This window comes from Frankia sp. CcI156, assembly GCF_001983015.1.
In the GTDB taxonomy this organism is placed as follows: domain Bacteria; phylum Actinomycetota; class Actinomycetes; order Frankiales; family Frankiaceae; genus Frankia; species Frankia casuarinae.
On record NZ_MOMD01000007.1, the window covers coordinates 1 to 57,671 of the forward strand.

A 57,671-nucleotide genomic window follows, 5' to 3' on the forward strand; every position below is an offset into this window, starting at 1 on the left:
CCGCGCGTACAGGGGAAGTCGCGCGACGTTCTAAGATCGTGTTACGCGAGTATCGGGGAGGGGTGCGCCGGGTGACGAGCCCTGACGTCGGTGTGCCRACATACGATCAGCTGCTCTGGCCGACGATCAACGCACTGCGCGATCTTGGAGGGTCCGGCGCGATCTCGGAGATTAATGAACGAGTCATCGAGCTGGAGAAGTTTAGCCCAGAGCAGCAAGATCAGCTACATGGAGACGGGCCGCGGACGGAGATCGAGTATCGGTTGGCCTGGGCTCGTACCTATCTGAAGATGATGGGCTTGACCGACAATAGCAGTCGTGGCGTTTGGACGTTGTCGGAACCAGGGCGCTCCGTTGACAGGGCAGATATTCCCAAGATCCATGCTGAAGCCAAGCGTGCTTGGGCCGCTGAACGTGCCGAGAAGGCGCGCAAGCCGGCCGATTCAGAACCCAAGGCCACCTACGAACAGGCGACGTCGGACGACGGAGAAAAAGACCAGGAAATCGCCTGGAAAGAGGAATTGCTCGAAGCGGTGATGGCGATGCCGCCCGACGCATTCGAGCGCCTTGCTCGCCGGCTCCTCCGGGAGGCCGGGTTTATCAGCGTCAATGTCACCGGCGGCACCGGCGATGGTGGCATCGATGGGCTGGGAATCTACCGTCTCTCGCTCGTCAGCTTCCCGGTATTCTTCCAATGTAAGCGGTACAAGGGAAGTGTTTCTCCGAGCGCTGTCCGAGATTTCCGGGGGGCGATGGCGGGCAGGGGAGATAAAGGGCTTCTGATCACGACGGGATCGTTCACCTCTGCCGCTCAAAAGGAGGCAACCCGCGACGGCRCTCCTCCGGTTGATCTGATCGACGGGGATAGACTCTGTGACCTCCTCCGTGAATACAACCTTGGAGTCAAGGTGGAGATCGTCCAGCACGAAAAGGCCATAGTTAACCGAAGATTCTTTGACGACATTTGAATTGAACTCGCAGAAAGCCGGCAGTCTGCGCTAACATCCGGCTCGTCCGTCGGCTCTGGATGGCGAAGTGAGTAACCCGCGGATAAGAGATCTTCGGTGGTTCGTCTGCCGGTGTCCGTGGTCGTCCGCCGGTGCCGGTCACAGGCTCGGTCTCGTCCGCCGAGTCCGTGACCGTCCGCTGGTGTTCGCGGGCTTGGCTGCCACTCTGGCTGCCGTCCACTGYGGCCTGCTCCCTGACGGATGGAGGAAGTGCGCCCAAAAGAGCGCGGCCATCTCGGCAGCATCGACTACGGCAGCAGCATCTCCTCCTGGGGGTCGTAGCAGACCAGACGCATTGATGCCGCGAGTTCGGCTGTGTAGGCGGACACCTCCTCGGCCATGCTCCACACGACGCAGAGGTAGAGGAATGGCCCGGACGGCTGGGGTGTGACCGACCACGGGGCGGTGTCGTCATCCGGCCACCGGTGCGTCAAAGCCTCACAGTAGGCGGCGATGAGGTCCGTGGCGGGCGTCTCCGGGTCGTCGTCGTAGCGCTGGAACATCTCGTTGAACGCGGACCCTGCGGCCAGATTGTCTGCTGGTCGCTCGCCTTCCCAGCTCACAAGATCGAAACTCACGGGAGCAGTCTGCCATCTGGGTACGACATGTCAGGCCAAGGGCGGTGCCGCCCTCTGTAGGCGTCTAACGGCGTGGTGCGATCGGAAGCAACCTGGTCGAAGCCAAAACGATCTCGAATGGTGACCGCAGACAGGCTCGTCGCTGGCAGGCCGGGCGGGTCGGGCTGTCGGAGGAGCGAAGCGCCCTGGCACTGGTGATGGGGCTGTCGGCTGGCGTGCCCTCTGCTCGTTTTTTGCGGCTGCCCACCGGCGTGCGCGACGAACGTCCGCAGAACCGCGTTCCGTGCCCCGGCTGGTTCACCCCACGCTGACGACCGGCGCCCTTCGTCGAACGCCTCGGATGGTCTACGCGGTGCGGGGTGCGACGGGCCCGGCGAGCACGGCCGCCAGGCCGCGCGCAGGCGGTCGCGCGGCGCGGCCCGCACCGCGACTTGATCCTAACTCGGGTAATTCGGCAGTCTCGGGCTCTCGCTGACGGGCTGGTGGTGCTCGCCGTACCGTGATCGGGTGGAGGTAGCGGTTGCTGAGCGGTTGGCGAGCGAGCTGCTGACCCCGTTGGGGGATCGGTGGCGGCATGTGCAGGCCGTGGCGGCGGCTGCTTGGGAGGTGTCCGCGGCCGTCGATCCGGAGGAGCGTGACCTGCTCGTCGCGGCGGCCTGGCTGCATGACATCGGGTACGCCCCGCCGATCGGTCACCTACGGTTCCACCCCGTGGACGGCGCCCGGTTCCTCGAATCCCACGATGCGCCGAAGCGGCTGTGCGCGCTGGTCGCGCATCACTCGTGTGCCCGGTATGAAGCCGAGGAGCGGGGGCTGACGGCGGAGCTCTCCGCGTGGGAGCTGGAGGTGTCGCCGGTKATGGACGCGCTGTGCGCCGCGGATATGACGACGGGGCCACAGGGCCAGCGGTTCACCTTCGACGAACGGATCGCGGAGATCCTGTCCCGCTACGGCGACGGCTCGATCGTCCACCGGTCGGTCACCCGGGCTCGGGCGGACCTGCAAGCCACCGTGGAACGCACGACCGCACGGCTCGTGGCGGTTCAGCCGAGGTAGGGCGTGGCCCGGTTCTCCAGGTAGTGATCGATGCGCAGGCGCATCGATGGGTGGATGTTCAGCCCGTCCAGGTCCTCGGGCGCGACGAACTTGACCTCCTTCGTCTCGCTCGAGGTGCGTAGCTCTCCGCCAAGATTGCGGGTGGTGAAGCAGAGCGAGAACTGCTGGCGGACCTCGCCGTCGTCGTAGGCCAGGACATGCCGGGGGTTGGTGTAGACCCCGATGAGTCCGGTCACCTCGATGTCGATGCCGGTCTCTTCCTTGGTCTCGCGGACGGCGGCGTCGGTGATGGACTCGCCGAGGTCCATGCCGCCGCCGGGCAGGGCCCACAGGTTGTTGTCGGTCTTGTGGACCATGAGGATCCGCCCGGCCTCGTCGGTGACCACGGCGGTGACGGACGGGACGACGCTGTTCGCCTTGGGGGCGTTCGGGTCGTTGAAGTAGTCGATCCGTGCCAAGAGGGTCAGGCTCCTTCGGTGGTGGCCCAGATGCGTTCGAAGCTGGCGGCGTAGTGGTCGAAGAGTCCGCCGGGCTGGGCGCGTAGGTGCATGACGGGGGAGTGCGCGGCGGGGGCGCCGTAGACGTGGGTGTTCACCAGCATGTCGCCGTCGAAACGGTAGATGGAGTTGTAGAGCGTGGTGGCGTGTAGCCGCAGCTCGATTCCGGGCGCGTCGCGCAACGATGCCAGGTAGGTGAGGGTGATCCGGGTTCGGGCGGCGAGTCCGTCACCGATGCCCTCCTCGTCGCCTCGCAGGGCGACGGCGGGGGAGTCCGGGTCCCCCAGGGCGTAGCGGATGTTCACGCCTTCGGCGCCTTTGCGGCGGAGAACGGCGGTGAAGTCGGCGTGCCCGTCGGGGAGGAACAGGCCAGCGATGACGAGGACGTCGACCTGGTGACGCGCACCGGCGAACAGCGTCCGCCACAGCTCGGCGGGAACGGCGGCGCGGCTGGGGTAGACGCGCACGACATCGCTCGGCACGTCCGCGGCCGGCGACCCGGGCTCGGTCCGGGGCTCGGGGACGGCGCCCGGTCTTTCGGCAAGCCCGATGCGTCCGCGGGGGATGCCGATGCCGTCGGCGATGCGCTCGAAGATCTCCAGGCTCGTGACCTGGCGGCGGCCGTTCATGATGTCGCTGACGTGGGACTGCGGCAGGCCGCACACGGCGGCTATCTGCGTCTGGGTGGCGCCGGTCCACTGGCGGTAGATCTTGAAGACGGTGCCGATGTCGCGGCGGGCGAGTGCGTCGGCCATCTCGGGTCGCTCCCAGAGTCCCGGCGGGGTCTGGGGTAACGGACGACGGACGGACACCATGGCGGCCTCCGGACGGTAGGTGCTCCGACCGTCTGTCCTCGATCGGGCGCGCAGAGCATATCCGGTCTCCGTATAGATCGGAAGTCTCGGTGTATACGGCCGGCGGCCTTCCGTGACCGGCTGTCCGGTTGGAYGGTGGGCGGGCGTCGGTTCCGCTGCGCGACGGACACCTGTTGCGGGCCGGTTCCGGCGCTTTGTCGCACGCCACCGACCAGTGGAGGACGGATCGTGATGTTCGACAGGGGGAGTGGAGGTGACCCGGGTCCGCTGCTGTTCGGCATCGTCCGCTTCGAGCCGGGCGGGGACCGCCGGGTACGGGACACGGTCATCACCTTCCCCGGGGCGACAGCGGCGGATCTGTTCGCGATCGAACAGGGCTGGCACGACTACCAGGTCACCTCGCTCCGCTTCTTCGTCCACGACGTGCGGCCGGCGGCCGTCGACTGGACGAGGTATAGGTCCGATGATCTGGCGGCGCGCTTCGCGGACCGTCGGCGGTGGCCGTGAGTGCGGCGGCCCGGTCGGGTCCGTTCCTTCCGCCGGTGCCCGCGGCCGGTGACGGCGCCGGTGGTGCGGGGGAGATGCTGTCGGCGGTCGTGATGATGCCGTGGGGGCCGGACGAGTGGGCGCTCGTCGTCCAGCCGGGCTCGGACTCGGCGGATCTCATGCGGGCCGTGTCCCGGATGCCGGGCGGGTTGAAGTACTCCGAATCGTTCGGCGATGTCGACGTGGTGCTCGTCTACCKGCTGCCGGATGGCGACAGTGCGGCGGCGGGAGTCGGGGGCGAGGATCCGGGCCCGTCCCGGCGGGGATGCGGAGGTGCGGCCGTGCGGACGGCGCTCGCCCTGGGCCTGACCCGGCCCGACTCGCGGTGGATGACCCGTGGGGAGCGGGCGGCCTTCCGGGCGGGGCAGGCCGAAGCCTTCGAAGCGGTCCGCCGGACCGTGCTCGACGCGATCGGAGTACCGGTGGCCAGCACCACAGCGCCGGGCTGATTGACTCGGCGACGTTCCGGACCTCGACGGGCCGGCTCGGGCGGGAACTACTCCGCCGGGGTCGGCCCGTCGTCGTTGCCTCGGGCGCGGCCGGGCTGGGTCGCTCCGGCTGCTCCGGCGGGCGCGATGCGCTCCGAGAGGTCGGCGAGACGCTGTTCGATCCGGAGCAGGACGGCGAGAATCTGCCGGTCGGTGCCGGTTCCTGCCCCTCCTCGGCCCGCGCGGCGGCCTGATGTCGCTGCTGCCGGCTGCTCCGGCTGCTTGCCGGGAACGAGCACGMGGACCAGGTGGTCGTCCGGCCAGTCCAGGGCGCGGGCGATGGCGGCCAGCGTGGCGTCCTGGACCCGGCGGCCGTGGGCTCCGCGCTGGAGTTGGCGAAGCGTCGCGACGGACACGCCGGATGCGGTGGCGAGTGCTTGCTGTCCCATCCGCTTCTGGTTCATCCTGGCGTTGAGGGCGTYGGCGACAGCCTGCCAGTTCTCACCCTCGACCTTGCCTCGCGCCGTGTACGGCGGAACCCCCCGTTCGCTTGTCACTCGTCAAAGATAACGTTGTCGTGGAAACGCATTCTAGACGGTCACCGGATAATTTCCATCCGCACTCCGTATACATAGATACGAAAGCGCTTGGCGATCGGTTCGTGAGCGGTTCAGAGTAGGTGCTGCCCGACAGAAACCGGACTTCCGGTGGCGGGGCTGACCCTACGGAGGTAGACGGACTATGGCGATACCGCGACGCATTCCGGTGCGTTTCGAGGACGTGTTCCCGGCGGGGGCGTTCGTCCTCGGCGTGGAGGCGGCGAACGACTACGACAAGGTAAAGGCGAACGCTCCCGATCCACAGGAGCGCGACCCGAACACCGGCGAGCGGGTCTGGGCGGTCCGCGTGCTGGACCCCGACCCGGCGGCCCGGCAGGCGGAGCTGAAGGTGAAGGTCGCCGCCGCGGTGCAGCCGGTCCTGCCGGAGGCGATGCCGGGCACGCCGTTCCGGCCGGTGCAGTTCGAGGGGCTGACGATCACACCGTGGGTGGACATCAACGGGAAGTTCCCCAAGCAGGGGTACGCCCTGCGCGCGGTGGGCCTGCGGCAGGTCGGCCCGCTGCGGCGGACGGGGGCGGCGGCGTGAGCGGCGAGCCGAAGCAGTCGTACGCGACGCTCGGCCTGTCCGTCGGCGCGGACTGGTTGGTGACCTGCCACACCTACCCCGACCGCGCGCCGATCCTGGTCGTGGACGCGGGGCGGGTGAGCCTGAGCGTGTCGGCGCTGGGGCGGGAACCGGACGCCCGGCATGTCGACTTCGCGTACAAGCTGCTCGCGGCGGTCAACGACTACCTGATCGCCTACGAGAAGTTCCAGTTCGAATCCCAGGAAGCCACGGAATCCGCCGAAGCGGCGGCGGTGGCGGTAGCGGCTCCGGCTGACGACATGGCCGGGCCGCGCGCCGCGTAGTTTTCCCGCCGGTCGTCGGCATCACGAGGAAACGAATTCCCGTTTCTCGCCTTTCCCTCTTCGTTCGTCAATCCCGTCGGTCTGTGTTTCGTGCGCTCGAAAACAGGTGGTATTGCCATGTCCAGAATCAACGGTGACCAGCGATTCCCGCGGGTTCCCTCGCGGGTCGACAAGGTGCGCGTGCCGGTGTGGATGCTGCTGGTGGCGGTGGCCGGCAAGCTGCTGTGGCTGGCGCTGCGGGGCTGCTGGCGTCACCGCGTCGCCGTGGCGTTCGTGGTCGGCCTGCTTCTGGTGGTGAACCGGGTGGGGCTCGTCGGCCTGGCCGTGCTCGTCGCGGCCTTGGTCCTGGTGGCGGTCGCGTGGTGGCGGGTGCATCCGCGGTCCTTCGGGCCAGTGGCCTGGTGGGTGTGGGGACGGGCGCGGCTGACGTTCGTCTACCGGTGGCGCTGGAAGCCGGCGATGGTGCACACCGACCTGGCGATCCGCATGCCGACGTCGACCGGTGATCAGGTGACGTTCGACGAGTACTTCCCGCGGATTCGGAAGATCCGTTCGTCGCGGTCGGTGGACGTGCTGCGGGTGGAGCTGCTGCCGGGGCAGACCACTGCGGAGTGKGCGGAGCAGGCCGAAGCCTTGCGGCACGTGTTCCGGGCTCGGCGCTGCCAGGTGCGGGCGGAGACGTTTCGGTTCGTCCGGGTCTCCTTCCACCATCGGGATCCGCTGACCCGGCCGGTCACTCCGCCGGACCTGGACGACACCACCGATCCGGACGACTCCGCCGACCCTGCCGGCTCTGACCCTTCCGGAGCTGTTCCCTCCGCTCTCGTCCGCCGTGGCGGGCGTGCGTCGCGGCTGCTCGCCGGGCTGTCGGCGGTGCCCGTCGGACGGTGCGAGGACGRCCGTCCCTGGACGTTGCCGGTCCGGGGAACTCACGTGCTCGTCGCGGGGGCGACCGGGGCGGGTAAGGGCTCGGTGCTGTGGTCGCTCGTCCGCGGTCTCGGTCCGGCGGTGCGGGCGGGGCTGGTGGAGCTGTGGGTGTGCGACCCGAAGGGCGGGATGGAACTGGCGTTCGGGGAGCCRCTGTTCGCCCGGTTCGCGACCGACACCGACGCGATCGCGGATCTCCTCGACGACGCGGTGAGCGTCATGCGGGACCGGACCTTCCGGCTCGCGGGAACCACCCGGCTGCACGTCCCGACGGTCGGTGAGCCGCTGATCGTCGTGGTGGTCGATGAGATCGCTTCCCTGACGGCGTATGTGACCGACCGGGAGGTGAAGAAGCGGATCGGGGCGGCGTTGCCGCTGCTGCTTTCCCAGGGTCGGGCGCCCGGGGTTGTGGTGGTGGCGGCGGTGCAGGACCCGCGTAAGGAGGTGTTGCCGCTCCGGGAAAGGAGAGAAGTCCTGTGAACATCTTCTCGTCTGGCAACTTCGGCGCGTGGCGCACCCCCGGCGGAGACTCCCCGCTCGTCGCGACCCACAAGACCAACACCGGTGACCACGAGCTGACGATCCGGCCCGGCGCGGACGTCGGCGACCTGGCGGCGATCCTCGCGAACCTTCCCGCGGATGCCTTCTTCACCGAGCACTACGGCGACGTGAACGCGGTGCTCGTGTTCCGCCAGGTGCCTGGACTTCCGGCAATGGTCCCGGCGAACGGAAATCCATCGACGGATCCGGCGGCGGCGAACATCAGCCGTCCGTAACGGCAGTCCTGCCTGCTCTAACCACATTTTTCTTCCGTTCTCTGGTGGCGTTTCAAGCTGTCAGGGTGTCGGACGGGTCCAGGGTCGGCCGAAGGCCGATCGCGTAGCGACGCCGTAGGCGCCCTGGACGCGGCCGGCGCCCCGGCAGACCATTCCAACGCCAGAGAACGGAACGCCACCGGAACCGGGCAACGTCGCCCGCGGCCGGCGTGAACCTGTCCCGTTCTTCCGGCAAGGAGAAGTCACCCATGCCCAGTACCACCCCCGGCTCGTCGAACGGCCGGCGCAAGGAGCGCAGGAAGCGCGCCAACGGCCAGGGCTCCATCTACCAGCGCGGAGACGGCCTGTGGGTCGGCGCGGCCTACGTCCTGATGCCTGACGGGACGACCAAGCGGCGGCCGGTCTACGGCAAGTCGGAAGAGATCGTCCGCGGCAAGCTCACGGAGCTTCAGGCCAACTCGGATCAGGGCATTCCGGCGGACGCCACCGGATGGACCGTCGAACGCTTCCTGACGGTCTGGCTCGCGCAGACGGTGAAGCCGAACCGTCAGCCGAACACCTATGTCACCTATGAGAAGGCGGTTCGGCTGTACCTCATCCCGGGGCTCGGGAAGAAGCGGCTGAACAGGCTGAGCGGTGCGGACGTCCGGCAGTTCATCCGGCGGACGGAAACCACCTGCCGGTGCTGCGAAATGGGCAGGGACAAGGCGCGGCCGGAACAGGAACGGCGCTGCTGCGCGGTCGGCCAGTGCTGCAACCGCCGTCCATCGAAGCGTCAGGTTCAGGTCGTGCATGCCGTGCTCCGCAACGCGCTCCAGGCGGCGGTGCGCGAGGAACTGATCCGACGGAACGTGGCGAAGCTCGTCCAGGTCTCGACCCCTCGTTACAACGTCGACCGGGGTCTGACCGTCGAGCAGGCACACCGGCTTCTCGATGAAGCTGCCGGCAATCGGCTGTATGCGCTGCTGGTCCTGGCGCTGTTCCTCGGGATGCGCCGCGGGGAGCTGCTCGGGCTCCAGTGGTCGGACATCGACACCGACCGGGAGACGCTGACGATTCGGCACACGCTCCAGCGGGTCGGCGGGGAGCTGCGGCTGCTGCCGCCGAAGACGGAGGACTCGGAGCGCACGCTGTCGCTCCTGGGCCTGGTGGCCGACGCACTCACCGAGCATCGCAAGCTCCAGCAGGCGGAACGGGACGCGGCCGGCGACCGCTGGGTGACGACGGACCACGTCTTCACCACGAAGATCGGAACGGCGATCGAACCGGACAACCTGCGCCGCTTCTGGATGCCGCTGCGTCAGGCGGCCGGGCTCGACGGGGTCGTGTTCCACGGGCTGCGGCACACCTGCGTGACGCTGCTCCTGGACCTCGGCGTGCCGCCGCACATCGTCCGTGACATCGCGGGCCACTCGGCGATCGAGGTGACGATGACGATCTACGCGCACGCCTCGATGGGGGAGAAGCGGYGGGCTCTGGGCCGGCTCGACGGCCACCTGACCGGGCCCCGACCCTGACTCGTTGCTACACCGGTTGCTGCACGTGGGGGTGTCGGGGGGCTCGGCCCCCCGGCAGGCCTGACGAGGGGATCGAAAAGGCGCAGCATGCGAGCCTGATCCCCGAGTGCGCCCGGCAGGGATCGAACCTGCGACCTGGTGCTTAGAAGGCACTCGCTCTATCCACTGAGCTACGGGCGCGCTTGCAGGGGATGGGCCCACCGGGGAGCTACAACAGGGTAGCAAGGTTCGACCAGGCATCGAACACGCGGGGACGCGCCGTCTCCTGGGAAGGTCAAGCTCCTGGGAAGGCCGAGGTACGACGCTGAGGCGTCCGTGGCAGGTGGGCAGACGGGATGCGTCGCGGACCGGCGTGGGGTCCGAGCGTCGGCGTGCCGGTGCGCGTGGGTCCGTGGATGCGTGGCCTGTGGGCGAACCCTCGTTATCCACAGGCGACCAACCGAGGGTTTCCGAAGTCGCCGTGACGGCTCACTGTGGGAGAGGCCGTTCGCGGCCAGCCCGGCGGATCCGTCCCTGACCCGAGGAGCACGCCATGCTCGAGACGACCATCACGCTTGTCGGCAACCTGGTCGACGATCCGGATCATCGGATGACGGCCAACGGTGCGTCGATATGCACCTTCCGCCTCGCATCGACGCCCCGCCGGTTCGATCGTTCCGAGAGCCRCTGGGTCGACGGAACCACGCTGTTCCTGCGGGTCTCCTGCTGGCGCCAGCTCGCGGACAACGTCGCTGCCAGCCTCGTCCGGGGTGATCGCGCGCTCGTCTACGGCAGGCTGCGGCAGCGGTCGTTCGAGACGGGCGAAGGGGAACGGCGGGTTACCTACGAGATCGACGCGGATGCGGTCGGAACCGAGCTCACCTGGCATGCGGCTCGCTCGGAGCGACTTGCCCGTCGCCCGGGCTCCGCGGTGGTGGCGGCGGCCGCGACGGATGTTCCCAGTGATCCGTCCGCTCTGGTGGGATCCGCTCTGGTGGGATCCGAGCACGGCGCTCTGGCCGGCTTCCCGGTCGCCGGTGCGGATGCGGATGCGGATGCGGCCGGAGCGGCATCCGCCGCGACGGCCATGGCGTCGATGGCCGAGGGACCGCCGGAGGGTTCCGGGCGGCTCCAGGGCGCGGGTGCGGCGCCCGGCGAACCGCGCCCGTCCGCGGTGACGGTCGGCGATTCCCCCTGGCAGTCGTTTCCCTCCTCCCATGACCTGTCCTGACCGTCCAGCCGATGGTGGGGACCTGGAGGGCGAGTCGGACCGACCTGCGTCCGCTGCGGCCGAGGGCGCTGGGTACCGTGCCGTGGATGAGCAGCCGGCACGAGATGGGGCAGACGGGGCCTGTCTCCGTCGAACCCGGGACAGAGCCGCAGGCGCCCTTCGACGTCATCGATGCGCAGGTTGTCGTGAGTCCCGGCTTGGAGAGCGGCCTTGCGCACGGGACACCCGGATCGGTGGTCGTCGCCGCGCCCAGGGGTGACGCCGTGCCCAGGGGTAACACTGGGCTCGGGGGTAACACTGGGCTCGGGGGTGACGCCGAGCCCCGGAACGACACGCCGCGGCCCCGGCCGGACGGAGAACAACCGCCGGCCGGGCCGCCGGCCTCCGACGCCGCTCGCGGTCGGCGGACTCCCGTCCAGCGGCTGCGCGTTCGTCTCGCGAGCATCTCGGGGCCCGCTCGGTACGTGATGGTGCTCGCCGTTCTGAGCGCGGCGGTCGCCGTCGTCCTCCGGCACACCGTGTTCCCGTTCCTGTCGGTCAACAACGACGAGGGCATCTACCTCCTGCATGCCAGGACCCTCGCCGAGGGCCGCCTGTTCCCGCCCGCCCCGGACCCGGCACGGTCCTACCTGCCGTGGCTGGGAACCGTTGTCGGCGATCACTACGTGTTGAAGTACACGCCCTTCGTACCCGCGATCTTCRCAATCGGCATCGTGCTGACGGGAAGCATCGATCCGGCGCTTGCAATGATCGTCATGGCGGCGGTCGTCGTCACCTACCTGCTGGGCGTCGAGCTCTTCGGTAGCCGGCGGACCGCGGCGTTGGCGGCGACCCTGCTCGCCCTCTCCCCGCTGGTGATCCTGCAGAGCGCGATGGTGCTGAGCTACTTGCCGACCCTGGTGCTGCTGCAGGTGACCGTTCTGGGGGTGTTGCGGGGACGGCGCCGCCGACGGGCGGCACCGGTGGTCGTCGCGGGCCTCGCCCTCGGCGTGGCGGCGGCGGTGCGGCCGTATGACGTCGTCCTGCTCCTGGCTCCGCTCGCGATCTGGCTGCTCCTGACCTCCACGGGCGGGCGCTGCTGGCTGGGCCGGTGGCTGCTTTGCGGGCTCGCCGCGCCCGTGGCGCTTGTCCTGCTCAGCAACGCCGCTGCCACCGGTGACCCGTTGCGGCTGCCGTTCACGCTCCTTGAACCCGACGACAAGCTCGGCTTCGGGGTGCGCAAGCTGTATCCCGGCGACGGCAGGCACGACTTCGGCTTGCTCGAAGGGCTGCGGTCGGTCGGCGACCACCTGTGGCTGTTCGGCGGCTGGGCCTGCGGGGGAGTGGTGCTGGCCGGCTGCGCGATCGTCGTGGCGGCTCGGCGGCAGCTGTCCGCACCCGCCGCGCTCCTGGGTGCGGGTGGGCTGCTCTTCCTGGGCGGATACGTCGGCTTCTGGGGCGCGTGGAACGCGGCCGAGTTGTGGGGCGGCATCCGCTACGTCGGCCCTTTCTACCTGGTCCCGGTGCTCATCCCGCTCGTCCACCTCGGCGCGGAGGGCCTGGTCAGGGCCGGCGAAGCCGTCTTCGCCCGCGGGCGAAGACTCGGGCTCATCGCCGTCGYGGGGACCGGCGCCGCCATCCTGGCGCTCACGGCCGTCGTCCTGGTCGGGGCGGTGCGCGCCAACCTCACGCTCACCGGGCACGACCGTGACCTCAGCGCGATGCTGGACCGGCTGCCGGGCGATCCGCTCGTGTTCGTCGCGGCGAACCCGCCGTTTCTCGGGCATCCCACTCCGGTGACCGCGAACGGGCCGAAGCTCGAAGATCCTGTGCTGTTCGCCGTGTCGCGGGGGGTCGACGATCTCATCGTGGCCGCTGACCACGCGGACCGCCCGGCCTATCTGCTCCGCCTGGCATCGGCCTACGACCGCTCACCCGCCTCGCCCTCCACCGCGCGGGTCGAACGGCTGGCGGTCAGGAGCGGCAGGCGGGTGGCGGTGACCCTGAGAGTGGATGCCGCGCCCGCGGGCGCCCGTTCCGCCCGCGTCGTGCTCACCGAGGGTGTCCGCCGCCTGTCGATTCCGGTCCATCCGCGGATCCCCACCTCGATGATCCTCACCGTCGACGCGGACGGCCTCGATACCACCGATGTCATCAGTATCACCAGTATTGCCAACATCGCTGGCGGCATGGACAGCACCGGAATCGTGACTGACCGCAACGACTCCGGTCGGTCCCGGGTGCATTCCGGATCCCTCGGCCGTCCGTCGGCAAGCACCGTGCGGGACGGTCGGGGCACCTCCATCACCGTGGCCTACTACGCGACGAGCCCTTCCGGACGGGAACATTTCCTCGATCAGCAGGTGTTGCCCGTGCGGCTGGCCGCACGGGACGGTTCCCGGCCGGCTGCCGGCCCGCCGGTCACCGTGCTCGGATCCCTCGGGGAGGTCGATGAGGTCGGCGAGGGACGTCGGCCGCCGCTGCGCATCATCATCGATGATCGTCGAGGCTGACCTGCCCGCCCGGGTGACCTGCCTGCCCCGGCGCCCCGACGCCCCGGTGAACGGTCGTCCTGATGATCGGCTGGCCCGGTGATCGGTCGATGCGGCGGATGGGAGGGAGCACGTACGTTCCGTCGAGGACGTCGGCCCCCGGCTCGTAGATCCGTAGGACGGGCCGGAAATCGCCGACCGCCGCGGGCAGCCAGTTGTCAAGCGGCCCGCCGTCCTCCGGGGGATCACTCTGGAGCAGGATGCGCACCGAGCCGTCCGGACCGCGGCGCAGATCGCGGTCGCCGCTCCGCAGGGAATACCGGTGCAGGGGATTCTCGACGAGGTAGTACTCGGGCGCGTCGTACATCGTCAGCGACCAGAACGCGGCCTGCGGCGGCGGCACCAGCTCCAGCAGGTACCGGTGGGCCCCGCTCAGCTGGCGGCCGTCCGTGTCGATGGCACGGCTCGCCTGGATCTCCTCATAGCCGTGTGTCGCACCCCGCGGCAGTCGGGCGGCCATCGCCCGGGCGAGACGGGCCTGTGCCCGATCGCTTATCCGCCAGGCCKGATCGTCGATCGTGCCCGGTCCGAGTCGGTCCAGGTTGAAGTCGAGGGCATGCGGGGTGCTCACCCAGCCGTTCGTCAGCGCCCGGCCGGCGTGCGCCACCCGTTCGAGCTTGTCGCGGCCGGCGCGCAGCCCGGTGCGCAGGGACCAGGCGAGGCCCGGGTTGGGGTCGACGTACGGCGAAGGATCGTCGAGGATCCCGAGCGAGGTGAAGTGGCGGGCGTACTCGGCCTCGGCCCGCGACGGAGGATAGGCGCGCAGCCAGATGCGCAGCTCCTCCCAGAACCGGAGGTCGTCACAGACCCTCTTCGAGTGTTCCGGCGGTCCCTCCGCGCGGCGGGCCTCGGAATCCAGCGGGCTCAGGTCCAGTTCCTCCTGCAGCCGGGACACCGCCGCGATGTCCGCCGGGCCGTCGAAGCCGAACCGGTTGATCAGCGTCAGCAGCCGGGTCGGTGCCTCGATGCGGGCCAGCGACGCGGGCGCGCTGCCCGTCCAGCCCGGCGGGACGAGCAGATAGCGCCCACCTCGTCCGCCGGTGGTTCGCCGTCCCACGTAGGCGAAGTTGTTCCGCCAGGCGTCCATGAAGATCATAACGCTGTAACGATCCGGCGTGTCGGGGATCCGCAGGACCAGCGGACCCGGCGTGAGGTCGACCTCGGCCACCGAGCACAGGGCGTCGTTGTCGACGCTGACGAAGCAGGACAGTGGCGCGGGCGGTTCCGTCTCGTGAGCGAAGGCGTTGTACCCGGCGGGCCGGATTGGCCCGATTCCCTCAGCCGCCGTCCGTACRCTCAGCCGGACGTTGCTGACCAGGGGATATCCGAAGATGAACGCCTCGGCCGCCAGCCCGAGCCGATGGTCACTCGCGAGCATGCCGTCCTCCCCGTGCTCGTCATCTCCGTTTCAGTGGTCGCCTCCACGCCCCCACGTTTCAGTGGTCGCCCCCCACAGTGGCCGCCTCCACAGTCCGTGCCCTTCTTTGTGGTGTGGTACCCACCGGATGCCGTCCGGTGGCCGGACGGCATCCGATGATCCGCCGGTCCCCGACGTCGRCCGACGGGCCACCGATCACCGCTGTGAGGAACGCGGGCGCGATGCCCTAGGGTTGATGGCATGGCGCAGTACGTCTTCCAGATGCGCAAAGCGCGMAAGGCCCATGGCGACAAGGTCATCCTCGATGATGTGACCCTGTCGTTCCTCCCCGGAGCCAAGATCGGGGTAGTCGGCCCGAACGGCGCGGGGAAGTCGTCCCTGCTCAAGATCATGGCCGGCCTCGATCAGCCGAGTAACGGCGAGGCGACCCTGAGCCCCGGCTACACGGTCGGCATGCTCGCCCAGGAACCCCCGCTGGACGAGACCAAGGACGTCCGCGGCAACGTCGAGGACGGCGTGCGCGAGATCCGCCGGGTGCTCGCCCGCTACGAGGAGATCAACGAGAAGATGTCCGCGCCCGACGCGGACTTCGACTCCCTCCTCGCCGAGYAGGCCGAGCTTATCGACAAGATCGAGGCCGCGAACGCCTGGGAGCTCGACAGCCAGCTCGACCAGGCCATGGACGCGCTGCGGCTGCCGCCCGGCGATGCCGACGTCACCCTGCTCTCCGGCGGTGAGCGCCGCCGGGTCGCGCTGTGCAAGCTCCTGCTTGAGGCTCCCGACCTACTCCTGCTCGACGAGYCGACCAACCACCTCGACGCCGAGAGCGTCGCCTGGCTGGAGCAGCACCTCGCCCGCTATGCGGGCGCCGTGCTGGCCGTCACCCACGACCGGTACTTCCTGGACAACGTCGCCGGCTGGATCCTMGAGCTCGACCGGGGCCGTGCCTTGCCCTACGAGGGCAACTACACCACCTACCTGGAGAACAAGGCGGCCCGGCTGAAGGTCGAAGGCCAGAAGGACGCCAAGCGGCGCCGGGTGCTCGCCCAGGAACTCGAGTGGGTCCGGTCCAACCCGAAGGCCCGCCAGACCAAGAGCAAGTCGCGTCTCGCCCGCTACGAGGAGCTGGCCGCCGAGGCGGACCGGGCGCGCCCGCGCGACTTCGAGGACATCCAGATCCCGCCCGGCCCCCGGCTCGRCAACCAGGTCATCGAGGCCAAGGGGCTCACCAAGGGCTTCGATGACCGGCTTCTCATCGACAACCTGTCGTTCACCCTGCCGCGCGGCGGCATCATCGGCGTGATCGGCCCCAACGGCATCGGTAAGACGACCCTGTTCAAGATGTTGACCGGCCAGGAGGCGCCGGACGCCGGAGAGCTCGTCATCGGCGACACCGTCGACATCGCCTATGTCGACCAGACCCGCTCGGGCCTGGACCCGAAGAAGAACGTCTGGCAGGTCGTCTCCGACGGCCTCGACCACATCGTCGTCGGCAAGGTCGACTTCCCGAGCCGGGCGTACGTGTCGTCATTCGGGTTCAAGGGGCCGGACCAGCAGAAGCCCGTCGGTGTGCTGTCCGGTGGGGAGCGTAACCGGCTGAACCTCGCGCTCACCCTCAAGCGTGGCGGCAACGTCCTGCTTCTCGACGAGCCCACCAACGACCTCGACGTGGAGACGCTGCGCTCCCTGGAGGACGCGCTGCTGGAGTTCGCCGGCTGCGCCGTGGTCATCTCCCACGACCGCTGGTTCCTCGACCGGGTCGCCACCCACATCCTGGCCTGGGAAGGAACCGACGAGGACCCGGCGCGCTGGTTCTGGTTCGAGGGGAACTTCGCCGACTACGAGACCAACAAGATCGACCGTCTCGGGCAGGAGGCGGCCCGCCCGCACCGCGTCACCCACCGCAAGCTCACCCGGGACTGAGGGCGCACCCGGGCCGGCCGGTGCCCGCGGGCACCGAGCGGTCAGTCGGGTCGGTTCTGCAGCGAATTCGCCGCCATCGACAGATAGTCCCAGAGCTGCCTGTCGAGATCGGGCGGCAGGTCCAGGGAGTCGACCGCGGCCCGCATGATCTTCAGCCAGGCGTCCCGCTGCGTCGGGCCGATCGCGAACGGGGCGTGCCGCCTCCGCAGCCGAGGATGCCCGCGCTGCTCCTGGTAGTCGGTCGGGCCACCCCAGTACTGGATGAGGAACATGCGCAGGCGCTCCTCAGCGCCGGTCAGATCCTCTTCCGGGTAGAGCGGGCGCAGTACCGGATCGTTCGCCACACCCTGGTAGAACCGGGCGACCAGCTTCCGGAACGTCGGTTCGCCGCCGGCGGCGTCGTAGAAGGAGCTGATCGGGAGAGTGCGCGGAGGAGACTGGTTCACCCGTCCATTCTGCGGCACGACGGTGCGGTCCGATCCGGGCGACGGGTGTTCTCAGCCGTCGCGGGGTGCGATCCACGCCGTCGTGTCGGGGGGCAGCGTCAGGGTCGCGCCGTCGTACCCCACCGGTCCGCTGGCGAGCACCAGCCGTCCGGGCAGCGGAATCGTCGCCTCCCCCTCGGTCGTCGTCACGCATGTCATACTGGCCGACCCCACCGAGGTGGGCGGGGTCGGGGGCACCGACGAGCCTGCCGGCGCGGGGCGGTCGAAGGCCAGGCATCCGGCCGGGGAGTCGTTCCGCCAGCGCAGGTCGTCGCCACGCAGGTGGGGGAGGGCGCGGCGCAGGGCGAGCGCGCTGCGCACAAGCAGCCAGGTCGACATCGGGTCGGCCGCCTGCGCGAGGACCGCGAGGTCCGCCCAGTCGGCGGGTTGCGGCAACCACGGGTCGGCGCCGGCCGAGGTGAATCCGTAGGGGGGCGCGTCCCCCGACCACGGCAGGGGGATCCGGGCGCCGTCCCGGCCCGGCGACGTCCCCCCGGACCGCGTCCAGATCGGGTCGCGACGGGCGGCAGGCGGCACCTCGGCCTGCGGCAGCGCCAGCTCGTCGCCCTGGTACAGCACCGCGGTGCCGGGCAGCGCGAGCAGCGTGAGCAGAGCGGCGCGCGCGCGGCGGGTCCCCGTGGGACCGCCGCCGTAACGGGTCGCCGGCCGCACCACGTCGTGGTTGGCGAGCACCCAGGTGCCCGGCGCGCCGACCGCCGTCAGCGCGGCGCGTTCGGCGTCGATGGCGGCCCGCCAGGCCGCCGCCGACCAGGGGATGCTCAGCAGGGAGAACGAGAACGTCAGGTGCAGCTCGTCCGGTCGCACGTAGCGGGCGAGCCGGGCCGGGTCGCGCACCCAGGTCTCCCCGATCAGGACCCTGGGACGCCCGTCGCGGGCGGTGTACTCGTCGGTGATCGCGCGCCACTCGCGGTAGATCTCGTGCACCCCGTCCTGGTCCCAGACCCGGGGCTCGTGCTCCTCGCGGAACCCGCTGTCCGGAGCCAACCGGGCGCCGGGCGGGTTGTCCCGTAGCTCGGTGTCCTTCACCAGCCCGTGGGTCACGTCGATCCGGAACCCGTCGACCCCTCGATCGAGCCAGAACCGCAGCGTCGCGGCATGGTCCGCGCGGACGGCGGGATGATCCCAGTTCCAGTCGGGCTGCTCGGCGTCGAACAGGTGCAGGTACCACTGGCCGTCCGCCACCCGCGTCCAGGCCGATCCACCGAACACCGATTCCCAGTTGTTCGGAGGCTGCTCGCCGCCGGGGCCTCGGCCGTCGCGGAAGATGTAGAGCCCCCGCTCKGGACTGCCCGGCGCGGACGCGAGCGCCGCCTGGAACGCCGGATGCGCCGAGCTCGAGTGGTTCGGCACGAGATCGATCAGCACGGCGAGCCCGGTCTCGGCGGCGTCGGCGAGCACGGCGTCGAGGTCCGCGAGGTCACCGAAGAGCGGATCCACGCCGCGATGGTCGGCGACGTCGTACCCGTGATCGGCCATGGGGGACGAGTAGAAGGGCGTGATCCAGATCGCGTCGACGCCGAGTTCCGCCAGCACGGGCAGATGCCGCCGTAGCCCCTCCAGATCGCCGATCCCGTCGCCATCGGAATCGGCGAAACTGCGAAGGTACACCTCGTACAGGACGGCCCGGCGCCACCACGTCCCGTCCTGGCCGGGCGACCGCCCCCGGCCGTCGGCGCCATTCGGGCGATCCAGTTCCCCGGCGTCGCCGGCTCCCGCGCTGTTGTCCTTGCTGGCCTCGGCGCCCTCGTTCCCCTCGGTGTTCTCATTGCCCTCGCCCGCGTCGCTTCGGTGGCCGCGCTGGACACTAGATCGAGGGCAGAAATAAGATATTTTATCTCTCTTGGTAGATGAGGGTGCCTTTGTGGAGTGGCCCTCAACAGAATGATGTGTCCTCATCTGGCTCCTTCTGGCTTTTCTGGTCCTTTTAGGACAGATGCTCCCTGTTGTGCGCCTATCCAGGGACCGCTCCGCCGCGTCGGGACGGCGCGGCGGAGCGCGTGTTCCTCGGTCGGGCGATGCCTGTCCAGCATCAAACTCGGTCGGTGGGGGCGAAGGTAGGGCGATGGGGTGCTGGTTGCGGCTCGGGTCGACGTTCCCCCGATGCGTGATATCCGATATCCGAACTAGACTTCCRCAGATGGACCGGGTGACTGGCTGTTACGGAGCGGTACCGGGAATCGGATTCGGTCGGGGATGTGATGGTGTGCCCGTGACGTCGGAACCATCCACCGGGAGTTCGCCCCAAGCGCCCGGTATATCAGGGTTCGTCAGTGAGTCGCGGAGGTCCGATCAGGTGCGGCGGTCGGCGTCCGCAGGTCTGCGGGCCGCGCGGGAGGCCGTCCGCGCGCTGTGTCACGGTGCTCGGGGGGACCATGACGACGGATCGGGCGGCTCCGATCCGTCCTTCCTGGCCGATGCCGGTCTCGTCCTCGGCACCTCCCTCGACCCCGATCGGGTCGTCGATCTGATCGCCGGACTCGCCGTGCCCCGCCTCGGCACGGGCGCCCTGGTGTGGCTGCGCGAGGGTGACCAGGTCAGGCTCGGTGCCTCGGTCTTCCACGACCCGAAAGTCGGCAAGATTATGCGGGCGATTGTCGCCACGCGGCCGCCCCAGCTCGCGGACGAATTCCCGCCGGGCGTCGTCATGCGTGAGGGCCAGACGTACTGTCTGCCGGACTTCGACGAGCTGCGCCCGGTGCCGCTGTTCCCGTACGAGCTCGCCTACCAGCAGTTCCGCCGGATCCAGAGCGGTCCAACCGTCACCGTCCCGTTGCCGGCGCACGGCCGGATCCTCGGCGCGATCACCGTCGGGCGCAGCACCGGCTTCTACTCCGGAGCGGAGGTGAACCTGCTGKAGGACTTCGCCCGGCGGGGGGCCGTCGCGCTGGAGAACGCACAACGCTTCCGCGAGGCACAGGAGTCCGCGCTGACCCTGCAACGGTCGCTCCTGCCGGCGCATCCCCCCGCACTCGACGGGGTCGAGATCGCGATGGAGTACCGGCCGGGGACGGCAGGCACGGAGGTGGGAGGCGATCTCTACGATGTCATACCGCTCGCCGGGGGACGGGTCGGGGTGGCCATCGGTGACGTGATGGGCCGCGGCCTGCATGCCGCGGCGGTGATGGGCCAGCTGCGGGCGGCGCTGCGCGCCTACGCCCTGGAGGATTGGAGCCCCGTCGAGGTGCTGACCCGGCTCGACCGGGTCGTCGGCCTGCTGCCCGGTCTCCAGCTCGCGACCTGTATGTACGCCGTCTATGACCGGAACACCGGCCGGGCGACGATCGCGAGTGCCGGCCATCTCGCGCCGTTGGTGATCCTTCCCGACGAGGACCCCGACTATCTGGTGCTCGACCCCGGGCTCCCGCTGGGAGTCTGCGAGGGGGGCGATGTTCAGCGAGACGACCGTCGCGCTTCCACCCGGATCGGCGTTGGTGATGTTCACCGACGGCCTGGTGGAGTCGCGACGCCGACCGCTCGTGGACGGCCTGGACAATCTTCGACGCGGTCTTACCACACAGCGGGCCCGGGCTGCCGCGGTAGGCCTCGAGGCGGTCGAAGTCGCAGCGGGTGCCGACGTGGCGGCCGGAGGCGAGGGCGAGGGCATGAGCGCGGAACGGACCGAGAAGGCGGAACGGACCGAGAAGGCGGAACGGACCGGGAAGGCGGGGACGGATCGGCGGGCCCCCGGCCCGTCGCTCGGCCCACCCCCCGGGGTGCCGGAACGCCGCTCCTGGGCGGACCGGCGGCGCCGGGCGCGCAGGGTGAACTTCGCGGCGCGTAGCTGGTTCGGTCCGGACACCGTCAACGGCCCCGGCGAGGGCCCCGTCGAGGAGACCGCCCGCACGCTGCTCGAACGGTGCCTGATCGCCGCCGATCTCCCGGCCCGGACCGACGACGACACCGCCATGGTGGTGCTCACCACGCAGGCCGTGAACCCGCCATTGCTCGAACTCGCGTTGCCCGCGGTGGCCGCGTCGGCAGGCGAGGCCCGGACAGCGATGCGTTCGGTCCTCGCCGAATGCGGGATCACCTCCGTCGAGGACGCGACGCTGCTGGTCAGCGAGGTGGTGACGAACGCGGTGCTGCACGCCCGCAGTGATCTGGTACTGCGGGCGTCGATGGAACCCGGTCGGCTGCGGATCAGTGTCGAGGACCGGGAAGGCGCGCGTCTGCCCCGGCCCGGCGCGGCCGCGGAGAACAAACCCGAGCCCGAGTCGGGGTGGGGCCTGCTGCTGGTCGAGGCGCTGGCGCTGGCCTGGGGCGTGGAGATGACCCCCGGGGGCAAGCGTGTCTGGTTCGACATCGAGATACCCGACCAGGAGCCGGGTGCTGCCGGCCCGACGAGACCGATCGTTGGACCCGATCCGTCTCCCTCGGCGGGCCCGTCCCGGAAGCCTCCTCTCGACCCGCCGATCCAGGGCCGGTGCTGGGGATAGCATCCGGGGCCGGGCCACCTGACGGGCCGGGCCACCTGACGAGCCGGGCCAAGGCCGCGTGATCAGGCGGTGGCGACGGCGCGGGCGGCCCATTCGTCCTCGGCCTTGCGCACGATGTTGCGCAGCATTCCACCGAAGACGGCCGCGTGGAACGGGCTGACCGACCACCAGTAGAGCTGCCCGGGAAGTCCGCGGGGCAGGAAACTCGCGCGCTGCGAGTAGGTCGTGGTGCCCTCGGAGTCCACCATCGAGCGTAGTTCCAGCCATGCCTCGCCAGGCAGCTTCATCTCGGCACGCAGCCGGAGCAGGTGGCCCGGTTCGATCTCCTCGACCCGCCAGAAGTCCAGCGCCTCCCCGACGTGCACCCGCTGCGGATCACGCCGACCCCGGCGCAGACCGACGCCACCGAGGGCGGTGTCCAGCCAGCCGCGGGCGGACCAGGCCAGGGGCCACGAGTACCAGCCGTTGTCGCCCCCGATGCCCTCGATGACGTGCCACAGACAGGCCGGCGGCGCCGCCACGGCMATGCTGCGCTCGTCGACGTAGAGGGATCCCCCGGCCCACTGCGGGTCGGTCGGCAGGGGCTCGTTCGGGGGGTGCGTGGCACCGGCGCCGTCCCCGTCGTCCGATGCGCCTCCCGAACCCGGCCACACCGCCGTCGACCATCGGGTCTTCACCGAACGCGCCCGCACCCGGGCCAGCGCGAGGGCCACCGCGGCGTCGAAGGGCAGCAGTCCCTCGGCAGGATCGGGGATCCAGCGGGCGACCTGGTGGTCGTGGACCACCACCTCGTTGCGCAAGGAACGGATGAGCGGCCTCGCGATGCCGCCCGGCACCGGGGTGACGAGCCCGACCCACAGCGAGGACAGTTCGGGGGACAGGATCGGAACCGGGACGATGATCCGGCGCCGCAGCCCCTCGATGGCGGCGAAGCGCTGCATCATCTCCGCATAGGTCAGGATGTCCGGGCCGCCCACGTCGAAGGTGCCCTCGACCTCGTCGGGGACGTCCAGAGCGCCGATCAGATAGTGCAGCACGTCCCGGACGGCGATTGGCTGGATCCYGGTCCGCACCCAGCGCGGCGTCAGCATCACCGGCAGGCGCTCCGTCAGGTAGCGCAGCATCTCGAACGAGGCGCTGCCGCTGCCGATGACGACCGCCGCACGCAGCACGATCGTCGGAACCCCCGAGCCGAGCAGGATCCTCCCGACCTCCTGGCGGGAGCTCAGATGGGCGGACGTGCCACCCGTCGTCGCCGGGCCCAGCCCGCCGAGGTAGACGATCCTGCGGACATCGGCCGCCCGGGCCGCGGCGGCGAAGGCGTTCGCCGCCCGCCGGTCGACCGCGGAGAAGTCACCACCACTGTCGATCGAGTGGATGAGGTAGTAGGCGACCTCGATCCCGTCGAGTGCGGACCGCAACGACTCCGGATCCCGGGCGTCGGCGCGGACGACCTCCGCCCGGACGGCCCACGGGATGTCCCGCAGCCGGACGGGATCCCGGGTCATGACCCGGACGTGGTGGCCACGGTCGAGCAGGCGGGGAGCCAGCCGGCCGCCGATGTACCCGGTCGCCCCGGTGACGAGGATGCGCACGCTGGTTACCTGCCCCGGTAGGCCCCGCCGTACCCTGGCACCCGGCCGATCCGCCGTCGCCGTGCCGGGGAACGCCTCGAACAGGCGGGGAACGCCCCGGGCGGGCAGGGACGCCCCGGGCGGGCGCCGTCAGGCCGAGGCGGCCTCGGTCACGTCGGTACTCAGGTAGGCCGACCAGCGTGGATCCATCCGACGGGAGCCCAGAATGCGCCAAGCGGCTCCGCTCGGCGCCCGTGGCGCCGTGCGGAGCCGCCAGCCGAGATCAGCGACGGCCCGGTCGGCTTTCAGATGGTTGCAGCGGCCACAGGCCGCCACGACGTTCTCCCACGCATGCGGGCCCCCACGGGAGCGTGGAATGACATGATCCAGTGATGTTGCCGGAGCATTGCAGTACACGCAGCGATGATGGTCGCGGGCCAGCACACCCTTACGGGTTAGCGGGACCTGCGAGCGGTACGGCACCCGGACGAAACGCGCTAACCGGACCACGATCGGGACATCGATGGATGCCGTCGCGGACCGAAGAACCTGCCCGGCCGATTCGACCATGACGGCCTTGTCGGTCAGGACCAGCACCAGCGCGCGCCTTTGCGACACCACGCACAGAGGCTCGTACGTGGCATTGAGAACCAGCGCCTCTGCCACGCGCCGACCTCCTGCCCACCGAGGGCCCTTTGCGGGCCGTTCTGCCCAGCGTCTCCGGTGACAATGGATAGTCAACCTTCTTCCGCGGCAGAACGCGAGCCTGTTTGCATGGTCATCGCCTTTCGTGCCGTGGCGCTGCACATATCTCGTGGCCTTTGTCACATGTGGGCGACCATTCTGTGACCATATCAATACGGAAAGTGCTTTTTTGAGTGTAGTGGGAGACCTGGCCGGGTTGGGTTGGAGAGTGGTTGGGCCGGAGCGTGGCCGTCCGTCGACCGGATCGGGGCCCCCACCGCCGGGCCACCGGCATGGGTGAGACTGACCTGCGGCCGCCGCCCCGGCCGCCGCGAGCGCGGGAGGGMCGGTGACCTCGGCCGGCTCGGGGAACTCCGAATGATCGCAATCTACCGGAAGGACGATCGACGCCGTGACGCCCGCCCCGTCCCTGCTGGCTCAGCCTCTCATCCCGTCGCTGGGAATGCTGCTGTCCGCCTCGCCGTCACCCACCGGATCGCCGGGCCCGACGTCCGGGCTGACGACGCCCACCCCGCTGCCCTCGCCGAGCCCGTCGGTGACCTCCGACCCGCTGGTGTCCCTGGAGGGCGTCGCGACCGCGCTGCGGGACGCCTGCGGGACCGATCCGGGGCTGCTGTGTCGCACCGTCTACAACACGACCCACAGTAACTATCTCGCCTCCGGGGCTGAGGTGTTCCTCGGTACCCCGATCCGCATCGCGCTCATTTTAGTGATCGCGTTCGTGGTGCGGGCGCTGCTGCACCGCTTCATCCGGCGCACCACCGACATCGGACACGCCACCGAACGGACTGGTTCCGGCAGTTGGGGCGGGTTGTTCCGGAGTTCCCGGGCCGGCTCTCTGCTGGGCGCGTTCGGCGACCCGGCAGTGCTGATGGAAAGGCGCCGTCAGCGTGCGGCGACGGTCGGTTCGCTGCTGCGCAGCGTGACGTCCATCTTCATCTTCGGCCTGGCATTCCTCAGCATCCTGGGTGAGCTGGGCATCAATCTCGCCCCCATCGTCGCCAGCGCCGGTGTGCTGGGAGTCGCGGTCGGTTTCGGTGCGCAGAACCTCGTCCGGGACTTCCTGTCGGGGATGTTCATGCTGCTGGAGGACCAGTACGGGGTGGGAGACGTGATCGATCTCGGTCCGGTCTCCGGCGCCGTGGAGGCGGTCAGTCTCCGGACGACCAGACTGCGCGACGTCGAGGGCACCGTCTGGTACGTCCGGAACGGCGAGATCACCAGGGTCGGTAACAAGAGCCAGCAATGGGCACGGACCGTGCTCGACGTTCCGCTCGACTACGACACCGAGGTCGCCACCGCCAAACGGGTGCTGGCCCGGACGGCGAACGAGCTCTGGGCGGACGCGAAGTGGAGCAGCCTCATCCTCGCCGAGCCCGAGGTCTGGGGCATGGAGACCATGACCTCGGACGGTTACACCCTGCGTGTCGCCATCAAGACCCAGCCGCTCAAGCAGTGGGAGGTCGCGCGTGAGCTGCGTGAGCGGGTCCGGACCTCGCTTGGCGCGGCTGGCATCGAGCTCGGTTCCGTGCAACGCAGTGAGGTGACCATGGTCGACGACGACGAGGAGACCGCCGGGAGCCGTGAGGAGGACGACGCGGATCCGGATGCCGGGGTCGGCGGGGGTGACGCGGACGCTCAGGGGACGGATCTGCCGCGGGCACGGATCGACCCGCCCGCCCCCGGCCCGTCGCACCTGAGGGGTTGATCTGGTCGGCCTGGGCGTGCCGGTCGGTCTGTCCGGGCTTGCGGTGGCTGAAACCGTCCTGAGGATCGCGGTACGTCTTCCTGAGACCGGCCCCGCGCAGCACCATCACCGCGTCGGGTGAAGGCAGACTGGGGGCGTGCGGGTACTGGTGGTGGACGACGACGCGGCTGTCCGGGAGTCCCTGGAACGCTCACTGCGGTTCGAGGGGTACGAGGTGGCCACGGCGGTGGACGGGGCGGACGCGCTCGATGTCATCGGCCGCGAGCGGCCGGACATCGTCGTGCTGGACGTGATGATGCCCCGGGTGGACGGGCTGGAGACCTGCCGTCGGCTGCGGGCCCAGGGCGACGACGTCCCGGTGCTCATGCTGACCGCTCGGGACGGCTTGGCCGACCGGGTCAGCGGCTTGGACGTCGGTGCCGACGACTACCTGGTCAAACCGTTCGCCCTGGAGGAGCTGTTCGCCCGGTTGCGGGCACTGATCCGCCGGGCGGCGTTGGCCGCGCGGGTGCGGGCGGCCGGGTCCAGAGGGATCCCCGACTCGACGCTTCGCTACGGCGGGGTCTGTCTGGATCAGGTCAGCCGCCAGGTGACCCGCGGTGATCGGGAGCTGATTCTGACCAAGACCGAGTTCGAGCTGCTGGAGTTGTTTCTCGCTCATCCGCGTCAGGTGCTCTCCCGCTCCATGATCATGGAGCGGGTTTGGGGGTATGACTTCGGCCCGACGTCGAACTCGCTGGAGGTCTTCGTGAGCTACCTGCGCCGCAAGCTCGAGGCGAACGGCGAGCCCAGGCTGTTGCACACCGTGCGCGGAGTTGGCTACGTGCTGCGTGAGCCGTCGGGGGRCCGGGCGTGAGCAGTGCCCCCGACCAGGGGGCCGCGCCCTCGCCGTGGTGGCCGCAGCCGGYAGCGGGGCATGCGGCGGTGGGGCAGCCGGTAGCGGGTCGTCCGGCGGTGGGGCAGCCGGTAGCGGGGCATGCGGCGGTGAACGGGCGCGCCGGCCGGTTGGACGGGTTCGCGCGGCGGGTCCACCCGGGACGTCACCCCAGGATCCGGTTTTCCTCCCCGCTCGGTCAGCTGACGTTGCGGGCCCGGCTCGCCCTGCTCGTCGGGATGGCGGTGGCTGCCGCCGTGACGGTCGTCGCCGGGGTGTCGCTGGGGGCGACCAGCATYGTGCTGAACCAGGCCATCGACGACCAGCTCGTAGAGCAGGCTGAGGCGTCGGCGCGCACCATCCAGACCAGCCCGCTGGGGCTGGAACTGCAGGCGTTCAGCTTCGGGCTGGAGGGCCAGTTCCTCGACGCCGCCGGCAATCCGCTGGAGAACGCCGTCTCGTCCTGGAACAGCGTGCGGATCCCGGTCGACTCCGCCGACGCCGAGGTGGCCCGGCGGGAGCGGGCCCAGAACCTGCGCACGATCGCCGTTGACGGGCAGTCCTACCGGCTTGTCACGGTTCCGCTGCAACGTCCCGCGTCCGGCGGTGCATTGCAGCTCGCCCGGCCGACCACCGACGTCGACCGGACCCTGCGCGACCTCGCGCTGGTGCTGCTTGTCGTCGGGATCGTCGGGGTGGTCGGCTCGGTGCTCGCCGGACAGATCGTGGCACGTGCCGCGCTCAAACCCGTTGACGCCGCGGCCGCGGCCGCCGAGGAGGTCGCTCGTACCCAGAATTTGTCGGCGCTCATCCCGGTGACCGGATCCGACGAGATCACCCGGCTGGCGGAGAGCCTCAACAGCATGCTGCGCGCGCTGGAGGCATCTCGGGCCCGCCAGCGCCAGCTCGTCGACGATGCCAGCCACGAGCTGCGCACCCCGTTGACGAGCCTGCGTACGAACATCGAACTGTTGCTGCGCGCCGAGGCGAACCCGCATCGCGCGCTGCCCGCGGCCGACCATGAGGCACTGCTACGCGACGTGGACGCGCAGATGCGCGAACTGTCCGGCCTCGTCAGCGAACTGGTTGAGCTCGCCCGGGACGAGGCGCCCACCGAGGAGGTGGAACGGCTCGATCTCGCGGAGATCGTGCGAGCCGCGGCCGAACGGGCCCGGCGCCGCGCCACCGGCAAGAGCATCAGCATCGAGCTCGACGCGACTCCCTCGACGGTCGACGGGCGGGCGAACATGCTCGAACGGGCGATCACCAACCTGCTCGACAACGCCGTGAAGTTCTCGCCGCCCGCCTCCGTCGTCCGGGTCGGCTCCCGGGACGGCGAGGTAACCGTCGCGGATGACGGACCGGGCATCGCGCCGGAGGACCGCGTGCAGGTGTTCGACCGCTTCTACCGGGCCACCTCCGCGCGGGGCCTGCCCGGATCCGGGCTCGGCCTCGCGATCGTCGCGGATGCCGTGCACACCCACCGGGGTACCGTCACCGCGGAGAGTTCCCCGAGTGGCGGGGCGTTGCTGCGGATGCGGCTGCCGGTCGTTGACGACCCCGGTCCGCTGGGCCCGGCCACCACACCGGGTCCGGCGCCGAACCCGCCGGACGGCGCTGCTTCGCCTCCGGACCGCGCGGGCGAGAATCCCAGGCCGTGACTTCCGACTGCCCCGCCGTGCCCACCGCATCCGCGTCTGCGTCCTCCGCGTCCCCCGCGTCCCCCGCCGGTCCCACCGCCCCGGCGGGACCGCAGCCCGCTGGGACGCCGGTGGTGGACCCCACCATCGACCCGGTCCTCGCCGAACTCGCCGCAGTGTCCGGCGTGGCGACGTCCTACCTCGGGGCCGACGGTGTCCCGGTACAGGTCGCGCCGGACACCGTCCGKGCCGTCCTGCGGCTGGCGGGGGTCGATCCGACGGATCCCGCCGCAGCGCTCGCGGCGGCGCTGGAGCGGCCTTGGCGACGCCGGGTGCCGGCCTGCGCCGTCGTCGTCGCCGCAGCACCGCGCCCGGTGGTCGTTCACACGCCCGTGGAGATCATTCCACACGCTGAGCTGGAGCTCGGCACCGGCGGCCGAATCGTCCTCGATCCCCCTGGCGCCCCCCTGGCCGAGCGGGTGCTCGACGGCGTGCCCTGGGTCGCCCGGCCGATAGGGCTCCCGGCGGGTCTGCCCTTGGGGGACCACGTGCTGCACATCGACGCCGGAACCGAGCGGCATCGCTGCCAGGTCGTTGCCGTGCCGGCCGCGGTGCCCGGCCCCGCCGCCCTCGCCCCGCCGGCCCGCGCCTGGGGCTGGATGATCCAGCTCTACGCGCTCACCTCGACGTCGTCCTGGGGGATGGGGGACTATGGCGATCTCGCGACGCTCGCCGACTGGTCGGGCCGGGCGGGTGCCGACGTGCTGCTGGTGAATCCGCTGCATGCGGGTGCGCCGACCCTGCCCGTCGCGGCGTCCCCCTACTCGCCCGCAAGCCGCCGTTTCGTCTCCCCGCTCTACCTGCGACCGGAGCGGACGCCCGAGTACGCCCGGGCCGATCCCGCCACCCGGGCTGCCGTTGACAAGCTCGCCCGCGGCGCCCGTCGCGACGGGCGGCGGGACGGTCTGCTCGATCGGGACGCGGTGTGGCGGGCGAAGCTGGCCGCGCTGGAACTGCTCTTCGAGGTCTTCCGGCGTGGCGGCGAGCAGGTGGCATCCGCCGGGTCCGCCGCTTCCGAGCCCGCCGCCGAGCCGGCCGGGTCCGACCTGATCGATTTCGCGACCTGGAGCGCGCTCGCCGAGCGGTACGGCCCGGACTGGCGGACCTGGCCGGCGCGTCTCGCTCATCCGGGCGCGCCCGCCGTCGCCGAGGCGAGGGCGCAGCTGGCCGACCGTGTCGCCTTCCACGTGTGGCTCCAGCAGCGCTGCGACCAGCAGCTCGCCGCGGCGCAGGCCGCCGCCCGGGCCGCCGGGATGGCCGCCGGGATCGTGCACGACCTGGCCGTCGGCGTCGATCCGGGCGGTGCGGACGCCTGGGCGCTGCAGGACGTTCTCGCCGTCGGCGCGAGCGTGGGGGCCCCACCGGACACCTTCAACCAGCAGGGCCAGGACTGGGGGCTGCCGCCGTGGCGGCCGGACGCCCTGGCCGAGGCCGGGTACGCGCCGTTGCGTCAGATGGTCGCCTCGGTGCTGCGCCGCGGCGGCGGGCTGCGGGTCGACCACATCCTCGGCCTGTTCCGGCTGTGGTGGATTCCGGCTGGGGCGGGCGCCGCTCACGGGACATACGTGCGTTACGACGCCGASGCGATGCTCGGCCTGCTCGCGTTGGAGGCCGCCCGTGCCGGCGCCGTCGTCGTCGGGGAGGATCTGGGTACCGTCGAGGCATCGGTGGCGACGACGCTCGCCCGCATGAACGTGCTGGGTTCGACGGTGCTGTGGTTCGAGCAGGACGCCGAGGGCCGCCCGTTGCCGCCGACGGCGTACCGGGCGGCGACGATGGCCAGCCTCACCACGCACGACCTGCCCACCGCCGCCGGCTACCTCGAGGGCGAGCACGTGCGCACCCGCGCCCGGTTGGGGCTGCTCGGGCGTTCGGAGGAGGCCGAGGCGGCCGGCTGGCGAGCCGAGCGGGACGCGTTGGTCGAGCTGGTGCGATCCGAGGGGCTGGTGGATCCGGCGGGCGCGGCGGCGGGCCTCGGCGGACGGGGGAACCCCGGCGGGCGCGGCCGGCCGGAGTTCGACCCCGCCGTTCGGCAGGAGATCGTTTTCGCGCTGCACCGGCTGCTGGTGCGGTCTTCGTGCCGCATCGTGCTCGGGTCGCCGGGTGACGCGCTGGGCGACCGGCATCAGCCGAACCTGCCGGGCACGACCGACGCCTATCCGAACTGGCGGCTCCCGGTGACCGACTCCGCCGGTCGGCCGGTTACGGTGGAACGTCTGCTGACCGATCCGGACGTGCGCCGGCTTGGCGAGTTCCTCGCCCAGGTCCGGGTTGCCCAGGTCCGGGGCGTGTCGTCCACCGGTGCGGCATCCCCAGACGAGGACCGTAACCCCATTTCCCGGTAATCTTCGCTGCGTGACTCGACGTCGACCGCGCCAGACCCGATGGCTGCCGTTCGCCGGCACCTCCCGCCCGTGGCCGGGGGCACACCCCGCGCCGGGGTCGCGATCCAGGATCGCGCCGCGCCGGGTTCTCACCGTTGTCGGCCTCGCGCTGTTCGCGGTGCCGGTGTTCGCGGTGAGCGCCTCGGCCGGGGAGATCGGAACCCCCTACAACCCCGATCCGCTCACGGCCGTGCAGTCATGGGCGATCTACGGCGGCACCATCGTCGGTGGGTTCGTCATCGCGATCCTGCTGGCCGCGTGGTCGAGCCGCAAGAGCGGGCCGGTGCGCTACCGCCCGGGGCAGCCCTGGGAGCACGACGAGATCTGGATCGGCTCCAAGCCGGAGGAGATCGAGGGCGAGCAGACGAAGACCGCCCTTCCCGGCGCGGGTGGTGCCAGTGGCAACTGGTGAGCCGTTCACCCACGAGCAGCTCGACCGGCTGAACCGGGCCCGGGAGCTTGCCGAGACGCGTACCGGCATCCACGTCAGCATCCGGATCGGCGCGGTGCGCGGCGACGTCCGGCTCGCCGCCGAGCGGATCCTCGCGAACCTCGTCAACGACGCGGGGCGGGATGCCGCCGTGCTGATCCTCGTCTCGCCCGGGCAGCGGTTCGTACGGATCGCCACGACCCCGGCCGCCAGGAAGCGGATCAGCGACTCGGCCACCGGGCTCGCCGCGTTGACGATGGCCTCCAGCTTCGCGCTGGGCGATCTGGTCGGCGGCCTGATCACCGGCATCCGCCAGCTCGCGGACGCGGCAGGTGGCGCGGGCGGCGCAGCCGCCGGGACCCTCCCCCCGACGCAGCCTTCGTTGGCGGTCAGCCCGACGCCCTGACCCCGCTGATCCCGGAGGAGCCGGCCCGGCCGGCTCCTCCCGGCCCGGCCGGCTCCTCCCGGCCCGGCCGGCTCCTCCCGGCCCGGCCGGCTCCTCCCGGCCCGGCCGGCTCCGACCGGCCTGATGCGGGTACGCTACGCCGCCGCCTCGATGTCCTTCTTGCGTGCGGCCAGCGCCCGGACGAGCCCGTCGCGGCCTTCCAGCAGGGCCCGCCGCAGGGGCGGGACCGGGTTGTGCTCGGCCAGGTAGGCGTCGACCTTCGCCACCGTCTCCGGTTCGATCACCGACGCCGGGAACAGCATCTGGGTGATGGTGGAGGCCATGTCGAAGCTGCGGGTCTCCCAGATCCCAGCGATCTCGTCGAAGAAACGGTCCACGTAGGGCCGGGTCAGCTCGAGCTGGTCGGAGATCCAGAAACCGCCCATCGTCGCGGCGGCCAAGTGGTTCGACAGGGTGTCCGAGTCCATGACCGCCGACCAGGCTGCGGCCTTCGCCGCCGCGGTCGGCCGTGCCGCCCGCGCGGTCGCAGCTCGCTTCTCGCCGGTGGCGGTGCGGTCGCGGGCGAGCTCCGTGTCGATCTCGGCGTCGGCGTACACGCCCCGGGCGACGAGTTGGGTCAGCAGGGTCCAGCGCAGCTCGGTGTCGAGCACGAGCCCCTCGATGACGTCGGTGCCCTCGAACAGCGCCCGGATCCGCGCCACCTGGTCGGCCTCCTCGGCCTGGGCGAAGGAGGTGGTGTAGACGAGCTGCAGGTCGCTGCCGGGGGCCGCGGCGCGCGCCAGCTCCTCGGCGCGTTCCGTCAGCGCGCGCAGCGCGGGCTTCCGGTTTGCCGGGTCGCCGTAGGTGTCGATCGTCAGGTCCGCCTTGGCCAGCAGCGACTGCACCACGCCGATGTCGTCCTCAGCGGTCACCCCGGACAGCACGAGCCGGACGTAGTCCCGGGCGGCGAGTTCGGCGTCGCGGGTCATGTCCCAGGCCGCCGCCCAGCACAGCGTCCGGGGCAGTGACTGGGAGATGGCGCCGATCGCCTCGACGAGCGTGGCCAGCGACCGCTCGTCGAGGCGCACCTTCGCGTACGTGAGGTCGTCGTCGTTGAGCAGGATCAGATCCGGCTGGCGGGCACCGACGAGCTTGGCGACCTCGGTGAGCTTGCCCGTCACGTCGAGCTCGACCCGTTCCCGCCGGACCAGCGCGCCGGTGGCGTCCCGATCGTAAAGGCCGATCGCGAGCCGGTGCGGGCGCAGCGTGCGCGAGGCGGTCGGCGGCGCCGACGCCGGCTCCTGCACCACGTCGAACGAGGTGAACAGGCCCGAGGAGTCGGTGAAGAAGCGCGGCCGCAGGGTGTTCGCGCCGGTGGTCTCCAGCCAGTCCGCGGACCAGGCGGTAAGGTTCCGCCCGCTGGCGTTCTCCAACTCGTCGAGCAGGTCGCGCAGCGACGTGTTCGCGTACTCGTAGCGGCGGAAGTACGCCCGCAGYCCGGCGAGGAACTCCTCTTGGCCGACCCAGGCCACGAGCTGCTTGAGCACCGAGGCGCCCTTGGCGTAGGTGATGCCGTCGAAGTTCGTCCGTACCGCGTCCATGTCCGGGGCGTCGGCGACGATCGGGTGCGTGGAGGAGAGCTGGTCCTGGCGGTAGGCCCAGYCCTTCTCCGCGTTGGCGAAGGTCGTCCAGCCGTTGGTGAAGCGGGTCGCGTTCACCTGGGCGAGGACCGACATGTAGGTGGCGAACGACTCGTTCAGCCACAGGTCGTCCCACCAGCGCATGGTGACCAGGTCACCGAACCACATGTGCGCCATCTCGTGCAGGATCGTCTCGGCGCGCCGCTCGCGGCGGGCCTCGGTCACCTTCGCCCGGAAGACATACTCCTCCAGGAAGGTCACGCAGCCGGCGTTCTCCATCGCCCCGGCGTTGAACTCGGGCACGAACAACTGGTCGTACTTGCCGAACGGGTACCGGTAGTCGAACACCCGGTGGTAGAAGTCGAACCCGGCTTTGGTGATCTCGAAGAGCTCGGCGGGGTCGAGGAACTCGGCCAGCGATCGGCGGCAGTAGAGGCCCAGGTCGATGCCGTCGTGGTGGTCGCGGACCTCGTGGTACGGGCCGGCGACGAGCGCGGTGATGTACGTCGACATCACCGGGGTGGTCAGGAAGCGGATGGTGCGCACCCCGATCGCGGCCTCCGCCACCGCGGCGACCGCGCTGTTGGAGATCGCCTTCCAGTCCGCCGGGACGGTGACCGTGAGGGTGAACGTCGCCTTGAGGTCGGGCTGGTCGAAGCAGGCGTACATCCGGTGCGCGTCGTACGTCTCGAACTGKGTGTAGAGGTAAACGGCCTCGTCCACCGGGTCGACGAAGCGGTGCAGGCCCTCACCGGTGCGGGAGTAGACGCCGTCCGCCACCACCGTGAGCCGGTTCGACTCCGCGAGGTTATCGAGCCGGATCCGCTCGCCGTCGAACACCGCGGCGGGGTCGAGCGGCGCTCCGTTGAGAACGACCTCGTCGACCTTCGCGGCGGCGAGCTCGATGAACGTCGACGCCCCAGGCTCGACGCAGGTGAAGATGACCGCGGTTGACGTGCGGAAGGTCTCGTGGCCGGTCGTCAGGTCGAGTTCGACGTCATAGGAGGCAACGTTGAGCAGGCGGGCGCGCTCGCGCGCCTCGTCGCGGGTGAGGTTGTTGGGCACCCGGTTCCTTTCGGACGGCACGGACTTGCAGGACTGCACACGGTCATCACCGTGTTCCCAGTCTCCCACGCCGATGAGGGGAACGGTCGCCGCCGGGGGACGTGGTGGTCGGGGACGTGGTGGTCGGGCCGTCGGCCGTGGTACCGGTGCCGGAGATGGTGGATTGTGGTGATTGGCGCGGGGTGCCCGCTCTCGCTGGTCGCCGATGCGGCACGATGGCGACATCTTCCGCGTGACCAGCCTGCGGGAGGATCGGGATGTCCGCGCGGTCGCGGGAAGGCAGGAAGAGGGCAGGACAGGAAGGGAGCCGCCGGTGAGACGGGTGGCGGGGCTCGGTCGCGTCCCCGGGCGCCCTCACCGGGCTCGCCGGGCCTCAGCCGTTCCGGCCGGCGGTGGGTCGTCCACCGCGCCGATGCCCACCGCGCCGATGCCCACCGCGCCGATGCCCGAGGCGGCGGCATCCGAGCCACCAGGCGGGCCGCGGGCCGCCGGCGGGGGGGAGTCCCCGGCTCGGCGGGCCGACTATCACATCCCGGTCGCGCTGCGGGTCTCGGCGGGCTGGTCGTGGCGTCTGATCGTCACGGGCGCGGCCATCTACATCCTGCTGATGGTCGTGGGACGGGTCCGGATCGTGGTGATTCCGCTCATCGCCGGGCTGCTCATCGCCGCTCTCATCCATCCGCTCGCGCACCGGCTGCAGCGGCTCGGTATGAACCGGCTGGGCGCTGCCTTCACCGCGTTGTTCGTGTTCTTCGCGGTGTTCGTGGGTGCCGGGGTGGCGGTGGGCTTCAACGCAGCGAACGAGATCCCCACGGTCAGCGATCAGGTCAGCGAGGGCGTCGAGCAGATCCGCGGCTATCTGAGAAACGGTCCGCTCCACCTGTCACAGAGCCAGATCGACAATCTGGTCGACGACATCCGCAAGAGCCTGGCGAACAACCGGGGGCGCCTGGTCTCCGGGGTGATCTCCGGCGCCTCGGTGGCCGCCGAGGTGCTCACCGGCCTGCTCGTCACCCTGTTCTCGACCTTCTTCTTCCTGTACGACGGGGATCGTATCTGGAACTGGATCGTCACCCGCTTCCCGGACGGAGCGGAGGAGCGGGTGCGTGGCGCCGGTCGGGAGGCGTGGAACACGTTGACCGGCTACATTCGTGGGACGGTCTTTGTCGCGGCGGTCGACGCGATCGGTATCACCATCGGCCTGGTCGGCGTGGGTGTCCCGCTCGTCGCGCCGCTGGCCCTGCTGACGTTCTTCGGCGGGTTCGTCCCGATTGTCGGGGCGACGGTGGCCGGCGCCGCGGCGGTACTGGTGACCCTGGTCTCGAATGGCGTGCCGGATGCGTTGATCATTCTGGGTGTCGTGTTGGCCGTGCAGCAGGTCGAGGGGCACCTGTTGCAGCCGCTGGTCATGCGGCGGGCGGTGCGGTTGCATCCGCTCGCGATTGTCATCGCGCTGTCGGCCGGTGGCGTGTTGGCCGGCATCCCCGGTGCCATCGCCGCCGTTCCGTTCGCTGCCATGGTGAACAGGGTCGCCGGTTATCTCGCCGTGAGCGGGAAGTGACCACCACCCCGACGGGTTGATCCCGGTCGAACGGTGCCGTCGACCGAGGAGACCACATGAGCGCCGAAACTCTCGACACCCCCGCGGCCACGTTCGTACCCACACCCACACCCACACCCACGTCCGTACCCTTGCCCGCGGACGCGACCGAAGCGGTCTTCTGGGACGGAGTTCTGCTCGTCGCTGCTACCCCCGGCTTCCACGAGCTCAAACGGACCTGGGACCAGGACCCGATCCTCACGTGATCGGGCATGATGACACATCATGCGTGTCCATCTGGGATCTGACCATGCGGGCTTCCACCTGAAGGAGGCGCTCGCCGAGCGTCTGGTGGAGCTGGGCCACGCGCCCGTCGACCATGGTCCTGTCGAGTACGACCCCGACGATGACTACCCTCCGTTCGTCCTCGCCGCCGCCGCCGCCACCGCTGTCGAACCGGGCAGCATGGGCATCGTCATCGGGGGATCGGGCAACGGGGAGGCCATCGCGGCGAACAAGGTCGCCGGGGTGCGCGCGGCCCTGGCATGGAGCGAGCAGACGGCGACGCTGGCCCGCCAGCACAACGATGCCAACGTGCTGAGCCTCGGCGCGCGCATGTACACCGTCACGGCGGCCCTGACGTTCGCCGAGGTCTTCCTCACCACGCCGTTCAGCGGGGAGCAACGACACGTGCGGCGGCTTCGGATGCTCTCGGCCTACGAGCGGACCGGGGACGTACCGTCGGTGCCCGGGTCGGCCTCGTCGGCTTCCTGAGACCTGTTCTTCGAGGACCCGGTCTCGGCAGGGCCGCTCTCATGCGGTCCGGCGGATCCGCGGTCGGAGCGTCGGCGGGTCCTGCGGGCACCCCGGCCGCGGCGGTCGGTCGTGGCGCTCTCGGCTCCGGCGCTGCTGGCTTCGGCACGACCGGCTCCGGCGCTGCTGGGGCCGCCGCGGCGGACCGGGTCGGTGGGGCTGGTCGACGGGGTCGCCGGTGCGGGGCGTGATCCGCGATGCAGTACCACCGATCGCTCGGCCTCGGCGAGGTCGGCGTCGGTGGGCCGGGCGGCGTCGCGGGCCCGCATCGCCGTTCTMGGGGGCAGCTTGCTGCGACCCGCATCGATGAGACCGCGCAGCTGCGCGTCCGCCTCGCCCGCCCCGGCCGCATGCGACCGGGCCCGACCTGCGCGCTCGGGTCGTGGCATGGCTCCTCCATCCGCCCTGGCCGGAACCCTTGGTGGATCATCCCAGAAGCGGGCCGCTCGGGGAGGCCTCGTGACGCGGGTGGACGTCGGAAATCCGCCGGTGCGCGGTTATCCCCCGCGACAGGTTGATCTCCATCCTTCCATTTCCGAAGGTCTCCGGAAGTTCACCGTCCCGGGTGCTACCGGCGGGTCGCCCGACAGCGACAGCCCGACCGTTTCCGGTCCGGTCCGGTCGACGCCGGGCCCCGGAATCGTCGTGGCGTCGCCGATCCACGGTTCGCAAATCCGTACCCGGTGTCGGCGGTTGGTCCCCCGCCGGCCCGCCTGCCGCGTTTTTCTGCTCCGCAGCGTGCACGCCCGCGGGCGCCGGGTCGCCGCACCGCGACCTGGCCGACCGTCCGATCCAGGATGATCCGAGGCGCTCCGGGGGATCGGCCACCCCCTGTCCGAGCTGTTCTGCCTCATCCGTATGCTACACATCGCCAGATGACCGTCTGATAGTCCAACGTACGCTCAATAGATGTCCACCTGTACTCAAGAGATGCCCATTGTGTCACATTGCCAGTAAATGAAACAAAAGGAAACTCTAGCATGCATACTTTGCCGCGTTTCGGTAGAACGCCTAAAACTGTTTGCTGATCTCGATCGGCCGTCACCAACCGCTGCGCCTCGGTGGCTTCAGTCATCGGCTCCGTCGTCGCGGCCTAGGAGTGAGTCTTGGACCGCGTGCCTGTGAGCGTTGTCATCCCCGCCTACAACGAGGCGATGCGCCTGCCCGGCTCGCTACCCCCGCTGATCTCGGTCATGCACAGGATCCCCGGTGCCGAGGTGATTGTKGTTGACGACGGCAGTACGGACGGCACCGCTGCGATCGCCGAGGAGTTGCTCGCGGATCTGCCCGGTGGTCGGGTCCTGCGGCTGCCGTGGAACTCGGGCAAGGGCGCCGCGGTCCGCATGGGGGTGTCGGCCGCGCACGGTGAGTCGATCGCCTTCCTGGACGCCGACGGCGCCTCCGACGTCAATGATCTTCCTCTGCTCCTCGCCGCGCTGGAGCACGCCGAAGTGGCGCTCGGATCGCGCCGGGTTGGGGCGGGTGCGGTCCGCAGCAGTGGCCGGCGGGTCGGCAGCTGGGCCTTCAACCAGATCACCCGGTCCCTGACCAGCCTGGACGTCGCCGACACCCAATGCGGGTTCAAGGCTTTCCGCGGCCCCGAGGCCAAGCTGCTGTTCAGCCTTGCGCGCTCCTCCGGATTTGGCTTCGACGTGGAGGTGCTCTCGATCGCCCGGTCGATCGGCTACCGGATCGCCGAGGTCCCGGTCCGATGGGCGGAGATACCCGGTGGCACGTTCCGGGTGACCCGGCACACCCCCGCGATGCTCGTCGACGTGATGCGCGCCCGGCGGTACCTGAACCGCTCCGCTCCCGGCCTCGTAGTGACGCGTCCCACGGTGCAGTCGCCCRCCGCCGCGGCAGCGCCGGTTCGTCCGGGCGACGGGGCGTCCCCCGCCGCGCAGGTCCGAGTCCCGCCTTCTGCCGTGAGCGTCCCGGCCCCCGCGGAACCGGTGACCGCCGGGCCGCCGCCCGCCGTCCTCACGGCGGCCGTGGGGGGCGTCGAGAAGCCCCTGCGCCTGCCCGCGGACCTGGGTGGTGTGACTCCGCTGCCTCGGAAGGCTGTATGAAGGTCCGGCGAACCGGACCCCATCCTTATCCTTTGGAGTAAGCGATCCCTTCCCCCGCCGCCGGCACCCCCACGACGGCGCAGGGCCTCGGCGCGCCGTCACCCGCCCCGGCCGTCGCAGCCCCGGCCGTCGCCGCGTCGCCGCGTCGCCGCGACACGCGGACGTCACGGCGGCCCCTGTTCGGCATGGCCGCCGGCTTTATGGTGCTCTTTCTGCTCCAGGCCCCCGGCAACCTGACCGCCGACACCAAGCTGGACGTCCCCCTTGACCCGTGGGGCTTCATGGGGCGGGCCACCCACCTGTGGAACTCCCTCGCCGAGTTCGGCTACCTGCCCAACCAGTACGTCGGCTACCTGTTCCCGATGGGACCGTTCTTCGGTGCCGGTGACCTGCTCGGGATACCCGCCTGGGTCACCCAGCGGCTGTGGATCGCGCTGCTCCTCACCGTCTCCGCCTGGGGGGTCGTGCGGCTGGCCGAGGCCCTGCGGCTCGGCGTACCGCGCACCCGGGTGCTGGCCGGACTCGCCTACACCCTGTCCCCGATGTTCCTCGGCAAGATCGGGGCGACTTCCGTGGCGCTCGCGGGCGCCGCCATGCTCCCGTGGATCACCCTGCCGCTCATCCTCGCGCTGCGTCCGGACGGCGCCTTCGGCGCCGACACCGGTACGGCCGCCACCACCAGTACCACGGCCGTCGATGATGTCGATGCCGCTGACGATCCCGCCCTGGACCCGGGCCGGCGGCTGTCCCCGCGACGGGCGGCTGCCCTGTCCGGACTCGCCATCCTGGGCACCGGCGGAATCAACGCGACGGTCACGCTGTGCGTCCTGCTCTGTCCGGCGGCGGTCCTTGTGTTCGCCGGCGGCACCCGCCGGGCCTGGGCGCTGCGGGCCTGGTGGGTCGTCGCCGTCATCCTCGCCTCGGCCTGGTGGCTGCTGGCGCTGATGGTGCAGGGCCGCTACGGGCTGAACTTCCTCGCGTTCACCGAGACCGCCCAGACGACCACGGCGACGACGTCGGTGGCGGAAGCCCTGCGCGGCGCGACGGACTGGCTGGCGTATGTCCAGTTACCCAGGCCCTGGCTGCCGGCCGCCACCGAGTACGTGTCCCGGCCGGTGCCTATCATCGGATCGGCAGCCGTGGCGGCGATCGGGCTGTGGGGGCTGTCCCGGGCCGATCTGCCCGCCCGCCGGTTCCTGCTGGTGACGTTGGCCGCCGGCACGGTCTCGGTGGCTGCGGCCTATCCGGGGCATCCGGGCAGCCCGCTGGCGGGCGTGGTGCGGGACCTGCTCGGTGACCAGCTGGGCTTTCTGCGCAACGTCTACAAGTTCCAGCCGGTGGTGCGCCTGCCGATAGCCCTGGGGATCGYGCACGCCCTGACGGTCCGACCTGTCAGTCTCACCGCCCGTGTGCGGAGATGGACGACCCGCGGGGCTTCCCGCCGGCACGGCAGGACCGCGGACATGATCGTGACCGTCGCGGTGAACGTCCCCGTCGTGCTGACCGTGGCCGCGCTGGTCTGCGGCATGACGCCAGCGCTCGCCGGCAGGGCGCTGCAGCCCCGGCCGTTCGCCCGGGTGCCCGACTACTGGGTGGCCGCCGCGGACTGGCTGGCCGCCCATCCCCAGGACGGCCGGGCACTGGTGCTGCCCGGCTCGCCGTTCGCCGAGTACGAGTGGGGCCGGCCGCTCGACGAGCCGCTGCAGTGGCTGGCCCGCACGCCGTGGGGGGTCCGCGGCCTGATCCCGCTCGGTGGCACGGGCGTGACCCGGCTGATGGACGGCATCGAGCACCAGCTCGCCACCGGGTCCGCCGCGGGCCTCGCCCCGGCGCTGGCCCGGGCCGGGATCGGCCAGATCCTGCTCCGCAACGACCTGGAACAGAAGAACTGGGACGTCCCCCCGTCCACCGACGAGCTCCACCGGGCGTTGCGTTCCTCCGGTCTCACCCTGACCGCCGCGTTCGGCCCGCAGGTGCCGGCGCGCGCCTCGGCGAAGGAGAGGCTCGTCCCGGAGCTGCGTAACCCGACCGCGCGGGTACCCGCGCTGGAGGTCTGGACCGTCCCGGGCGGCGCGAAGCTTGTCGGCTCCTACCCGGCGGACACCGCCGTCGTCGTCTCCGGCGGCCCCGAGGCGACGGTGCAGCTCGCCGGGCAGGGCCTGCTGAGCAGCGACCGGGCCGCCGTGCTCGCCGCGGACCTCGCCGCGGATCGCACCGATCCGTCCGCCGCCGTGGCGTCTTCGACGAGCCCGGCGGCGATCAAGGTTGCGCCGGGGGAGGTGATCGGCCCGACGACCGCCTGGGTCGACACGGACACCCTGACCCGGCGCGACAGCACCTTCGGACTCGTCCACGACGCCGCTTCGTACCTCCTCGGGCCCACCGGCACCGCGGTCGGCAAGACGGGGGAGCCCCACCAGTGGGCCGAGGCCGACGTCGCCGGCCACCAGACGGTCGCGGGCTACGTCGGCGGCATGTCCGTCACCGCGTCCTCCTACGGCTACGACCTACTCGCCGCGCCGGACCTCGCGCCACCGGCGGCCGTCGACGGCTTCGCCGCGACCGCGTGGACGGCACAGCGCACGAAGGGCACGACGTCGGCCGGGCAGTGGATCCAGCTCGATGCCGGCCGGCGGATGACCGTGCCCTACCTCGACGTGCGGCTGCTGTCCGAGGGTTCGTGGCGGCCGGCCGTCGAGGCGCTGCGGGTGTCCAGCGAGGCGGGCTCGGTGGTCACCGAGGTGCGTCCGGTGGAGGACATCCAGCGCCTCGCCGTCCCAGCGGGGCCGAGCCGCTGGTACCGCATCACGTTCGCGCGGGTCGGCCAGGAGACCGACGACACCCTCGGCGCCGGTATTCGGGAGATCACCATCCCCGGGGTCACCTTCCGCCACTACGCGCAGCTCCCCACCGACGTGGCCCGGCGCTTCGCCGCGCCGGACGGGGGGCTGGTCGCCTTCTCGATGGCCCGGGAGCGGGTCGACCCGGCGCAGCCGTTCGGCGGCTCGGAGGAGCTGGCGCTGTCCCGGCGCTTCGAGGTGCCCCGGGACATGACCTTCACGATGAGCGGCTCGGCGAGCTTCATCCCCCCGCCGCGGGGGACACCCCCAGCGGGTGACACTCCGTTGCTGGTCGACTGCGGCCAGGGCCCCACCCTGGTCGTCGACGGGACCCGTTACCCCCTGCGGATCTCCGGCCGGGACAGCGACGTCACCTCGGTGCGGCCGGTGCGGGTGTCGCTGTGCACCGACGGCGGCACGCTGCGGCTCTCGGCGGGGCCGCACCTGCTCGGCGTCGACCAGGGAGCGACCTCCATCCTCGTCGACGCGATCGCGCTGGTCGGATCGGGCGCCCAGGTGAGCGCGGCCACGCCGCGGGCGACGACGGTGCACGAGTGGACAGCGGAGCACCGGACGGTCCAGATCGGCGCCGGTGACCGCGCCTTCCTCGCCGTCCGGGAGAACGCCAACTCCTCGTGGACGGCGAAGCTGAACGGCGTGGCGTTGACCCCGCTGCGCCTCGACGGCTGGCAGCAGGGCTGGATCGTCCCGGCCGGCACCGGCGGCACGATCGTCATCGACAACGCGCCCGGTGCGGAATACCGCCGCAACCTCGTGGTGGGGCTGTTGCTGGTCGTGGTGCTGGTCGTGCTCGCCGTGCTGCCCGCCCGGTTCCGGCTACGGCCACGATCCGACGAGAACGGCTATCCGGCGCTGCTGAGGCCGCGCCGGCTGGGCCGGCTGGGCCGGGCGACGGTGTCCCCGCCGGTGGCCGGTGTGGGGTGGACGGTGCTCGCCATGCTGGCGGTGGCGCTGGTGGCGGGCCCGGTGGCGCTGGCCGTACCGGTGTTCGTCCTGGTCGGTCGGCGCTGGCCCGCGGCGGGGGGCCGCTGCGCCGCGGTCGCCATGATTGGCGCGGGAATCGGGGTGGCGGCGCAGCCCGGCAGCCAGCCCGGATCCGGGCAGGGGGCGTTCGGGCCGCTGGTCCAGGTGTTCGGCGCCTTGGCCTTGGCGGCGGTGCTGGCCGCGTTGGCCGGGCGGGCCTGGGACCGTCCCGCCGGCTCGGGCGCCGGCGCCCACTTCGGCGCCCGAGCCGGGTCCGATGTCGGGCATAGGACTCGCAATCCCTATACCGACAGCAAGGGACTCGGTTAGCGTTTTCGTGGCGCCGATTGTTCGGACGTCGTCCACCGTCTGTTCCTGAGGGAGACATCCGGTCATGATCACAGCCAGGCGTGCCGTGCGTGGAGTCCGCGTGGATGCTCTACGGCCGATCGGGGCCTCGCGCCCGGCCTGGGCCGATGCGGTGGGCGGGGATGGYGGCGTCGGCGGCACGCCGTCGGTCCTGGGCGACGGGGAGTTGGTGGAGCAGCTGGCGCGGGCGATCCACGACCGCTATCTGGAGCATGAGCTCGGTAAACGGCACGCGGCCGGATCGAGGCCCGGACTGCGGCCCTGGGCGGAGCTCTCCGAGGCGCTGCGGGAAGCCAACCGTGATCAGGCGGTTCATTACGAGACGGTGCTGCGTAACCGTGGCTGGGTGTGCACACCGGCCGAGCAGGACGTCGATCCGGCTGTCGATCCGTTTTCGCTGTCCGCCGCCGAGGTCGAGGAGCTCGCCCGGGCCGAGCACGACCGGTGGCGGCAGCACAAGGAGCGGCAGGGTTACTCCTACGGTCCGGTGCGCGAGGACCTCGGCCCGGACAAGCGTCACCCGTCGATGGTGGACTGGGAGGAGCTGACCGAAGAGGACCGTGATCGGGACCGCGACGCGATCCGGAACATGCCGGCCGTTCTGGCCCGGGCCGATCTGTGCATCACCCGGCGACCCGCGGCCGAGGCGGCTATCCGGTGAGCGGCTGACGGCCGCGACGATCGTCGGCGCATTGCCGCTGTCCGCCGATGACCCCGAAGACCTCCGCAGCCTGAGCGCACCGGTCACCTTATTTTCGTGTCAGCCCCCTGGGTACCGTCCCGATCAACGGTCACCTGGTTTTCCCGCTAGCTCCGTGGAAAGCATGTTCGAGGCTGCTCGTCGCGCTCCGGCCTTCGCCTGATCGCCCCGGTTGTCGGTCGGGATCGGACCGGGACCCGGATCCGGGGGAGATGCCGCCAGGTCACGGCTGGCCGCGAACAGCAGGTCCTCGCCGGTCGCCGGGCGTAGCCGCAGGTCGGCGAGCGCGCCGACCCCGACTCCGGCCCGGGTCAGGGCGGTGCGTGCGGCGGCGGGGCCGGCGCCGTAGAGGAGCGCGATCATCTCCGGGCCGGTCGGATCCGGCCGGTACACCAGGTCCGTGCGGCGCAACGCCGGGCGGGAGGTGCCGACCGGCAGGGTGAAACGGGCGTGCGTGAGGTCATCGTCCCGGCGCCGGCGCTCCAGGCCCCGATCCGGTCCCCGACCCCGCTGCGGCGCGCGGCCTTGTTCTCCTGCTTCGGCCCGCTTCGCCRCCGGGTCGGCCAGTCGGTCGATCTCGGCGGTGACCACCCGGGCCAGCAGTTCGGCGCTGGCGTCCCAGGTGAACCCGGCCGCCCAGGCGCGGGCCGCCGCGCGCAGCTCGGCCGCCGCGGGCGGCTCGGCCAGTAGCCTTAGCGCCGCGTCGAGGGTCTTCTCCAGCGGCTCGCCCTCGTCGACCAGCCATCCCGTAGTCCCGTCCCGGACCGCGTCGCGCAGCCCCGGGACCCGGAACGCCACCGCGGGCACCCCGAGGGCAGCGGCCTCCAGGACCGACAGCCCCCAGCCCTCACCATGCGAGGGGTTGACTGTCAGCCAGGCCGAGGAAAGCAGCCGGTCGCGGGTGGCGGCATCGGTGTAGCCGTGCCAGCGCACGGCGTCACCGTCCCGGTCGGTCGTGCCTCCCGAGCCCGGAGCCGCCCCCGGGTCGGTAGTGGTCACCGCACCGGTAGTGGTCAGCCCGAGGGCGACCGCGCGGGCGGTCAGCCGTTCGCGGTCCGGGCCGTCGCCGACGATGTGGACGGTGAGCCCGGGATGCGCCCCGACCAGCGCGGGCAGCGCGTCGAGGAGCAGGTGGAGCCGCTTGTGCGGCACGAGCCGGCCGACGCACACGATGGTGGGTGCCGTCGCGGGGCCGCCATCCGAGCCTGCGGGCCCACCGCCAGCCGGGCCCGTGAACGTAGTGGCCCCGGCGGCCCCGGCGGCCCCGGCGGCCCCGGCGGCCGAGGTGGTCACCCCGTTGGGGACCAGGAAGCGCGGGCCGGGCAGGCCGAGGATGTCACGGGCCTCGGCGCGGGTCGAGGGGGAGACGACCACCACCGGCCGGCGCCGGTAGACMCACCGGCTGCCCGGCGCCTCCAGCAGTTGCCCCACCCGGGCGACCGGCCCGGGGAAGTACAACGGAAACTGTTTCTGATGAACGTGGTGGAGCACCTGCACGACGGGGGTGCTCGCCGGCAGCACCAGGGGGCTGAAGAACGGGATCCCGTTCTGGCAGTCGACGACGGCGTCGACGCGGTGCCCGGCCCGGCCCAGGCTGGCCAGCCGGGCGAGCACCGATGGATAGACGCCGAAGGTACCGCCCCCGCGGCGCACCTCGACGCCGCCAACGGACTCGGCGACGGGCGGACCAGGGCGTTCACCTTCCGTGGCCCGCGAGGTCAGCAGGGTGACCCGGGCACCGGCCGCGGCGAACCGCTCGGCGATCGACTGGCAGAACAACTCCGCCCCGCCGGCCTGCGGATGCTCCCGGTCCCGCCAGTTGAGGAACACCACGTGCCGGCCGGCGAGGGTGGGCAGGTACCGGCGCTCCCGGGACCCTCCGAGGTGTGTCGATCCTCCCGGGGGCGTCACGCTGGGACTTCCCGTCACCGGTGGCATTCCTTCCATTTCGTTCCGCTCGCCAGGGCTTACCATGTTCGTCTGCAAGGTTCGCCTGCAACCTACCGATGTCGGAAAATCGTCGACCACCTACCATGGCCGGTGTTCCGCTGTGGGTGATTTCGACGTGTCCCGTTCCCGGTGGGGAGACTGATGGCGAAGCCCTCGCGTGAGGCTGTGACGGGCCTGCTGGCCGGTCCGGCAGCACTGGCCGTCGCCGGCATGCTCGTCAACGGGTGCAACCTGCTGATGAACCTGATCGTCGCCCGGTCGCTGGACCCGGACTCCTACGGCGCCGTGTCGGTGCAGGTCAGCATCTTCCTGATCCTCTCGGTCGCGGGTAACGCGCTGCTGATCGCCGTGGTGCAGCACGAGACGTCCGGCCCGGGGGGCACCCGGCGCGAGCAGTGGTCCTGGATCCGKCGGCTGCGGGGCGCCTGCGGCGTCGGCATCGCGATCTCCGCGATCGTCGCGGTGGTGCTGTGCCGGCCGGTGGCCGCGCTGATGTCCTATCCGCATCCGCTCGCGATCGCCGAGGCGACCATCGGTGCCGCGCTGTGGACGCTGCTGTGCGTCGAACGCGGCCTGCTGCAGGCCAGGGGGGCCTATCCGCGTCTCGCCGTCAACTTCGTGGTCGAGGGCTTCGTCCGGATCGGCCTGGTGATCGTGCTCGTGCTGGGCGGGCTCGGGGTGAACGGCGCGGGCCTGGGCATCGTGCTCGGCGTCGTCGTCGGCGCCGAGCACGCCCGGTGGGCCGTCACGCGCACCCCGCGGCTGCCGCGCCCGCCCGCGTCCCAGCGCGGGGCGCCCGTGTCCCAGCGCGGGGCGCCCGTGCTGCCTGACGACGGCACACCGCCGGCCACCGGGCCGATTCCGCTGCCGATCCCGGCGCCACGCGCCAGCGCCCGGCAGAGCGTCATTGCCGACACCACCGTCGCCCTCGGCGCGCTGATCCCCCTCGCCCTGCTGCAGAACATGGACGTCGTCATCGTCGGCTGGCTGGGCTCCTCCGGGGTCGGCGGCTACGCGGCGATCTCGACGGCCTGCAAGGTACCGGTCTTCATCGGGCTGGCGGTCGCGAACTTCCTGCTGCCCGAGGCGGCACGACGGCGCAAGGAGGGACGCCCCGCCGGGGGCACGTTGGTCGTGGCGCTGGTCTTCGTCGTCGCTCCCGGGCTCTTCCTTGCCGGGCTCGGTCTGTTCGCGGCGAAGTGGTTGATCGGACTCGTCTTCGGGGCGCATCTCACCGCCGCCGCCTCCGCGCTGTCGGTGCTCGCGCTGAGCATGACCCTGCTGGCCGTCACCCTGATGTTCACCACGTACCTGCTCGGCGCCGGGGTGCGCCGGGTCGTCGGCGTGCTCGCCGTCGCCACGGTGGCGACGGCTGGGGCGCTTGTCTCGGCCGGCGGCGGATCGATGGCCACGGCCACCGCCGCGCTCGCCGCCGAGTCGGTGACCGCACTCGCGGTCGGCCTGCTCGTGGTCCAGCTGCATCACGCCGACCGCCGGGTGGCGCGGGTCGCCGAGACGCACCGGCGGCCGGCGGGGGATATGGGGCTACCCAACCCCCAACCCGGCGAGGGGGTCCCGGCCCGGGTGTGAGGAGCTCCTCTGCCCGACGAGTCCCAGCCCACCCCGCGCGGAGAGGCCACCGCTGATGCCAGCCCAGACCCGTCCGAACGCGGACGGCGGTGAGCCCGGTTCTCCCGTTTCTCCCGGGTCGTCGGGGTCGGTGCGTTCGCCGCTCGCCGTCACTCGCCGCCGCCTGCTTGCGACGGCCGTGGGCCTCGGCGCGACATCCGCCGGTGCCCTCGTCGCCGCGCGCCTGCTCTCCTCGTCCTCGGGTCCGACATCCTCCGGTGACCTGCCGCTGAGCCGACCCTCGGCACCAGTCGGCGGGGTCACCGTGGGGCCGTCGATGCCGGCCGGGGCGGTGGCGGGCCTGCCCGGGAATCTGCTGACCATTTACGGCGCACCCGGCACCTTCGGAAACCTCGACGACCGGTCGGCCATCGAGATTGCCGGGGTGCCGGGCTGGGGCTTCGGCCCCGGTCAGGCCGCCTTTCTGTCCGCGGTCGCCGCGGACGGCACCGTCTTCCTCGCGACGACTCCGTTCACCGACGACCAGGCGAAACTGACCGGCACGGGCATGGAGATAGAGATCTTCGAGCCGGCCGCCGAACGGTTCACCCGCCTGGTGATCCCCTCAACGAAGGGCCGGACAAGCCTGCCCCGGGCCGACCCGAACTACCATGGTGTGGGCGGCGGGGACATCTCGGACGTGATCGTCGTGCCCGGTCCGGACGGCACCGAGCGGGTGGTCTTCGTCTCGCTGATGCCCTTCTTCGGCTGGAACACCTCCATCGATGGCGAGTTGCCGAGCATCGGTCAGCTCCGGCGGGATTCCCCGGGCGGACGGTGGGCCTACGACCGGACGGCGTCCAGGACGGCGGCCCAGCTCGCCGGGACCGCCCCGCCGCACGTGGCGGCGCTGGCCTTCCCGGTGCTCGCGCCGCTGGAGCCGCGCTCACCGCGCGGGCCGTCCTCGATCGCCCGGCTGCCCCGCAGCGGGCACCTGGTCATCGCCCAGTACCTGGGGACCGGGGTCGGCGGCACCGACAACGGCGCCCTGCTCGTCGTCGACCTTGCCGGCCGGGTGCGGGCGCACTGGCAGTACCCGCAGGTCCGCCCGCTGGGCCTCGAACTGGTCGTGAACCCGCGGGAGGTCGTCGCCGATCCCACCAGCGAACCCGATGACGAACGGTTCGTGCTGATCAGCGACGTGCGCGGGCTGGACTTCCGGGCCCAGCCCTTCCCCGTGCAGGAGTTCTCCTACTCGGCGTCGCGGGGCACCATCAGCCCGAAGAGCACGGCGGTGCGCGCCGTTCAGGACGGCTCCCGGATGGAGTCGGCCGTGTTCGGCGCGGACGGCACCCTGTATGTGGCCCGCACCAAGGCCGACGGGCTGCGGGCGGAGACCCTCGCCGTCTACCCGAAGATCGATGGGGAGCGCGGCCTGGTGACCCGGGCCCCCGCCACGGGCAACTGGCCGGTCGACACCTGGGGCATCGCCAACCGCCCCGACTACCTGGTCGCGGGCACCGACCGGGGTGGGCTGGTGCGCAGCATCACCCTCGATCCGGCCACCGGCGCGGTGCTGCTCGCCGGGCTCGACGGCCTGGTGCAGGTCGTGCGGCCGGCGGGGCGCGGCACGCGGATGACCTTCCGCACCGACCGGCCGATCGACGTGGGGCTGAGCAGGCTGCGGGGCCCCGCGACCCGGTATGTCGGGGTGCGCCGCGGCGCGGTCGACGCCCGCCGTCGCAGCCTGTGGCTCCCGGTGAACCAGCTGCTGCTCGACGGCCTGCCCTGGCCGTACCCCCCGTTCAAGCTCGATCAGTGGTTGCTGCGCGTCAACCTGGATGTGCTGCTCGGTGACGGGTAGGTGACGGGCGGCCAGCGGGGGCCAGCGGGGGCCAGCGGCGTTCGGCGGGGCCTGCGGCGGCCGGCGATGCTTAGCCCCCGCCGGCGGCGGCGTGTAGCGGCAGCGCGAGCAGGTAGGGGTCGACGTGGGTGCCGAGGAAGCCGAGATGGCGGTAGAACGCCCGGCCGGGTTGCCGTATCGCGTGGGCGAGCAGGAGCGGCACTCCGACCATGCGATGGACGGTCAGCGACCGCATCACGGCGTCCCGCACGAGTTGGGCGCCGAGCCCGCGGCCCTGGTACCGGACATCGACCGCGAGCCGCCCCACGAACATCGCCGGAACGGGTTCGGTGGACCGGCGCGACCACCGGCGTGAACCGGGGATCCGTTCCAGGGCCGCGGTGGCCAGGCAGTAGTAGCCGGCGATCCGGGTACCGTCGACGATCACGAACGTGTTTGTCGTCCGGTCCTGCTGGTGTTCGAGGGCGTGGTGGCGCAGCCAGCCGTCGAGCAGGTCGTCACCGCTGTTGAAGGTGAGCCGGTCCGGGYCCTCGGACAGGGCCGCGGGCTTGGCGAGGGGCACTGCGTAGGATCCTTTCTTGGGGCCGCGTCGGACCGCGTCGGGATCGCCGGTCGACTGGTCGGCCGATCGGGAGGCGGGCAGAGGTGGCGGGGTACTCCGGCTACTCCTGCTGCTCCGAGCCCGGTTCCTCGTCGAGGAGCCGGCGCAGCCGGGGGGAGTCCGGCGGCGGCGCGTCGAGCAGCGCCTCGAGCTTGCTCCAGTCGGCATCCGGGACGCGGAACAGGCGGCGGTCGGCGAGAACCTCTMGCGCGTATCGCTTCATGGCCTCGGCGGCGAAGTCCTCAAGGGACAGGCCCTCACCCTCCGCGGCCGAGCGGATGATCTCGGCTTCATCCTCGGGTAGCCGTACCGCGAGTCTGTCGTCCCTGGCGGTGCTCATGCTGGCAGTCTGCCCTCCGGGTCTTCGGACCCGTTTCCCCGGGTCTCGCTCGCCGACGTGGGTACCACATCCATCGCGGCCGTGTCGCCCGGATACTCGAAGGCYGGCCGGAGCGCGGATCCGGTCGGGTGCCCGGCATCTCTTCGTACCAGATCTTCGTACCAGAGAGGTCCTACGCCCGTGGTGCTTTCGCCTGTCCCCACCGTCCCGCTCGCGCACGGTGCCCGGATGCCCAGGCTCGGGCTCGGAACCTGGCCGCTGAACGACCGGGAGGTCCAGGGGGTGGTGGAACAGGCGCTCGGGCTGGGCTACCKATTGATTGACACCGCGCACAACTAYGGCAACGAGAAGGGAGTGGGCGCCGGACTACGCGCCGCCGGCGTGCCCCGCGAGGAGCTGTTCGTCACCACGAAGTTCAACAAACGCTCGCACAGCGTCCGCGGCGTGCGCAGGGCCGCCGTGGAGAGTACCCGCCGGATGGGGCTGGACTACCTCGATCTGCTCCTCATCCACTGGCCGAACCCGTGGCGGGATCGGTACGTCGAGGCCTGGAAGGGGCTCGTCGAGCTGTTGAAGGACGGCCAGGTGCGCGCGATCGGGGTGTCGAACTTCAAGACGACCCACCTCGACCGGCTGCTGGCCCAGACCGGTGTCGCGCCGGACGTGAACCAGATCCAGCTCGATCCCCGACTCGGCCGGTCCGCGATCCGCGCCTACCACGCGGAGCAGGGGATCGTGACGGAGGCGTGGAGCCCGCTGGGCGCCGGCACCGGGCTGCTCGACGAACCCGTGATCACGCGGATCGCCGCCGCGCACGAGCGCACCCCCGCGCAGGTCGCCCTGCGCTGGCACATCGAGCTGGGCATCGTGGTGGTGCCGAAGTCGGCCAGCCCCAGGCGCATGGCAGAGAACATCGACGTCTTCGACTTCACGCTTTCCGCTGAGGAGATTGCCGCGATCTCCGGACTGGACCGGGGCGCCGCGGGGGAGGCGGACGCCCTCGACTCCGACGTGTTCGGGCACTGAGCTCCGGGAGTTCGGGRTCCCTGGGAGCTCGGGGCAATCCTCTCGTTTCGTATCATTCATGATACGTACGATGTAAGCCTGCCACGTCTTCACCGGAGGGCGTCGCCCGTAGGGGCTCGGAGCGGTCCGGCAGCCTTGGTGGAGGAATCGTGGGGCGAAAGGCGGCGCCGTCCGCTCCGGGCGGGCACTACCACCACCTGGACGCGTTGCGCGCCGTCTTCATGCTGGGCGGCGTCTTCGTGCATGCCTCGACGCTCGGTGACGACCCGTTCTTCCACGGGATCGCCTACGCCTCCGGCCTCTTCCGGATGGCGGACTTCTTCCTGATCTCCGGGTTCCTCTCCGCGATGCTCGTCGGGAAGTATGGGCCGTCGCGCACCGTGCATCGCAGGCTCGCCAGCGTGGGAATCCCATTCCTGTGCACCCTGGTCCTGTTCAATCCCACCGCGCTCTGGTTGAGCTACAACTTCCACAACCCGGACGTCTCGTTCCTGGACTTCCTGCGTGGAAACATCGTCCCCGAGCCGGTGGGCGAGCTGCGCTGGCCTCTGCAGCTGTGGTTCCTCATGGTGCTGCTCGCCTACGCGCTGTGCACCCCGGCGGCCGTGAGCGTCATATCCCGCCTTGTGGCCAGCTCCCTCTACCGGCGGGCCACCACCGGTCGGCTGCGCGTCATGGCCACGATCATCTCACTCGTCATCGTGACCACCATCCTCATCCGCGGCGGGTACCGGGCCGCGGTGACTCCCGTCATYGGTTCCGATCCCCTCGACCTCCCGGTCGAGGAGACGCTGGACTTCCTGCCGTTCTTCCTCCTCGGCGTGCTCCTCTACCTGGATCGGCGGCGAATCCTGCCGTCCTTTCAGCGGCCCGCGCCGATCCTGCTCGCCGTGGCCGGCGTCCTGCTGCTGGCGGCCAATCAGGACTGGGGTGGAGTGCTGACCTCATCCACCGGTCTGGTGCTCAGCAGGACCCTCTTCACCATCGCGATCACCGCCACGCTCTTCGCCCTTGCCAGCCGGCTCGTCCCCGGTCCGCGRCCCGCCGTCCGCTACCTCTCCGACGCCTCCTACACGGTCTACCTCTTCCACTATTTCTGGATCTACGCCATCGCGACGCTGCTCTCGCTGGACCCGAGCCTCCGCTGGCCGCAGATGCTCCTGGTCACCGCCCTCACCTTCGGCGTGACCCTGGCCATCCACCATTTCGTCATCTTGCGGTCACCCTTCCTCCGCAAGATCTTCAACGGGAAATTCCCGGTCGACGGCCGCCGCGGCACCGGCCGGCCCGCGGCCGGGCCCCTGACCACAGCGGCCGGCACGGCGGACTCCGAGCTGACCCAGCCGCTGCGCTGGCTTCCCCGGGCCGAACAGCTCGACCCGGAACGGACCCAGCACCTGCGCTGGGCTCCCTGACGCAACCTTCCTTTATAACGCTCCCTTATAACGTTTCCTTATGAGGTCATGTCCCGGCGCCAGAAGAGGACGACGGCGACCAGCACCATCGCGGTGCAGTAGACCAGCCCGCGCAGCAGCGCGTCGGCGTAGGGCGTGGCGACGGCGAAGCCACCGGTGGCGATCGCCTCCATCAGCTGCACCGGCAGCCAGGCCCGGGCGGGACCGTAGATGCGCGTGACCAGCATCTCCACCGGCAGCGCGTAGGCGACCGCGACCGCGATCGCCGCGGCAGGCGCGCGGAAGACGATCGCGGCCAGGGCGCCGAGCGCGGCGTAGCCGAGCGATCCGGCGCACAGGTTGACAAAGCTCTTGCTCAGTTCGGCCAGCCCCGCCGCGCTGCTCCAGGCGGCCGTCGACACCCCCTTCAGCGGCGCGAGCGCGAAGGACAGGGCGACCGAAACCACGGTCGCCACGGCGATGACGAGGACCACGAACGCCGCCAGAGCCAGCAGTTTGCCGGCGAGAAGCCGGAGCCGGTGCGGCTGGGCGACGAGCTGGTTGCGCAGGGCCCCGTGCGCATGGTCGCCTGCGAGCGACGCGGCGACGACGGACAGGGCCACCACGCCGAGCAGGATGCTGACCGCCTGCACCCCCTGCGCGACGCCGTTCGCGGCGGACAGCCCGCTGGCCGTGACGGGGTCGCCATCGAAGTCGTTGTGCCCCACCGAGACGAAGGTCAGAACGGTGCCGAGCAGGGCCGAGGCGATGACCGCCCCCAGCGTCCCGAGCAGGAACCGGGTCCGCAACAGCGGCACCCATTCGGCGCGGAAAGCCGTGATCATGTGGCACCTCCACGGCTCTGGGCCGGGTCGAGCCCGGCTCCCACGGCGGGCACACTGCCGTCCGGGGTGCGACCGAAACGGACGAGGTCGCCGTCGATTTCGCCGGTGACGCRCAGGAAGGTCTCCTCCAGGTTCGGCCGATGGGTGCGCAGCGAGCGCAGGGTGATGCCGGCGCGCATCGCCAGTCGGTTGAGGTCCGCGGCCACTCCCTCGCGGGCGTGGGCGGTCACCACCGGATGGCGTTCGCCGACTCCCGCGTCGCACGACGGCCCGGGGCAGAGGTCGATCTCGACCCGAAGGCCGGTCTCACCGAGGAGCCCGGCCAGGCGGCGGGCGTCGTCGTCCCGCTCGGGCACCATGAGGATCCGGGGATCCTCGGCGGAGAGCAGGTCGGTGACGTGCCCCTGGAACAGCATCCGCCCGCCATTGATCATCACCAGATGATCGCAGATCTGCTCGACCTCGGTCAGTAGATGGCTCGACATGAAGACCGTCATGCCGCTGCTGGCCAGCTGACCCAGCAGCGCGCGGATCTCCCGGATGCCCGCCGGGTCGAGGCCGTTCGTCGGCTCGTCCAGGATGAGCAGGCTGGGATCGGGCAGCAGAGCGGCGGCGATGCCCAGGCGCTGCTTCATCCCGAGGGAGTAGGCGGTGAACCGGTCGTCGGCTCGCTCGGTCAGGCCCACCTGTGCGAGGACTTCCCCGACCCRCCGCGCGCGATCGGCGCGGCGCCGCCCGCCGATCCCACGCAGCAGGGCGAGCTGGTCCAGATTGCGCCGGCCGGACAGCCCGGGATGGAACGTCGGGCCCTCGATCATCGCCCCGACCCGGCCCAGGTAGCGGGCCGGATGGGAGATCGACGCGCCCAGCACGTACCCCTGGCCCGCCGTGGGGCGGATCAACCCCAGCAGCATGCGCAGCGTGCTGGACTTCCCGGCCCCGTTCGGGCCGACGAAACCGGACAGCGTCCCGCGCGGCACCTGGAGGTCGAGATGGTCCACCGCCACCCGGTCGCCGTACCGCTTGCCGAGCCCGTGGGTCCAGATTGCCGCCTCGGTCGGGCCCTCGGGCGATCGCCCGGCCAGCCGCGGGGGCCGCGCCGCGCCGCGGGGGCGACCAGCCACGTTCGATGCGTGCGTCGGTTCGGTGACCGAACCCGAAGTCATCGTCTGACAGCCTCCCAGATCATGCGTTCAACTCCCGAGATCGGTCGATCCGTTACCCTCCACCGTGACTCCGTCATCCACCGTGCTCTATGGGAGTCGTGCCCGCRGAGGCCGTCGTGGTCGACCACATGCGCGGCCGCTGGCGGGGTCGGCACCAGCACGGAGGCTGACCGAACTCCCGCGCCGACCGGCGGTACGCACTGGGCGCCGTCGGCACCGGGCACCGCAGCGGCCGGGCCAGTCCCCGGCTCGGGATCCGCCGAGCTCAGCAGGCCTAACGAGCGGACCACGGGCACCGTTCCAGCTCCCGGCACTCCGGAGCGCTCGGTGCCGTGGGAACCCGGAGGTTTCCGCCTCGTCCGAAAGAGTGACGACGTATCGTCATTTTCGCTCATTTCCGACATGTCATCAAACGATCATTGGCGAAAGTCCGGGGCCAGGGCAGGTCCGCGTCGTCGCCGAGGTTTGCGATCATCCGGCGCGGCACAGTCAGTGCGGCGCTCATCGTTCCAGCCGCGAGATGGGGTAGCTGTCGTACGAGCCCCCMGGGGGACCCCACACGTCACCCGACACAACCGGCGCCCGACGGCTGGACGACAATCTTCACATGGGTGAGACGGCTGGCCTTCGGCGTGGCATCCGGGTGCTGACGCTGCTCGCCAGCATCTCGATCATCGTGATGCTGGTGTTGGCCGTGGTCTCCGCCCTGCGGTCACGTCATGYCGCGACGGAGCGGAGCAGGCATCTGGACCCGGCTGCGACCACCACCGCGATGCTCCTGGCCGACTTTGTCGACCAGGAGAATGCTCTGCGTGGCTACATCATCACCCGGGACCGGGGTTTCCTGGTCCCCTACAACGAGTCCGCCAGGTCCATCCCGGTCCTGACGGCACGGCTGGACGCATTGCTGGCCGACTTCCCTGCGCTGCGCGCACAGCACGGGGAAGTCGGCCAGGCGTACCGGGACTGGCGTCGCGAGGTTGTCCGGCCGGAACTGGTCGCGATGGCGAGAGGAGACACCGCCACCGCCCAGGATATCGTGCGCACCAAAGCGCGCCAGGACTTCGACCTGCTGCGCCGCGAGGTCGCGGAGCTCGCCGCGGCGATCGACCGTGAGCAGGTCGAGGCGTCCGGGCGGGTGGAGAGTGCCTCCGTGCTGCTGCTGAGCTCGCTGGCCAGCGCGATGTTTGTCATCCTCGGCTTCCTGCTGACCATTATGATCATCTCGCGGCGATGGCTGCTCCGCCCGATCGGAGCGTTGCAGCGATCCGTCAACGCGGTGGCCGCCGGTCGCTACGACACCCGGATCCCCTCCGTCGGCCCCAAGGAGATCGTGGAGCTGGCCGCCGACGTCGAGACGATGCGCGCCCAGCTGGTGCGGCTCGTCCGCCAGAACGAGCGGTCGTGGGAGGCCCTGGCCCAGCAGGGACCCGCCGTGATCGCACTGCGGGACGCGCTCACGCCCTCGCTCCTGCGGGCCCGCGGCCTGGTCCTGCACGGCCGGGTCGATCCGGCCGAGGGCGAACTTGCCGGGGACTGGTACGACGCCTTCGAGCTGCCCGACGGGCGGGTCGCCGTCGTGGTCGGTGACGTCTCCGGTCATGGAGCCGCGGCCGGGGTCTTCGCGTTGCGGCTCAAGCAACTGCTCGACGCGGCTCTGTCGACGGAGATCGATCCCGGTCGGGCCCTGGAGTGGACGGTGGACAACCTCGGCGAGATCGAGGAGATGTTCGCGACCGCGATCATTGCCGTCGTCGACCCGCGGACCGGGGACCTGTACTACGTCAACGCCGGTCATCCCGACGCGCTCCTGCTGCGCCGGGCGGTGCCCGGGAACCCCGGGAACATGGCGTCGGCGGGCGAGTCGCCCGTGGGCGAGGTGTGGGTGGGTGAGCTGCCCACAGGCAAGGTACCTGCGGACGCGGTGCTTCCCGACGAGGCATCCTCACCCCAGGTACCCGCTCCGACCGCTCACCTGGTCGGACCCCGCGATCCCGCCCGGCCGGGATGCGGCCCCGGTGACGGGGCGGGCGGATCCGTCATGGCGGCTGCTGTTGGATCCGCGCAGGCCGTCGGATCCGCGCAGGCCGTCGGATCGGCCTGCGGGCCGGGGGATGGGGCGAACGGTGCCGGCCCCGGGTCCGGTCGGGTGCCGGGAGCCGGTTCCATCGTCGGTTCCCGGCTGGGAACGGCGCAGGTCGTTCGGCTGCCTCCGACGGGCCCGTTGATGTCGAGCCTGCTCGCGGAGCCCGGGGCGTGGGGAATCCAGACGCTGCGGCTCGAACCGGGCGACGTGCTCTTCGCCTACACCGACGGACTGGTGGAGGCACGTGACGAGGCCGGGCGGCAGTTCGGGCTGCACCGGCTGATCGCCGAGATCCTGCGCGATCCCACGCGCACGCCGGTGGCGCTGCTCGACGACGCCTTCGACGCGGTTCGCCGGTACGCGCCCGGACGGCAGGGCGACGACCGTACGGCGATCATCCTCGCCCGTACCGCCCAGCGTGGCTCCACGATCGCGCCCGGAGAGTCATAGCGGCGACATCGGCGTGGTTGCCGGCCATTTCGGGTAGAAGACGCCCATGAACGACGAGTCCGGCCTGGACCGGCCCACCCGCTCGACCCGGTCTCCGCGATCTTTGCGGTCTCCGTCGTCCCGGCTCAKCCCACTGCGGTTGATCGCCGTCGTCGCCGTCGTCGCCGTCGTCGTGCTCGTCCTCGCCGGCATCGCCCTGGTGGCGGGATGGCGGCCGAGCCTGCCGAACCTGTTCGAGGAGAGGACGGTCGACCGCAGTTCCCCGGCGGTGCTGCGTTCCCTGGAAGAGCTGAGCGACTATCACGCCGCCAGCGCCCACTTCGAGGTGGTGGTCGACCTCGAGAAGGACAGCAAGTGGATCCCTGATGCGCTGCGCGGCGAGCGCACCCTGTTCGTCGGGGTCGGTACCRTCGACTCGGTGATCAATTTTGGTGCGCTCGGCAAGGACGCGGTCACCGTCTCCCCGGACCGTCGTGCGGTCACCATCGAGTTGCCGAACCCGACRCTGTCCAGGCCCGAGCTGGATCTCGACCACAGCTACGTGGTGGCCCGCCAGCGCGGCGCGCTGAACCGCGTCGGCGGGTTGTTCGGTGGGGTCGGCACCGACCAGGAGCTCTACCGGACCGCGTCGGCGCGGATGACCGACGCGGCGAAGACGGACGGTCAGGTGCTCGAGCTGGGCAGGAAGAACACCACCGCCATGCTGCGCGGTCTACTCGGCGCGCTGGGCTTTACCGACGTCAGGGTGACCTACGCAGCCGACCGCCGCTAGGCGAACGGAGTGCTCAGTCCGTCGCGGTCAGCCTGCCTTCGTCAGCCCGGCGACCTGTCTTCGTCAGCCCGGCGACCACCCGGTCGATCTCGGCCCGGAAATGCTCCGAGATCTTGATGATGTGCGGTTCGCGGAGCAGGTAGAAATGCTCACACGGAACGAAATGGGTGTCATGGCTCCCGGTGAGGAATGCCGACCATGCGTCCTCCGGGTCCGGATTCTCCGCCG

The 57,671-nt window shown here is 70.9% G+C and carries 47 protein-coding genes, 1 tRNA gene and 1 pseudogene (1 of these 49 running past the window's edge); 31 read left to right on the plus strand and 18 right to left on the minus strand.

Annotated elements, in window-relative coordinates; all coding sequences use genetic code 11:
- The first annotated feature begins 71 nt into the window (after positions 1-71).
- Positions 72-968, plus strand: a complete 897-nt coding sequence (locus CcI156_RS03595; protein ID WP_076804295.1) for a restriction endonuclease — start codon at positions 72-74, stop codon at positions 966-968.
- A 287-nt stretch (positions 969-1,255) separates the two neighbouring features.
- On the opposite strand, the gene CcI156_RS03600 is transcribed toward CcI156_RS03595, so the two are convergent.
- Positions 1,256-1,585: a hypothetical protein gene (locus CcI156_RS03600; protein WP_035730000.1), complete on the minus strand. Its 330-nt coding sequence runs from the start codon at positions 1,583-1,585 to the stop codon at positions 1,256-1,258.
- 507 nt (positions 1,586-2,092) lie between these two features.
- Between CcI156_RS03600 and CcI156_RS03605 the strand changes: the two genes are divergently transcribed.
- Positions 2,093-2,641 carry an HD domain-containing protein gene (locus CcI156_RS03605; protein ID WP_011435580.1) on the plus strand — a complete coding sequence of 183 codons (549 nt, stop codon included), beginning with the start codon at positions 2,093-2,095 and terminating at the stop codon, positions 2,639-2,641.
- Here CcI156_RS03605 and CcI156_RS03610 read toward each other — a convergent pair.
- Together CcI156_RS03610 and CcI156_RS03615 are read right to left on the minus strand one after the other, a co-directional pair.
- Positions 2,629-3,099 (minus strand): NUDIX hydrolase, encoded by a 471-nt coding sequence (locus CcI156_RS03610; RefSeq protein WP_011435581.1) that lies wholly within the window; start codon positions 3,097-3,099, stop codon positions 2,629-2,631. The genes CcI156_RS03605 and CcI156_RS03610 overlap by 13 nt on opposite strands.
- Before the next feature lie 5 nt (positions 3,100-3,104).
- Positions 3,105-3,893, minus strand: coding sequence for a helix-turn-helix domain-containing protein (locus CcI156_RS03615; protein ID WP_232234883.1), 789 nt, complete (start codon positions 3,891-3,893; stop codon positions 3,105-3,107).
- 291 nt (positions 3,894-4,184) lie between these two features.
- Between CcI156_RS03615 and CcI156_RS24445 the strand changes: the two genes are divergently transcribed.
- Together CcI156_RS24445 and CcI156_RS24450 are read left to right on the plus strand one after the other, a co-directional pair.
- Positions 4,185-4,460, plus strand: a complete 276-nt coding sequence (locus CcI156_RS24445) for a hypothetical protein (protein ID WP_023840446.1) — start codon at positions 4,185-4,187, stop codon at positions 4,458-4,460.
- Entirely contained in the window at positions 4,451-4,948 is a 498-nt protein-coding gene (locus CcI156_RS24450; protein ID WP_254847256.1) for a hypothetical protein, read from the plus strand. Before CcI156_RS24445 ends, CcI156_RS24450 begins: the two co-directional genes overlap by 10 nt.
- A 47-nt stretch (positions 4,949-4,995) precedes the next feature.
- Here CcI156_RS24450 and CcI156_RS03630 read toward each other — a convergent pair whose 3' ends face one another.
- Positions 4,996-5,484: a helix-turn-helix domain-containing protein gene (locus CcI156_RS03630; RefSeq protein ID WP_076804296.1), complete on the minus strand. Its 489-nt coding sequence runs from the start codon at positions 5,482-5,484 to the stop codon at positions 4,996-4,998.
- 184 nt (positions 5,485-5,668) lie between these two features.
- Between CcI156_RS03630 and CcI156_RS03635 the strand changes: the two genes are divergently transcribed.
- From CcI156_RS03635 to CcI156_RS03655, 5 genes are all read left to right on the plus strand, one after another.
- Positions 5,669-6,073, plus strand: a complete 405-nt coding sequence (locus tag CcI156_RS03635) for a hypothetical protein (RefSeq protein WP_011435586.1) — start codon at positions 5,669-5,671, stop codon at positions 6,071-6,073.
- The gene (locus CcI156_RS03640; RefSeq protein WP_011435587.1) at positions 6,070-6,396 is read left to right on the plus strand and encodes a hypothetical protein; all 327 of its coding nucleotides are present in this window, start codon (positions 6,070-6,072) and stop codon (positions 6,394-6,396) included. Before CcI156_RS03635 ends, CcI156_RS03640 begins: the two co-directional genes overlap by 4 nt.
- A gap of 117 nt (positions 6,397-6,513) precedes the next feature.
- Positions 6,514-7,803, plus strand: coding sequence for an FtsK/SpoIIIE domain-containing protein (locus CcI156_RS03645; protein ID WP_371681752.1), 1,290 nt, complete (start codon positions 6,514-6,516; stop codon positions 7,801-7,803).
- Positions 7,800-8,099, plus strand: a complete 300-nt coding sequence (locus CcI156_RS03650; protein WP_011435589.1) for a hypothetical protein — start codon at positions 7,800-7,802, stop codon at positions 8,097-8,099. The genes CcI156_RS03645 and CcI156_RS03650 overlap by 4 nt, the downstream gene beginning before the upstream one ends.
- A gap of 248 nt (positions 8,100-8,347) precedes the next feature.
- The gene (locus CcI156_RS03655; protein WP_076804297.1) at positions 8,348-9,616 is read left to right on the plus strand and encodes a site-specific integrase; all 1,269 of its coding nucleotides are present in this window, start codon (positions 8,348-8,350) and stop codon (positions 9,614-9,616) included.
- Positions 9,617-9,723: 107 nt separating this feature from the next.
- Here CcI156_RS03655 and CcI156_RS03660 read toward each other — a convergent pair.
- Positions 9,724-9,796, minus strand: a tRNA-Arg gene (locus CcI156_RS03660).
- 352 nt (positions 9,797-10,148) lie between these two features.
- On the opposite strand from CcI156_RS03660, the gene CcI156_RS03665 reads away from it, so the two are divergent.
- Together CcI156_RS03665 and CcI156_RS03670 are read left to right on the plus strand one after the other, a co-directional pair.
- Positions 10,149-10,826 (plus strand): single-stranded DNA-binding protein, encoded by a 678-nt coding sequence (locus tag CcI156_RS03665; RefSeq protein ID WP_076804298.1) that lies wholly within the window; start codon positions 10,149-10,151, stop codon positions 10,824-10,826.
- A gap of 86 nt (positions 10,827-10,912) precedes the next feature.
- Positions 10,913-13,318 (plus strand): glycosyltransferase family 39 protein, encoded by a 2,406-nt coding sequence (locus tag CcI156_RS03670; protein WP_076804319.1) that lies wholly within the window; start codon positions 10,913-10,915, stop codon positions 13,316-13,318.
- Here CcI156_RS03670 and CcI156_RS03675 read toward each other — a convergent pair.
- Positions 13,296-14,735 (minus strand): DUF1254 domain-containing protein, encoded by a 1,440-nt coding sequence (locus CcI156_RS03675; RefSeq protein WP_076804299.1) that lies wholly within the window; start codon positions 14,733-14,735, stop codon positions 13,296-13,298. The two genes, CcI156_RS03670 and CcI156_RS03675, sit on opposite strands and share 23 nt — an antisense overlap.
- 240 nt (positions 14,736-14,975) lie before the next feature.
- Here CcI156_RS03675 and ettA point away from each other — a divergent pair, with 240 nt between their 5' ends.
- The gene (ettA, locus tag CcI156_RS03680; protein ID WP_076804300.1) at positions 14,976-16,658 is read left to right on the plus strand and encodes an energy-dependent translational throttle protein EttA; all 1,683 of its coding nucleotides are present in this window, start codon (positions 14,976-14,978) and stop codon (positions 16,656-16,658) included.
- Positions 16,659-16,699: 41 nt separating this feature from the next.
- Here the strand turns inward: ettA and CcI156_RS03685 are convergent, their stop codons facing one another.
- Positions 16,700-17,122: a globin gene (locus CcI156_RS03685; protein WP_011435595.1), complete on the minus strand. Its 423-nt coding sequence runs from the start codon at positions 17,120-17,122 to the stop codon at positions 16,700-16,702.
- 33 nt (positions 17,123-17,155) lie between these two features.
- Positions 17,156-19,060, minus strand: coding sequence for a glycoside hydrolase family 13 protein (locus CcI156_RS03690; RefSeq protein WP_011435596.1), 1,905 nt, complete (start codon positions 19,058-19,060; stop codon positions 17,156-17,158).
- A 397-nt stretch (positions 19,061-19,457) separates the two neighbouring features.
- Between CcI156_RS03690 and CcI156_RS03695 the strand changes: the two are divergent.
- Positions 19,458-21,600 (plus strand): annotated as a pseudogene (locus tag CcI156_RS03695) (SpoIIE family protein phosphatase).
- Between the two features lie 62 nt (positions 21,601-21,662).
- Here CcI156_RS03695 and CcI156_RS03700 read toward each other — a convergent pair.
- Positions 21,663-23,195: an SDR family oxidoreductase gene (locus CcI156_RS03700; protein WP_076804301.1), complete on the minus strand. Its 1,533-nt coding sequence runs from the start codon at positions 23,193-23,195 to the stop codon at positions 21,663-21,665.
- Between the two features lie 129 nt (positions 23,196-23,324).
- Entirely contained in the window at positions 23,325-23,840 is a 516-nt protein-coding gene (locus tag CcI156_RS03705) for an HNH endonuclease (protein WP_011435599.1), read from the minus strand.
- A 481-nt stretch (positions 23,841-24,321) separates the two neighbouring features.
- Here CcI156_RS03705 and CcI156_RS03710 point away from each other — a divergent pair, with 481 nt between their 5' ends.
- The 6 genes from CcI156_RS03710 (at position 24,322) to CcI156_RS03735 (ending at position 31,381) form a co-directional block, all read left to right on the plus strand.
- On the plus strand, positions 24,322-25,587 hold the full coding sequence (locus CcI156_RS03710; protein ID WP_082456646.1) for a mechanosensitive ion channel family protein: 1,266 nt from the start codon (positions 24,322-24,324) through the stop codon (positions 25,585-25,587).
- A gap of 136 nt (positions 25,588-25,723) precedes the next feature.
- The gene (locus tag CcI156_RS03715) at positions 25,724-26,443 is read left to right on the plus strand and encodes a response regulator transcription factor (RefSeq protein ID WP_076804302.1); all 720 of its coding nucleotides are present in this window, start codon (positions 25,724-25,726) and stop codon (positions 26,441-26,443) included.
- Between the two features lie 128 nt (positions 26,444-26,571).
- A complete protein-coding gene (locus CcI156_RS03720; RefSeq protein ID WP_371681753.1) occupies positions 26,572-28,122 on the plus strand; it encodes an ATP-binding protein in 1,551 nt (516 codons plus the stop codon).
- Positions 28,119-30,506 carry a 4-alpha-glucanotransferase gene (gene malQ, locus CcI156_RS03725; protein WP_254847257.1) on the plus strand — a complete coding sequence of 796 codons (2,388 nt, stop codon included), beginning with the start codon at positions 28,119-28,121 and terminating at the stop codon, positions 30,504-30,506. The genes CcI156_RS03720 and malQ overlap by 4 nt, the downstream gene beginning before the upstream one ends.
- Positions 30,507-30,516: 10 nt before the next feature.
- A complete protein-coding gene (locus CcI156_RS03730) occupies positions 30,517-30,957 on the plus strand; it encodes a hypothetical protein (protein ID WP_232234886.1) in 441 nt (146 codons plus the stop codon).
- Positions 30,944-31,381 (plus strand): DUF5130 family protein, encoded by a 438-nt coding sequence (locus CcI156_RS03735; protein WP_011435605.1) that lies wholly within the window; start codon positions 30,944-30,946, stop codon positions 31,379-31,381. The genes CcI156_RS03730 and CcI156_RS03735 overlap by 14 nt, the downstream gene beginning before the upstream one ends.
- 134 nt (positions 31,382-31,515) lie before the next feature.
- On the opposite strand, the gene pepN is transcribed toward CcI156_RS03735, so the two are convergent.
- Positions 31,516-34,065, minus strand: a complete 2,550-nt coding sequence (pepN, locus tag CcI156_RS03740) for an aminopeptidase N (RefSeq protein WP_076804321.1) — start codon at positions 34,063-34,065, stop codon at positions 31,516-31,518.
- Between the two features lie 313 nt (positions 34,066-34,378).
- On the opposite strand from pepN, the gene CcI156_RS03745 reads away from it, so the two are divergent.
- From CcI156_RS03745 to CcI156_RS03755, 3 genes are read left to right on the plus strand one after another with little or no spacing between them, the layout of a single operon-like run.
- Positions 34,379-35,626 (plus strand): AI-2E family transporter, encoded by a 1,248-nt coding sequence (locus CcI156_RS03745; RefSeq protein ID WP_011435607.1) that lies wholly within the window; start codon positions 34,379-34,381, stop codon positions 35,624-35,626.
- 56 nt (positions 35,627-35,682) lie between these two features.
- Positions 35,683-35,871, plus strand: coding sequence for a hypothetical protein (locus CcI156_RS26545; protein WP_023840456.1), 189 nt, complete (start codon positions 35,683-35,685; stop codon positions 35,869-35,871).
- A 19-nt stretch (positions 35,872-35,890) separates the two neighbouring features.
- The gene (locus CcI156_RS03755) at positions 35,891-36,379 is read left to right on the plus strand and encodes a ribose-5-phosphate isomerase (protein ID WP_011435608.1); all 489 of its coding nucleotides are present in this window, start codon (positions 35,891-35,893) and stop codon (positions 36,377-36,379) included.
- Here CcI156_RS03755 and CcI156_RS03760 read toward each other — a convergent pair.
- On the minus strand, positions 36,322-36,807 hold the full coding sequence (locus CcI156_RS03760) for a hypothetical protein (RefSeq protein ID WP_023840457.1): 486 nt from the start codon (positions 36,805-36,807) through the stop codon (positions 36,322-36,324). The genes CcI156_RS03755 and CcI156_RS03760 overlap by 58 nt on opposite strands.
- A gap of 726 nt (positions 36,808-37,533) precedes the next feature.
- Here CcI156_RS03760 and CcI156_RS03765 point away from each other — a divergent pair.
- The 3 genes from CcI156_RS03765 to CcI156_RS03775 all read left to right on the plus strand — a co-directional run bounded on the left by CcI156_RS03765 (position 37,534) and on the right by CcI156_RS03775 (position 43,341).
- Positions 37,534-38,487 carry a dolichyl-phosphate beta-glucosyltransferase gene (locus tag CcI156_RS03765; protein WP_254847259.1) on the plus strand — a complete coding sequence of 318 codons (954 nt, stop codon included), beginning with the start codon at positions 37,534-37,536 and terminating at the stop codon, positions 38,485-38,487.
- Positions 38,488-38,672: 185 nt separating this feature from the next.
- Entirely contained in the window at positions 38,673-42,641 is a 3,969-nt protein-coding gene (locus CcI156_RS03770; RefSeq protein ID WP_076804305.1) for a DUF3367 domain-containing protein, read from the plus strand.
- A gap of 64 nt (positions 42,642-42,705) precedes the next feature.
- Entirely contained in the window at positions 42,706-43,341 is a 636-nt protein-coding gene (locus CcI156_RS03775) for a RyR domain-containing protein (protein WP_011435612.1), read from the plus strand.
- A 123-nt stretch (positions 43,342-43,464) separates the two neighbouring features.
- On the opposite strand, the gene CcI156_RS03780 is transcribed toward CcI156_RS03775, so the two are convergent.
- Positions 43,465-45,291, minus strand: coding sequence for a glycosyltransferase family 4 protein (locus CcI156_RS03780; RefSeq protein WP_076804306.1), 1,827 nt, complete (start codon positions 45,289-45,291; stop codon positions 43,465-43,467).
- A 180-nt stretch (positions 45,292-45,471) separates the two neighbouring features.
- On the opposite strand from CcI156_RS03780, the gene CcI156_RS03785 reads away from it, so the two are divergent.
- Together CcI156_RS03785 and CcI156_RS03790 are read left to right on the plus strand one after the other, a co-directional pair.
- Entirely contained in the window at positions 45,472-46,920 is a 1,449-nt protein-coding gene (locus tag CcI156_RS03785; protein ID WP_011435614.1) for a hypothetical protein, read from the plus strand.
- A 55-nt stretch (positions 46,921-46,975) separates the two neighbouring features.
- On the plus strand, positions 46,976-48,763 hold the full coding sequence (locus CcI156_RS03790) for a hypothetical protein (RefSeq protein ID WP_023840459.1): 1,788 nt from the start codon (positions 46,976-46,978) through the stop codon (positions 48,761-48,763).
- 70 nt (positions 48,764-48,833) lie between these two features.
- Here CcI156_RS03790 and CcI156_RS03795 read toward each other — a convergent pair whose 3' ends face one another.
- Positions 48,834-49,325 (minus strand): GNAT family N-acetyltransferase, encoded by a 492-nt coding sequence (locus CcI156_RS03795; protein ID WP_076804307.1) that lies wholly within the window; start codon positions 49,323-49,325, stop codon positions 48,834-48,836.
- Between the two features lie 100 nt (positions 49,326-49,425).
- On the minus strand, positions 49,426-49,704 hold the full coding sequence (locus tag CcI156_RS03800; protein ID WP_076804308.1) for a DUF1778 domain-containing protein: 279 nt from the start codon (positions 49,702-49,704) through the stop codon (positions 49,426-49,428).
- Between the two features lie 228 nt (positions 49,705-49,932).
- On the opposite strand from CcI156_RS03800, the gene CcI156_RS03805 reads away from it, so the two are divergent.
- Complete coding sequence (locus CcI156_RS03805) at positions 49,933-50,730, plus strand: aldo/keto reductase (protein WP_083718288.1); 798 nt, start codon at positions 49,933-49,935, stop codon at positions 50,728-50,730.
- A 149-nt stretch (positions 50,731-50,879) separates the two neighbouring features.
- Complete coding sequence (mdoC, locus tag CcI156_RS03810) at positions 50,880-52,145, plus strand: glucans biosynthesis protein MdoC (RefSeq protein ID WP_011435619.1); 1,266 nt, start codon at positions 50,880-50,882, stop codon at positions 52,143-52,145.
- Positions 52,146-52,183: 38 nt separating this feature from the next.
- Here the strand turns inward: mdoC and CcI156_RS03815 are convergent, their stop codons facing one another.
- Together CcI156_RS03815 and CcI156_RS03820 are read right to left on the minus strand one after the other, a co-directional pair.
- Positions 52,184-52,969, minus strand: a complete 786-nt coding sequence (locus CcI156_RS03815) for an ABC transporter permease subunit (protein WP_011435620.1) — start codon at positions 52,967-52,969, stop codon at positions 52,184-52,186.
- Entirely contained in the window at positions 52,966-54,135 is a 1,170-nt protein-coding gene (locus tag CcI156_RS03820) for an ABC transporter ATP-binding protein (protein ID WP_076804310.1), read from the minus strand. The genes CcI156_RS03815 and CcI156_RS03820 overlap by 4 nt, the downstream gene beginning before the upstream one ends.
- 607 nt (positions 54,136-54,742) lie before the next feature.
- Here CcI156_RS03820 and CcI156_RS03825 point away from each other — a divergent pair.
- Both CcI156_RS03825 and CcI156_RS03830 read left to right on the plus strand, forming a co-directional pair.
- Positions 54,743-56,671 (plus strand): PP2C family protein-serine/threonine phosphatase, encoded by a 1,929-nt coding sequence (locus tag CcI156_RS03825; protein ID WP_076804311.1) that lies wholly within the window; start codon positions 54,743-54,745, stop codon positions 56,669-56,671.
- Between the two features lie 46 nt (positions 56,672-56,717).
- Positions 56,718-57,443, plus strand: coding sequence for a DUF4230 domain-containing protein (locus CcI156_RS03830; protein WP_076804312.1), 726 nt, complete (start codon positions 56,718-56,720; stop codon positions 57,441-57,443).
- A gap of 13 nt (positions 57,444-57,456) precedes the next feature.
- On the opposite strand, the gene CcI156_RS03835 is transcribed toward CcI156_RS03830, so the two are convergent.
- On the minus strand, positions 57,457-57,671 hold the 3' end of the coding sequence (locus CcI156_RS03835; protein WP_254847258.1) for a non-ribosomal peptide synthetase. 2,638 nt of this gene lie beyond the right edge of the window; only the last 215 of its 2,853 coding nucleotides appear in the window; the start codon falls outside the window, past its right edge; its stop codon occupies positions 57,457-57,459.

Coding starts and splice junctions, on each gene's coding strand:
- CcI156_RS03615 (WP_232234883.1), bottom strand. CDS start 3,893: ATGGCCGACGCACTCGCCCGCCGCGACATCGGCACCGTCTTCAAGATC.
- CcI156_RS03710 (WP_082456646.1), top strand. CDS start 24,322: ATGCTGCTGTCCGCCTCGCCGTCACCCACCGGATCGCCGGGCCCGACG.
- CcI156_RS03790 (WP_023840459.1), top strand. CDS start 46,976: ATGCCAGCCCAGACCCGTCCGAACGCGGACGGCGGTGAGCCCGGTTCT.
- CcI156_RS24445 (WP_023840446.1), top strand. CDS start 4,185: ATGTTCGACAGGGGGAGTGGAGGTGACCCGGGTCCGCTGCTGTTCGGC.
- CcI156_RS03815 (WP_011435620.1), bottom strand. CDS start 52,969: ATGATCACGGCTTTCCGCGCCGAATGGGTGCCGCTGTTGCGGACCCGG.
- CcI156_RS03755 (WP_011435608.1), top strand. CDS start 35,891: ATGCGTGTCCATCTGGGATCTGACCATGCGGGCTTCCACCTGAAGGAG.
- CcI156_RS03635 (WP_011435586.1), top strand. CDS start 5,669: ATGGCGATACCGCGACGCATTCCGGTGCGTTTCGAGGACGTGTTCCCG.
- CcI156_RS26545 (WP_023840456.1), top strand. CDS start 35,683: ATGAGCGCCGAAACTCTCGACACCCCCGCGGCCACGTTCGTACCCACA.